Raw genomic sequence first — 54,708 nt, forward strand, 5'->3', positions numbered from 1 at the left:
GCCGATGGTACTGCAGGGGGGACCCTGTGGGAGAGTAGGACGCCGCCGAACTCCTTTTACGGAGAAGCCCCGTGCCCTTGTGGCACGGGGCTTTTTCGCGTTTACCTCTCTTCTTTTCAGTCAGGCGTGACCAGTTGTTCAGCCGGCGGTGACCAGGTGGGTGTCGTAGGCCAGGATGACTGCCTGGACACGGTCGCGGGATCCCGTTTTGGCGAGAATGCGCGTGACATGTGTCTTGACCGTCGATTCCGCGAGGCGGAGCCGATCGGCGGTCTCCGCGTTGGTCCATCCCCGGCCGATGACCGTGAGGATTTCCCTTTCCCGTTCGGTGAGGCTCGCGATGCGGGCGTCCAGCGTGGTGGGGCCGCCGGGCACGGCCGGCAGATGGTGTGCGTACGCGTCCAGAAGGCGGCGGGTGAGGCTGGGTGCGACCACCGCGTCGCCGCTGGCCACGGCCCGTATGCCGGAGAGGAGTTCCTCGGGCAGCGTGTCCTTGGTGAGGAAACCGCTGGCGCCGGCACGGAGGCCGTCGTACGCGCAGCTGAAGCGTTGCATCGGCTGGTCGTCCGCGATCAGCACGGTCGTCACGAGGGGATGTCGTCCAGGGGGAGTCGGAGCCGTACCCGCCAGCCGGCCGTGGCCGGAGTCGTGGCTGTGGCCTGCGTCAGCAGGGGGCCCGCCCCGGGCGATGCGGGTCCGTCCGGCGGCTGCGGCGAGCCGGGCCTGCTGGTCGCGTTCGAGTTCCAATCGCTGGGCGCGGTCGACCAGGGCCTCGGTGTACTCCTTGCGGGTACGGACCACGATGCCCAGCAGGGCCGCGAGTGCGAACGCCCAGAGGTGGGGGACGCACAGCAGGTCCCAGCTGTGCGGGAAGCGCACCGAGCCGACCACGAGCGGAACGGTCACCAGGGCGCCCGCCCGCGCCAGGGGCCGCACGGGCAGCCGTAGCGCGATACGGCCGTCGGACGGCTGCGACGCCACAGCAGTGGTGCGGAGAACGCCACGCTCATCAGCAGGACGACGGGTTCGGGCGCGTTCCGGTTGCCGGCCACGGTGCGCCAGCCCTCGGTGGTGAAGTCGAGTACGGCGAAGATCACCCAGAACGTGGTGAGCAGTCGGTTCCACTCGGTGAGCGGCGCGCTGTGGGCGGCGTACGCCCGTCCGCTGATCGTCGAGCGGCCTCGGGTGGGCGCGTCCAGGCCGAGCAGCATGCGCATGGTTGTCGATTTCCCGGCGCCGTGCGGTCCGAGGAATCCGGTGACGGTGCCGGGCCGGGCCGTGAAGTCGAGGCCGTGGACGACGGTGGTGTCTCCGTGCCTCTTGGTGAGTTCGTATGCCCTGATCATGCGGTCGACGCTACGGAGGGGGCGTGCGGCGGGCGTCGGACCTGGGCCGGGACGTGGTGGGGCGGATAGTACCGGGGCACGACGACGCTCTGCCCGGTGAATGTTGATTGCACAGGTCGGGTGCCCGCGGAGAGGATCGGCGGATGGAACATGTGATTCGAGCGGTGCGCGCCGATGAGTGGCCCCTGGTCAAGGAGTTGCGGCTGACCGCCCTGCAGGACCCGGCTGCGTCGGTGGCGTTCGTGGAGACGTACGCGCAGAGCGCCGCGCAGCCCGACGAGTTCTGGCGGGACCGGGCGCTCGGCGCCTCCGGGACCGGGCAGGGAGAGGTACGGCAGTTCGTCGCCGTCGGGCCCGGGGGGCGGTGGGACGGCAGCGTCACCGTGCTGATCGAGCGGTCGGGCACGGAGGTGCGGTTCGGGGAGGTGGTCGACGTTCACCAGGCCCTTGTGGTCGGTGTGTTCGTACGGCCCGAGGCGCGGGGCGGGGGCCTGGCGGAGGCGCTGTTCCGGGCCGGGACGGACTGGGCGTGGTCGTTGCGTGAGTCACGGATCGAGCGGGTGCGGCTGTATGTGCACGAGGACAACGCGCGGGCCGCGGCGCTCTATCGGCGTATCGGGTTCGCGGCCACCGGGCATACGGTGCCCGTGCCGGGCGACCCGTCCGCGCGGGAGCTCGAGTACGCGGTGGGGCGGCCGGCGGTGTAGGCGGCGCGCGGGGGCCGTCCGGTCGGTGTGAGTTCGTTCAGCGTGAGCCCACTCACCGTGAGCCCGTAAGGTCCTGCGTCCAGCGGGCGCGGGCCTGTTCGCGGGAGCGGAGAAGGGCCAGGGTCGGCAGGCCCATGGCCTGGCCGGTCGACAGCAGCTCCGGGAGCCGGGGGAGAGGTGCCACCGCGGCGACGTCGTCGAGCACGAGCGTCATTGGTGGGTCGAGCCGACCGTCGGTTGACCGTGCGGCCATGCGGCGGCCGTGCTCGACCACGTGCGAGGCGAGTGCCGTGAGCAGAGGCATTGCTCCGGGACCCGAGCGGGGATCCTCGATCGGTTCACCCACCACATAGAGGGTGCCCCCTTCGTCCGCGAAAGATTCCAGCACGAGCGAATCCGCCCGGTTGGGCGTGCAGGCATCGCGGATGTGGACCGAGGAGAGCGCGGTGAAGGCCCGTACCGTCAGCTCCTGTGCCATTTCACGGCGTTCGGGGTGAGCGGTGAGCGCGGACTCCAGCAGGCCCGCGAGTCCGGAGGCCGCTTTGGGGTGGGTGCGGAGCAGGCGTACCGGTTCGTGGGCGCTGCCGCCGAGGGCCCAGCGGTGGACCTGGCGGAAGGGGCGGCCGTCGATGGCGGCGGCGTGCAGCCAGCACTTCAGGAGTGTTTCCGCGGTGTCGGCCGTCGTCGCGTCGATACGGGCCTGCGGCCGGACCGGGGCGAGAAGCGCCGTGGAGCGCGCGGCAGCCGTGTCGGGCTGCTCGCAGCCCGCCGTGGGGGACCAGTGGAGGCGGGCCGGGGTGTCGCAGAGGTGGCCCGGGTCGTAGACGAGGACCGGGCCGAGCTTGGCGCGGGCGTCCTTCGTCTCGGCCCAGACGGTGGGGTCGGAGGTGACGACGAGCGCGGGCCCGTCGGCCTCCTGGATCGCCTGGACGACGGTGGGGCGGCGGGTGGCGGCCGGTCCGTACACGACGAGGGGGGTGCGGGGCGTGGGGAGCGCGGCGGCGTGGGCGGGGAGCGGATCGGTGTCGGACCGTACGTGCTCCACGGGGGTGGGCGCGGGTACGAGGAGCGGCTCCGGGGCAGGGGGCGCCGGTGGGGCGGGTGTGAGCGCCGAGTGCTGGAGCGTCTGCTGCGGCTGCGGCTGCGGCTGCGGCTGCGGCTGCGGCTGCGGCGCAGGAGTGGGAGTGGGAGTGGGAGCAGGGGTGGGTACCGGATGGGGTTGTGGTGGGGCCTCGGTATGGGGTTCGGTGCGGGGCTCGTGCTGTTGGGACCGCACGGCCTCGACTCCGTCCCCGGCCGTGCCCCCGCCGCCGTACCGTTCGTCGCGTTGCCGCGCGCGCACCGCCCGCCAGCGGGCCACCACGCCCAGCACGAACACCGTCAGCACCACCAGCACCATCAGTTCGCCTATGAACAGGCCCCAGAACAGGCCGTACCCGGAGAGCGCGCCCGCCGGGGTGTTCGGCCAGGCGGCCGGGAGGTCGTGCGGAGCGGTGACGAGTCGACGCATCGCCAGCGGGGTCTCGGCGAGGGTGACCCCCTCCGGCCAGGCGCCGTGCGCGAAGAGTCCGGCCAGGCCGGTGGCCGTCCAGGCCAGGAGCGTCAGCCCGAGCAGGAAGGCCAGCAGCCCTATCAGCAGCCCGTCCGGGATGCCGCCGCTTCCACTGCCCCCGGTACGTACCTCGCCGCGCCCCGCCATGTCAGGCCACCGTTGACTCGGACGACTCGTTCAGCCGTTGTTGGTGCTCGATCCGGGCCGCGCGCTCCTCCGCCTCCAGCTCGGCGGCGCGTACGTCCTCCGGGACGAGTTCGGCCGTCGAGGACTCGGTCATCGCGCGGTCGGTGAAGACCAGGGGGCGTTCCGCCTCGGTGATCAGGTGTTTGACCACCTGGACGTTGCCGTTGACGTCCCAGACCGCGATGCCGGGGGTGAGGGTCGGGATGATCTCGACCGCCCACCGGGGCAGGCCGAGCACGCGTCCGGTCGCTCTGGCCTCGTCGGCCTTCTGGGCGTAGATCGTGCGGGTCGACGCCATCTTGAGGATCGCCGCTGCTTCCCGCGCCGCCGCTCCGTCGACGACGTCGCTGAGGTGGTGGACGACGGCCACGAACGACAGACCCAGCCGCCGGCCGAACTTCAGCAGGCGCTGGAAGAGCTGCGCCACGAAGGGCGAGTTGATGATGTGCCAGGCCTCTTCGACCAGGAAGATGCGTTTCTTCCGGTCGGGCCTGATCCAGGTGTGCTCCAGCCAGACGCCGACGATCGCCATCAGGATCGGCATGGCGATCGAGTTCCGGTCGATGTGCGAGAGGTCGAAGACGATCAGCGGGGCGTCGAGGTCGATGCCGACGCTCGTCGGCCCGTCGAACATGCCGCGCAGGTCACCGTCGACCAGCCGGTCCAGGACGAGGGCGACATCCAGGCCCCAGGCCCGTACATCGTCTATGTCGACGTTCATCGCCTCGGCGGATTCGGGCTCCGGGTGGCGGAGTTGGTCGACGATGTCGGTCAGGACCGGCTGCCGGTCGGTGATCGTCTCGTTGACGTAGGCGTGGGCGACCTTCAGCGCGAAGCCGGACCTTTCGTCCAGGCCGTGTCCCATCGCGACTTCGATGATCGTGCGGAGCAGTGCGAGCTGGCCGGTCGTGGTGATCGAGGGGTCGAGCGGATTGAGCCGGATGCCGCCGTTGAGCGCGGCGGTCGGGTCGAGGCGGATCGGGGTGAGGCCGAGCTCCTGGGCGATGAGGTTCCATTCGCCGACGCCGTCCTCGCCCTGGGCGTCCAGGACGACGACCTGGCGGTCGCGGAAGCGGAGCTGGCGGAGCACGTACGTTTTCTCCAGCGCGGACTTGCCGTTGCCGGACTCGCCGAGCACCAGCCAGTGCGGGGCGGGGAGCTGCTGTCCGTACAGCTGGAAGGGGTCGTAGATGTAGCCCTTGCCCGAGTACACCTCGCGGCCGATGATCACGCCGGAGTCGCCGAGGCCGGGGGCCGCGGTGGGCAGATAGACGGCCTGGGCCTGTCCGGTGGACGTACGGGCGGGCAGCCTCGTCGTCTCCACCTTCCCGAAGAGGAAGGCGGTGAAGGCGTCCGAAAGCGCGGACAGCGGATCTCGCATGGCGTGACCGACCTCCCTCTCGTTTCTCTCGGTTCTCTCGGTCGTTCCGGGGTCAGCGACGGATGCCGGTGGCGAACGGCAGGGTGTTCACGAAGGCGCGGTGGTGCTCGCGGTCGCACCACTCCAGCTTGAGGTACGACTTGCCGGCCGAGGCCCGGATCGTGCGCTTGTCGCGGGCGAGGGACTCGGGCGAACGCGAGGACACGGTGATGTACCCCACCAGGTTCACTCCGGCCGCACCGCTCGCGAGGTCTTCACCCCGCTGGTCGAGTCGGCCGTGTGCGGCGATGTCGCGCGGGTCGACGGTGCGGTTCATCTTGGCCTGACGGCTGGCTTCCGCCTCGTCGTTGGTCTTCTCTGTGAGCATCCGCTCGATGGCGACCTCGGTGGGTTCGAGGTCCATGCAGACCGCGACCGTACGGATCACATCGGGGGTGTGGACGAGGAGCGGGGCCAGGAAGTTGACGCCGACGGGGGTCATCGGCCATTCCTTCACCCAGGCCGTGGAGTGGCACCAGGGCGCGCGGGTGGCCGACTCGCGGGTCTTGGCCTGGAGGAACGTCGGCTCGACCGCGTCGAGCTCGGCCGGCCAGGCGTTGCGCTTGGTCATGGCCTGGATGTGGTCGATGGGGTGGTCGGGGTCGTACATGGAGTGCACGAGGGAGGCGAGCCGGCTCTGGCCGAGCGGTTGGCGCACCCGGATGTCGGCCTCGGCCAGGCGGGCGCAGATGTCGGTGAGTTCGCGCGCCATGACGACGGCGAGGCCGGCGTCCCGGTCGAGCTTGCGGCCGGTCTCGGGGCGGGCGGCGCGGGCCATGGCGTTGGCCTCGGCGGCCAGCTCGCGGGTGTAGTGCATGCAGGCGACGAGGTAGGCGCGGTGCTGCTCGCTGGAGGTGGAGACCATGGACTGGAGCTGGTCGTACGACTCCCGCAGCCAGCCCGGGGACGTGTGGTCGCCGCGCTGGGCGACGTCCTTGGCGTGGGCGTCGGGGTCGGCGGGGAGGGTGCGGGCCAGCATCTGGATGCGGGTGACGAAGCCGTCGCCGTTGGCGACGTGCTTCAGCAGGGTGCCGAACCGGTCGACGAGGGCTTCCTGGTCCTCGCTGTCGCGCAGGCCGACGCCGGGGCCCTCGATCTCGATCGCGGCGGTGACGGTGCGGCGGTCGGCGTGCAGGAGTACGGCGATCTCGTCCGGTCCGAAGGGGGCGGCGAGCCAGTTGATCCGGCCGATGCCGGGGGGCGGGCCGATTTCGACCTCGCGCCCGTCGGCGCCGACGCCCGCCTCCATGGCTCCGGAGCGGTAGGTCGTACCGCGGCGCAGGGAGCGCTTGTAGCTGCGGTTGATTTCAAACCATTTGTAGAAGGTGCGGTGCTTGTACGGGAGGTACACGATCGCCAGGGCGAGGATGGGGAAGCCCACGAGCAGCACGATCCGCGGGCCCAGGTAGGGGACGGCCAGGCCGCTCATCATGCCGAGGAACGCACCGGCGATGATCAGCGCGATCTCGCCGGTCTCGCGGTTCTTGCCGACGATCGCGTTCGGCCGGGCGCGGCCGATGAGATACGTACGGCGGGGCGCGATCGTGTGGGACGGAGTCGTCAACGCCCTCCACCTCCCGTGCTGTTGTTACCTGAACTGCCTGATCCGCCACCTCGGGGGGAGCGGCTGCCGTGGGGGGTGCCGGAGGCCGGTCCCGATCCGCTGCGGGGCGGAGGTGTGGCCGCGGGTACGGATCCGCCGCCGGAGTTGCGGGAGCTGTGCGCGGCGACACCGCCGCTGACCGCGTTGGCCGGACGGGCCCCGCCGCCGCTGCCGCCGTCGCCGCTGTTCTGGGCGCTGCGGCTGCTGTGGGTCTTGATGCCCTGGGAGACGAGGGCGGCCGGTGAGCTGATCATGGCGGCGGCCTGGGAGCCGTCGGTGGCCTGCTTGCGGTTGGTGCGGGCGCCCTGGATCTCGTCGCCGAAGCCGGGGACGAACCGGTAGATCATCGCGGAGGCGGAGATCGCGAGCAGGATGATGGCGAGGCCGGACACGACGGCGGAGAACGCGTTCGGCCCGTCGTCCTGGGAGAGCGCGCCGGCCAGTCCGAGCACCACGACGATGACCGGCTTGACCATGATCACCGCGATCATGATGCCTGCCCAGCGGCGGACGTGGCCCCACATGTTCTTGTCGACGAGCCCCGCGTAGACGACGGTGCCGAGGAGGGCGCCGACGTAGAGCAGGGCGGCGCGGATGACGAGCTCCAGCCAGAGGATTCCGGCGGCGAGGATCGAGACCAGCGAGACGACGATCAGCATGATCGGTCCGCCGCCGATGCCGGAGCCCTTCTTGAGAGCTTTGGCGAACGATCCGAAGAAGACGTCCGTCTGCCCGCCGGAGGACGTGGCGATGATCTCGGTGACCCCGTCGGTCGCGGAGACGACCGTGTAGAGGATCAGCGGCGTGAACGCCGAGGCGAGGACCGTCAGCCAGAGGAACCCGATGGCCTCGGAGATCGCGGTGGTCAGCGGCACGCCGCGGATGGCGCGCTTGGCCACGGCGAGCAGCCACAGGACGAGGGTGAGGACGGTGGAGGCGGCGAAGACGATCGCGTACTGCTGGAGGAACTTGGTGTTCGTGAAGTCGACGTTGGCGGTGCTCTTCACCGCGTCGCTGAGCTTGTCGACGATCCACGCGGCGGCGTCGGCGCAGCCGCGGGCGAGGGAGGAGAGGGGGTCGAGGGAGTTGTCGGGGCTGCTGGGGACGTTGGAGGGGGCGCCTGCGTCGCCCTTTTCGCAGTAGTCCCTGGCGGGGCCGTGAATGAGGTCGCAAGCGTTGTTGCTCTGGCTCGGACTGGGGGTCGGCGAAGGAGCAGCGGCAACTTTGGTGGCCAGGAGGACGGCGTGTACCTGTACCGCTGCCAACAGAGCCACGACGGATGACGCGCGGCGAGGTGAACTAGGACTATCGGGCATAGGTGAACCCCCCGAACCCATTGACCGCACCAGCAATCTCGTCAGCACTGGAAGCCCGTGTGTCGCCCCCCACTGGTGCGGGACCGTCCTTCTGCGAGTGGGTTACAGCCTTCCAATCGCCATTGACCCACTGCAGTTCCATGGTGATGGTGAACCAGCCGTCGGTTACTGGCTTGGTCGAACCCTCACCTGCCAGGCCAATCAGCCCGGAGCACCAGACCTCCACCGTGGCCTGGTCAGCGGAGCTCTTCATGACCTTGGTGCCGATAGGAGTGGTGCGCGAGATGAAAGTGAAGCCAGCAGGAGTCGAGCCATCGTCGTTGAGACCCAGGTTCTTGAAGAGCCCTGCGGAGTAGGCCTCATCGAGCGTTGAGCGAAATCCGTTCACAGCGGAAGGGGCGATGACGGCGTCGAGGATGTTGTCCCGTTTTGCCTTGTCGAACATCTCGGCTGAACCCAGTGCCACGGAGTAGTTCGCGGCCGCGCTCTGCGCCCCCTGCTCGTCATGGGCGAACCCCGACGGAATCGAACCGTTCTTCCCCGTCACTGGCTTCGTCCCCGTGGCCGCCGTGGACGACGAGTCCGGCTTGGTGCCGGAGCTTCCCGACCGGCCGTTGTTGCCGTCTCCTCCGCCTCCGCCCATGTTCGCGAACGCGATAGCCGCGATCAGGAGGACGACCACGCCGACCAAGGTGACGAGGGAACGGGAGCTGCGGGCGGGACGGCGGGGGGTGCCGTAGCCGTCGCCGCCCTCGCCGTCGGGAAGGCGGGTACGGGTCTGGCGCGTACCGCCGATGGTGCTGTATCCATCGTCCGTACGGCCCGGACCGCTGCCGTAGCCTCTCTCGTCGCCGGGACTCATGCCGCGTACTCCCCCTCAACCGTTTCCTGAACCGGGTAGTACGACGGTAGCCGTGCGGGTTCCCGCGCGGGCGCGGTGTGGTGACTCGACATCAGGGAGACGCAACCTCTGCCGGTGGGCACGACGGACGGATGGTGTGGGGATGGGCTGGAGTGGCCCCTGGCGTGGAATGACAGCCGGTCAGACAGCCATTCCGTAAACGATGGTGAACAAGGTTCCCAGAGATCCGATGATGAACACACCGGTCAGACCGGCTACGATCAGCCCCTTGCCCTGCTCCGCGCTGAACGTGTCGCGCAGTGCCGTGGCACCGATGCGCTGCTTTGCCGCGCCCCAGACCGCGATGCCGAGGCAGAGCAGGATGGCAATGGCCATCACGACCTCGATCATTACGCGGGCCTCGTTGCCCAAGGTCCCGAACGGCCCCCAGTTCGGGGCGATTCCGCCGATGATGGTGGTGATGTCGCCCTTTTCAGCTGCCAGGATCATGTAAGTCACCGCCCCTGTTGGGTAGTTCATTGCCCCTGCCACACGACACGGGTCGCTCTCTATCTTCGCTGATGAAACTGCTCTCGTACGACGGCTTGGCGGCTCTCTTTACCCGGATCTCGTACGTTTGACCGGTCTGGCCGCCCTGACCTGCGGATCGAATCGGTGTATGACCGAATACGTATGGTTACTCTGTGTATCACGGGGGGTGACCTCGGGCAATGAATGCCATCCCGCCACCCTGGCCGAGACCTTTGCGCAGGGCCCCGACGGCGCTTGATCGGGTCAGAGCAGGGGGTGGCGCGGGACCGGTGGCCGGGGTGGTGTCGTCCAGTTCGGCGGCGGCCGGAAATCGCACCAGGTGCCGTCGAAGGGAAACGTTCCGGCTTCGGCGAGCCGTACGACCGAGTCGCCCTCGCTCCGGATGGCCGATGCCTCGTCGGCCGACCAGTAGGCCGGGTCACCGGTCTTCTCGGCGAAGGACTGCTCGTCCTTCCACCGCCAGCTCCGGTCCGGCGCCACGTTGATGTCGAGTTCGTGGTCGGTGATGTCGATGTCGTCACCGTGGTGGACCCGGCGCTCCAGATTTACGTACCAGCCACGGAACTTCTGTCTGCGGCCGAAGAGCCAGAGGACGGAGTGCGAGGCGCCTGTCGGCTGGTAGAAGAGCGCGTTGCCCATCGGCCATCGGCCGGCGACCACGGGATAGCCGTCGGCCGGGCGGTCGTGCGGGGCGATGTCCCGTAAGTGCGCTCCGTGCGGAAGCTTCGTACGCCACATCGGTGTGCCGGCCTCCATCCACACCAGCTGCCCCGCTTCGGTGCGCTCGACGAGGCGTACGGGCACCGAGGCGCTCAGGTGTCCGCCGATGAAGAAGTTCCAGCGGAGTATCCGGCCCGGGTCGTCGTTCATGTTGTCGATCATGCCCCTGGTGCGGTGGGCGGACACGTGATCAGAGAATCGGTTCGGCGTGCCGTCGTGCGCGCGGCTGGATACGCCGGGAGCGCCGCTCATGTGGATGAATCGGTCGAACTGGCGTCCGTCGTGAACCCGGTGCCTCCCATGGGGCCGAAGCGGACCAACCATGACGAGGCTGATCAGTGGCTCGGGCTGGGTGCCGATCTGATCAGCTTCGGTCGCGCTGCGTCGCGGTGGCCCACAGCAGTACCGCGCACACGAACGCAGCCCCGGCGAACACCAACGGGCGCGCCAGGGCGTCCTCCCGTGCGCCCGCGAGCAGCGCGCCGATTGCGGCAGGGGCCAGGGCCGCCGCCGGCAGTGTGCGGCGGCGCGGCACGGTCTCCCGTGCGGCGGGCGGGAGAAGGCGGGCGGCGACGGCGTGGCAGGCGCAGGCCAGCAGCGTGGCGCCGAGGGCGTCGCTGGGCCGGTGCCAGTAGAGCGCCTGTACGGCGGCTGCGATGTAGGGCCGGGTGCGCGGGGAGGCGACGAGAACGGCGCCGAGGGCCAGTCCGGCGGCGATGGCGACGTGACCGCTCGGGAAACTCACCTCGGTGAGATTGCTCGGCGCGCCCACGATGTCCGGACGCGGCAGGACGTATGAGTTCAGCCCCTCCGCCCCCACGATCGTGACCACCGCGACCCCGATGGCCGCGCAGCCCTCGCGCCAGCACCGGCGCACCAGGGTGACCAGCCCGATCAGCGCGATCCCCACGGCGACGGTCTCGTGCTCCGCGGTCAGCGGTGGTGGGCCCACCGACTGGCATGGCGCCCGCGTAGATCATCGCCGCCGAGGCCGGGAGCGCGATCCACGGCTTGCCCCGCAGCAACGCGACCACGGCGACCAGTGGGAGCAGGCCGTACGGCAGCACCCGTGTCACCGTGCCCGGCCCCTGTGCCCACGGGTACCAGCCGGTGGCGTGGAAGCCGATGGCGCGGCTGCCGGGGGCGATGCGCAGCGCCCAGTCCCACACGTCCTGCAGGTATGGCACCAACGCCAGTACGGACAGGGCAAGGGCGGCCAGATGAATACCGTCCAGCCACCATGGCCGGGCCGGATCGTCGGCGGCGGTCCGGGCGTGCGCCTGCACCCCTCCGCGCAACAGGGCGGCGGACTCGCGGGGCGGTGGCCAGTCGCGTCCGGGGTGTGCCTCGGCAAGGCAGGCCAGCAGCTCGTTCCCGTACTGGTCGCGGTAGGCCTTGGGGTACGCGGCAAGCAGCAGACGGTTCATGCCGTCCCGAGGGTCCTGAGACGTCCGGTCACGAGGGCCGCCGCCTGCTGCATGCGCAGCGCTTCCTGCTCAAGCGCGCCGGTGCCGTCCTGCGTGAGCCGGTAGTACCGGTGCGGTCGCCCGTCCACGACCTCCTCGTGGTCGGCGACCACCAGCCCGGACCGTTCCATCCGCTCCAGTGCCCCGTACAGGGTGCCGACGGCGAGCCTGAGCCGTCCGTCGGTGGCGCGCTCGGTGGCCTTGATGAAGAGACACCTTCTGCGCGGGAACGTGACCGCCGACTGGTGAGGTGTCACGTTGCCGTGCGGAGTGGGGGCCGGTGGTCAGTGCCGGGTCGGTGGGTTTTCCTCGTCGCCGCTCTCGGTGAAGTGGTCGAACTCGCCGGCCACGACGCCCTTGGCGAAGGCGTCCCATTTCGTCCGGGTGGTCGTGACGAGGTTGGTGGGGGCGCCGGTTTCGCGGAGGTGGACGAGTTCGTCCGGGCCGAAGGCGATCTCGATCCAGGGGCCGGGGCCCTCCTCGTCCTCGGGGGCGGCGCGGATCCAGGTGAGGTCGGCGGGGACGTCAGCCATGGGCGCGGTTCTCCTTGAGGGTGCGTACGAGGGCGGCCCACGCGGCGGGTGTGGTGCGGAGTATCGCCCCGGTGGGGTCGCCGCTCTCGGTGAGCTGGACGGTGCCGGGGGTGGGGGCGGCTATGTGTACGCAGGAGTTTCCCTGTGCGCAGTAGGACGACTTCTGCCAGGCGGGAGCGGACATCGTGGGTTCCTTCACAGGTCGCGGGCGATGGTGTGGATGAAGTCCCTGGACTCTTCGCGGGCCAGCGCGGTGGCTTCCATGCGGCCGAGCAGAACGCGGTACTTCTTCAACTGGGCCTCGGCGTCGAGGAAGACGGGGCCGTGGGACTGGTCCAGGTTGACGGTGTCGAGCTGTGGGACCGGGCCGAGGAAGTAGTAGATCGACTGGCCCGACCCGGCAAGGACTCCGGCGGAGAAAGGGATGACCCGGAGGGTGATGTGGTCGCGTTCGCCCATGTCGAGGAGGTGCTGAAGTTGCTTGCGGGTCACCTTCGGGCCACCGAACTGCATCCGCAGGGCGGCCTCGTGGACCACGGCCTCGTGCGGTGTCGGCGATTCCCGGAACAGCACGGCCTGCCGTTTGATACGGAACGAGATGCGGTGCTCGATGTCGGGAGGCGACAGCTCGGGAACATCCTGGCGGAAGATCTCGCGCGCGTATTCCGCGGTCTGGAAGAGGCCGGGGACATGAACGGTGACCGCAGTTCGCAGTCTGTGGGCGTGGTGCTCGATTTCAGCCAGGTCGAGGAGCGGCGCGGGTAGGGTCCCGCGGTACTCCTCCCACCACCCGCGCGAGCGGTCACCCGTCATGGCGGCCAGGGCGTTGACCAACTCGTGGTCCGAGCAGCCGTAGTGGCAGGACAGGGTGCGCACCCGTTCGGCGCTGACGCCGTAGCGGCCGGCTTCGATGTTGCTGATGCGCGCCTGATTGCCGCCGAGGAGCCTCGCGGCCTCGGTCGCGGTGATCCCGGCGCGCTCACGCAACTTGCGGAGTTCGGCGCCCAGCCGTTGGCGGCGGGCTGTTGGTGTGGCGCTGGATGACATCACTCGCTCCCCGGCTTGGTCACCCACACGAGGGTATCTGTCACGTAATTCATGAAGTTCATGGAATGCATTCCATGTTTCGCTCTACTGTCGGGCTCAGGCCACCCGCCCGGAAGTACCCCGCTCGACGGAGCGGCCTCGTCACCGGGCAACCGGAAACCCATGATTCAACTTCCCTCCGTGAACGGAGACTTCCATGGTCAGTGCCACGGTATCCCCGCCCTGGGCGTACACCCTCCAACTCCCGCAGGATCCCCGCGCCCCGGGCGTGGCCCGCTCCACCCTCCGCACCGTCCTGCGCGTGCACGGCATGGGTGAACTCATCGAGATCGCCGAACTGTTGGCGAGCGAACTCGTCACCAACGCGTATCTGCACTCCTCGGGGGCCTACTCCCTGCGCCTGCGCGATGCCGGGCGCAGCCGTGTCCGGCTGAGCGTATGGGACACCAACCCACACATCCCCGCCCCCTTCCGATGGAACGCCGAAGCACCGGAGGAACTCGCCGAACGCGGGCGGGGGCTGTACCTCGTCACCCTCTACGCGGAGAGCTGGGGCGCCCACCCCATGGGGACCGGACTGCCGGGGCAGGGCGGGAAACTGCTCTGGGCGGAATGCGCGGCCAAGGGGGAGGGGTAGGGCCTCTCGTTCGGATCAGGCCGGGCTCGTGTACCCCGGCTTGATCCGAACGAGAGGCCCCAGGCGGGGGTCCGGGCCGGGCGACAGACATGCGGGGCGGGCATAGCCTCGTCGCATGGTGCGGAGCGAGGCGAAGGACGTGGCCGGGTATCTGGCCGAGGTGCCCGAGGATCGCAGGGACGCCCTGGACAGGCTGCGGGGGCTGTGCCGGACGGAGCTCGCCGGTTTCGACGAGGTCATGGCGTACGGAATGCCCGCGTACGAGCGGGACGGCGTCGTCGAGATCGCGTTCGCCGCCCAGAAGCAGTACACCTCTTTCTACCTGATGCGCGGTGACGTGCGTGAGGCGTTCGCAAAGCGGTTGGCCGGACAGGACATGGGGAAGGGCTGCCTGCGCTTCCGCAAGGCGGAGGCCATCGACTACGACCTGGTGCGGGACCTGCTCCGGGCGACGGCCACGGCGTCGGGGCGGGGCGCGGTCTGCTGAGCGGAGCCGCCCAGCCCGTGACCGGCGGAAATTCGCTGGTGATGAGGCGGGAGAGCCACGTAGGAAGGGGGTATGAGTGCCTCCACGTCCATACCGCCGACCGCCGATCGACGGACCTTCGTCCGCGCCACGCTCGACCTGGGGGACCTACTGCTGCGCCCCTGGAGCCGGGAGGGCGCCGATCTGGAGGCGATGCTGGACGGGCTGGTCACCGCCGCCGCGGACCCTCTGATCGCCCGCTGGAACCCCCTCCCGGCAGCCGATCGCGCCGAGGCCATGGCGTGGCTGGAGTTGCGCGAGGGCGGCTGGGACCGTGGTGATGCTGCCAGCTTCGCCGTACTGGGCGCGGCCGACGGCGCGGTCCTGGGCGCCGTCGGCCTGCGCTGGGACGACCGTGCGGACGGCCTCGCGATGATCGGTTACCGGACGTTCCCGTCCGCCCGCGGACGGAGCGTGGCCACCAGAGCGACGTCGGCGGTGACCGACTGGGCCTTCAGCACCGCCGATGCCCGCCGGATCGAGATCGCCCACGCCATCGGCAACGAGGCCTCCTGCCGGGTGGCCCACCGCTGCGGCTTCCTTCTTGAGGGAACGCTGCGCCAGTCCTACCGCTACGGCGACGGGGCGTACCACGACGAGCATTTGCACGCCCGTCTGGCAACCGATCCGGTGCCGGCCGGCCGCGCGACGGCCTGACCGGCGGGTACGGACCGGGTCGTCGGCCTGCCGCTCCTGGATAGCCCGTTCGGGTGAACCGTGGGTCGTGCTGTGCCGGGCCCTGTGCGGACACGACGCCTTGAGGCGCGAGTGGGCGGCGTGTCGCCCGCACGGGATTTGGCACAGTGCCGCTCCACGATCAAGGACGGAGCGGGGTGACCGGAGTGACGGTGGTGGGACAGCCGGGGGGTCGTCAGCGGCTGAGCGATCTGGCGGGGCTGAAGAGCGGCGGCGACGGGGACGTACTGAAGCACAGCGACGGGCCCTGGCTCCGAGCGGCCGGGGGTGCGGAAGTGATGCACACGCACCTCGGCCCGGTGAAGACGGAACTGGAGACCGCGCACGAGGGACTGCTCGCGGGGACCGCCGGGCTGACCGCGCTGGCGGAACTGGGCGCCGTCCGGGAGTCGTGGGAACGACGGTTCGAAGCCGCGCGGGGTGAGTGCGGGGCCCTGGCCGGGAAGCTGCGGGCTGTCGCCAGGGCCCAGGGGGAGACGAACGAATCCGTGAAGGCGTCGTTCGCGCCGGTGGCGGGCGGACCGCGATGACGCTCACCTGGACACAGTTACGCGACCTGAGGTGTGGCGAACTGGAGGGCGCGGCCGACGGGTGGGGCAGGGCGAGCAACCGTGCCGACGCGGGCCGGGACCGGATCGAGACACAGATGCTCAACGGGTTGCGCGGTACGCAGCACGGCGAGGCGGCGAGCGCGGCGGTCGGCCGGTTGCGGCAGCTGAGCAGCAACCTGCAGTACGTCTACACGGAGTGCGGGCTGCTCCGTACGACGCTGAACAGCATGGCCCACGAACTGCGCGCCCAGCAGAGGGCGTTGCGCGATGCACTGGACGACGCCGAGTCCCTGAAGCTCACCGTCCACGTGGACGGTTCGGTGACGTACCCGGCGGCGGGCGAAGGCCTGATCGACGGCCGGCCGTTGCCGGGCGGTACGGCGTCGGCCGACGTGGCGCCGGGCCTCCTGCCGCCCTCGGGCCTGGTGGCGCCCAACCCGAACGCGGCAAAGGCGCAGGACATCGCGGACCGGGTGGCGAAGGCCGTGCGGACGGCGGCCGAGATCGACTGGCGGTACGCCCGCATTCTGCGTCGGCTGAAGGCCGAGGAGGGCCTGAAGGTCCCCGACACCACGTGGACCGACGCGGCGGGCGACGCGGCCGCGGTGCGGGGCGCGGCGCGCGGCTACCTGAAGGACGGCATCCCCCGCGACGCGTCACCGGCCGAGCGGAAGGCGTGGTGGGCCGCCCTGACGGACGAACAGCGCGAGGAATACCTGGCGGTGTACCCGGACCAGATCGGCAACTTGGACGGCATTCCGGCTATGGTGCGGGACGCGGCGAACCGGGACAACCTGCAGCTGCTGATGGGGAAGCTGGAGGGGCGGGACGACGCGAAATCGGAGACGCAGCTTGCGGGACTGCGGGAGATCGACCGGCAGTTGCGGGAGGGGCGGCAGCCGCCGATGTTTCTGCTCGGCATCGGGGATGAGGGGAACGGGCGGGCGATCGTCTCGTTCGGGAATCCGGATGCGTCCAGGAATGTGTCGGCGTATGTGCCGGGGTTGAGTACCGCGTTAGACGAAGACTTCGCGAAGAACGATCTGAAGCGGGCCCGGGACACGGCTATTGGGACTCAAATTCACGATCCTTCCAGCGCGGCGATTGTCTGGCTTGGCTATGACGCGCCGCAAACGCCAATCACTGATCCGCTGGGATCCTTTGCTGTAATGGGCGACGAGAGAGCCGAGAAGGGCGGGCTGGCATACAACAGTTTCATGCGAGGCCTTGAGGCAACGAATGAGAACGAGAACCGGCACTTGACTGCAATCGGTCACTCTTATGGTTCGCGCACTGTGGGCGCTGCTGCACAGCAAGGGGGTGGGATCCCAGGGGTTGACGACATCATCCTGGTTGGCAGTCCAGGGGTGGGTGTTGACCACGCCGAAGAGCTGGGGGTAGGGAAGGAGCACGTATTTGTCGGGGCTGCCGAAAACGACATGGTGACCAAGCTTCCGTCCAAGCAGCAGAGTGCAGTCGGCGCGGTGGGGTTGATTGCCGGTGGGCCAGTGGTGTCCTACATCGCAGGAGATATTGCTGACCAGGGGGACGACGATCTTTGGTTCGGTAAGGACCCGGCGAGTGAGGCATTCGGGGCGAGGCGTTTTCCCGTCGATGACGGACAGAGGCTGCTCAGCGGCAGGGGAATTTCCTTCGATGCGCATCGTCAATACTTCGATCCAGATCGGGATGCTTCATCGGCTAACAGTATCGCTCTGATTGCGGCGGGGAAGCCTGAGAGGGTCAAGGCGGAGGAGTATCGATGAGGATCCGATTTCAAACGATCACTGTGATGCTGCTGCTATGTATGCCGCTTGCTGGATGTGTGAGCAATGAAAAGAGGGCTGGCGTGGATATGCAGGAAGCGGCGGTACACGCAGACGGCATCATGGACGCGACGCTGCGAGGTATTGAACCGACGGTGCAATGGGCCCACGGTCCCACAACGACGGGTAGTTGTGGTGTAACTCGCAGGCGTGCAGTAATGACCGTTGTGTCCGAGAGGCGGCGGGGAAGTTTTTTGGGATTGGTGGAGCGCATCTGGCGGCATCGTGAGTACAGGATCAAGGGTGTCAATAACGACACAGACTCCCCGGCCATCTACGCCCAGACAAAAGATGGGTTCGGTGTCACTCTGATTATCGGTGGTGCAGGCCAAGCCTTCTTCGAGGTGGACAGCCCCTGCGTGAATGAGTCCGAGGTGAAAGATCCAACCACTCCACCCAACGGCCCCGCATACGAAGGCGTCTACCCTCTTCCCCGCCCCAACGTCCGCTCGGACTTCTGGTCCGCCGGGGCGCCCTGATGTCACGTCTCCGCCGCCAATGACCCATATCAAGCCGGTCGGTGGCGGAAAGGGATAGGCCGATCACCTGGGACTTTGAGTCCTGCATTGGGCCCTGGGGCCCATGCCGCGCCCAGTGTTGGTGTGGTCGCATACAGAGACCGGGGGAACTGTCGCTGCGCCCACTCACAAAGCTGGGAGATTCGCCGTGTCTGGCATACGAGAATTAGCGGTTCCAGGTGGTGCCGACACGGGTGCCGCCGAGGTCCGTCCAGGCAGGCAGTCGTTGTCGCGCCCTCTGCAGGCGGTGCTGATTCTCGTCCGACTGCTCTTCGTCGTCACCGCCGTTGGTGTGATCGACGCGTTGGTCGTGGCTTCGTCTGTCGACGCCGTGGACGGACGGCTGTTGGGCATGTTGCTGTACGCGGCGCTGCCCGGCGTCACCGGGTTCGTGCTGTCGCTGTACATGCGTACCGGTGGCGTCTGGATCTGGCGAGGGCTCCTCGCCGTACATGCCTGGCTCATCCTCGGCGCCCTGGCGACGCTGGGCGGGAGCACCGGCGGGCAGGGCGTGGCGCAACTGGTGATGCCGGTTGTCGTCGTCGTTCTGCTGCTGCGGCCCGGCTCTCGTGAATGGTTCGGGCTCAGCCCCGAACAGCGCGCCGAGCACCGCTCGTTCAGCGTCGCGCGGATGATCAAGTGGCGTCGGGACGCCGGTCAGACCGCGATGGAGTACCTGGGCATGATCCTCGTGGTCGTGGCCCTCATCGGCGGGCTGGTGGCGACCGGGATCGGTGGACAGCTGACCGGCGAGCTCCGGAACGCCATCTGCCAACTGACCGGAAGCGCCTGCCCGGCACCCCAGGTCGAGGTGGTGGCCGGCAAGGGCGAGGGCAAGGGCGGCGACGGCTCGACCGGCGGCGGATCCGATGCCGCCGGTGGTGCGGGCTCCGAGGGCTCGACCGTGACCGGGGGCACGGGGTCCGGCGGGTCGACGACGACGGGTGGGAACGCCGCGTCGGGTGGGAACGCCGCGTCAGGAGGGAACGCCGGGTCCGGTGGGTCCACTGCGTCCGGTGGGTCCGGATCCGGTGCAGGCGGCACGGAGGGTTCCGGCGGTGCAGGCGGCTCCACAGGTACCACCGGGTCCACCGGCTCCACCGGCTCGGCCAACGGCGATTCTTCTTCGCAGGTCGACGCGGGTAGACAAAGCCCGAAGCCGAACACCTCCCGCCCCTCCGACGGCAACTTCGTCACCGGTGTCATCGGCAAGGACGGCCTGTGGGGCGACGTCAGCGGCGCCGTCGACACGGTCATTCACCCGGGCGACACCATCAAGGGCATCGCCGACCAGTACGCCCAGTCCGCCCGGGGCGCGAGCGACAAGTGGAACAAGGGCCAGTACATCCCCGCCGCCTGGGACATGACCAAGGCATCCGGTGGGGGCGGCGGCGCGGTCGCCGGGCTGCCCGGCTCCGGGTCGCGCGTCGAGGCGGCGGTGCGGGACGCTGAGCGCGACTACCTCAACGCCCGTATCCCGACCGACGCCACCGCGGCCCAGCGCAAGTCGTGGTGGGACGGGCTGACGCAGCAACAGCGCGACCAGTACCTCGAACTCTCACCGGACAAGATCGGCTATCTGGACGGCATCCCGGTGGCGGACAGGGACGCGGCCAACCGGAAGAACCTTCCGGACCTGATCTCGAAGCTGGAGGGGAAGACCGACTCCAAGTCGAAGAAGCAGCTGGCGGGATTGCTGGAGATCGACCGGCAGCTTCAGGAGGGGAGCAAGCCGCCGATGTACCTCATCGGCATCAGTGACGAGGGCAACGGGAGGGCCATCGTCTCCTACGGCAACCCCGACACTTCGAAGAACGTGTCGGCCTATGTGCCGGGGCTGAACACTTCCCTCGACGAGGAGTTCGCGAAGAGCGGTCTCAAGCGGGCCCGTGACACGGCGATCGGCGCCCAGGGGTACGACCCGTCCACCGCGGCGATCGTCTGGCTCGGGTACGACGCCCCGCAGACGCCGGACGGGCTGCACAGCCTGGCGGTCGCCGGCACCGGACGGGCGGAGAAGGGCGGTGCAGCCTACAACGACTTCATGGGCGGCATCGTGGCCACCAACCAGAACAAGGATCCGCACATCACGGCCATCGGGCACTCCTACGGTTCCCGGACCGTGGGCGCCGCGACGCAGCGCGAAGGCGGCATACCGGGGGTCGACGACATCATCCTCGTCGGCAGTCCGGGGGTGGGCGTGGACCGCGCCGTGGACCTCGGCGTCGGCAGCGGGCACGTCTTCGTCGGAGCCGCGGCCAACGACCCGGTGACCAAGCTCCCGTCCAAGACACAGGTCGTCGTGGGTGCGGTGGGGATGATCCTGGGCGGCCCGGCCGGCGCGTACATCGCCGGAGACCTGGCCGATCCGGGCGACGACGACCTCTGGTTCGGCAAGGACCCGGCGAGCAAGGCCTTCGGCGCCCAGCGATTCCCGGTGGCCCCCGGCCAGCCCCTGATCAGTACCGGCGGGGTGAGTTTCGACGCGCACTCGAACTACTTCGATCCGGTACGAGACGCTATGTCGGCGGACAGCATCGCTCTGATCGTGTCGGGACACTCCGACAGGCTCAAGATGGAGGAACAGCGATGAAGCGAAGGTTCCAGACCGTCGCGGTGGCCCTGGCTTTCGGCTTCGCACTGTCAGGCTGCGGCAACGACAGCGGGCAATCGAGCGGCAGCGCGAGCGCCGGGACCACGAAGAGCACCAAGAGCACCAAGGGGAGCAACATGAACATGCAGGAGGCCGCCGAACGGTCCGACAGCATGCTCGACGACGTACTGAAGGCGATCGACCCCGAGGTGCAGTGGGCGCACGGACCGACGACGACCGGCAGCTGCGACGTGACGCGCAGGCGCACCGTGATGACCATCGTGTCGGCCGAGCGCCGGCAGAGCTTCCTGGACCAGGTCGAGAAGTTCTGGCGCGAGAGCGACTACCGGATCAAGGCCAAGAACAAGGACGAGGAGTTCCCGGCGATCTACGCGCAGACGAAGGCCGGTTTCGGGATCAGCGTGAGTTTCCGCGGCAGGGGGCAGGCGTTCTTCGAGGCCGACAGCCCCTGTGTGAAGGAGTCGAAGGTCGCCGACTCCACCTCCAAGCCCAACGGACCGGCGTACGAAGGGGTCTATCCCCTCCCGCGCCCCAACGTGCGCTCCGACTACTGGTCGGCCGGAGCGTCCTGATGCCCGCTCAGTGCGCCGGGGCGGCCGGACGATGACCCCGATGACCCGGTTGATTCGCACACACCCGCGAAAACACCCATGAACCCCGCCCCGATGGGGGATGGTTGAGGGGTGCGGAAATTCTGGGTGGTCGGTGGCATCGGTGTCGGCATGGCCATGTGCTTCGTGGCGCTGCTCGTCGTCGGTACGTACTCCGCTGCTGCCGGGCTCGTCAGCTCCGGCAGCAGCGGAGCCGTCGGGCTGGCGAAGGGGGCCGTACCGGCGAAGTACCAGGCGCTGGTGCAGAAGTGGGGCAACCTCTGCCCCGCCATCAACCCGGCTCTCCTGGCTGCCCAGTTGTACCAGGAGAGCGGGTGGAACCCCCGGGCCGAGAGTCCCGCCGCCGCTCAGGGCATGGCCCAGTTCATCCCGGGCACCTGGGCCAGTCACGGGATCGACGGCAACGGGGACGGCAAGCGGGACGTCTGGGATCCGGCCGACGCGATTCCGTCCGCCGCCTCGTACGACTGCGAACTGGCCGGGTACGTGAAGAAGGTGCCGGGCGATCAGACGGACAACATGCTGGCCGCGTACAACGCCGGCGCGTACCGGGTGATCCGCTCGGGCGGGGTTCCGAACATCTCCGAGACGCAGAACTACGTCACCATCATCCGGTCCCTGGAGAAGAGTTTCGCCCGGCCCGTCGGACGGGTGCAGCCCTCACAGCAGGCGGCCGGGGCCATCTACTTCGCGCAGAAGAAGCTCGGTACGAAGTACCTGTGGGGCGGCAACGGCACGCCGGAGCAGGGCGGGCGCTTCGACTGTTCGGGGCTGACCCAGGCCGCCTACCGCACCGTGGACATCGAGCTGCCCCGGGTGGCGAACGACCAGTACAACGCCGGTCCGCATCCTTCGCGTGACGAGCTGCTCCCCGGCGACCTGGTGTTCTTCTCGGACGATCTGACCAACTCGCGGGCCATTCATCACGTGGGGCTGTACGTCGGCGGCGGATACATGATCAACGCGCCGTACACCGGGGCCGTGATCCGGTTCGACAAGATCGACACGCCCGACTACTTCGGCGCGACGCGCGTGACCAAGGACGGGGCCGCGGCCCTGCCGACCGCCCTTCCGGCCGACCGTCCGGCGGCATGACGCGAGGACGGCGGTGGCCGGAACTCTCCGTGAAGCCTGGGCCCTGAGCTGCGACGATGAGTCACTCTTCGATAACGTCATGGTGATCATTCGGTGGAGAGTGGAACGCACGCACGGGGCACGTCGTTCCCTGGGGGGACCGGACGGACCGGGACGGCGGTGCACTGACCATGCGGCGCCGACCGGGGAAGCGCTCGCGAGCGGAGCGGCCACGCCGTACCGATCCACAGGCAGTGATCCACGCAGTGATCGAACCGACACGGGGGTTCGTCAAAGCGGTGCACAGGAGTGTGCCCCGCGGCAGCAGACAAGGCAAGGGGCCGCAGCAGATGGCTGGACTCGCAGTGGATGGGTCGAACCCCGACGTCAGCCTGCTCTACGACATCAACGGGCTCGCGAAGTCCGCTCCCACCTGGTTCGACCGGGTCATGGAGTTCGTCGGCGAGTACGGGATCATGCTCGGCATGGTCCTGGTGGTCCTGTGGTGCTGGTGGAGCGTGCGCCGGCGCGGCACGGCCGATGATTCGGTGACGGCGGTCGCCGGGATCGTCTGGGCGCCGCTCGCCGCCGGGATCGCGCTGCTCATCAACATTCCGATCCGCGGTTTCGTGGGGCGGCAGCGCCCGTTCCGGGACCACCCGGGACTGGATGTGCTGGTGGACGGGAAGAACGACTTCTCCTTCGTGAGCGACCACGCCACGATGGCGATGGCTCTGGCCGTCGGGCTCTTCGTGGTCAACCGGAAGTTCGGCATCGCCGCGATCGGCCTCGCCCTGCTGGAAGGCTTCTGCCGGGTCTACATGGGCGTCCACTACCCGACCGACGTCATCGGCGGATTCGCACTCGGTACGGCGGTCGCCCTGCTGCTCGCCCCGCTGGCGATGATGCTGCTGACCCCGTTGGCGGCGGCGGTCTCCCGTTCGGAGCGGCTCGGACGACTCGTCAGGTCGCGGCGTTCGCAGGTGTCGGCCGCGGCCGACGGGCGGGCCGGGGCGTTCGGGATCCCCGAGCCGCGGCCGGGTACGGGCGGCGGCGGCGAGAAGGACCTGGCCGCGTAGCGCTCCGGCGGGGCGGCAGGTCCGTCAGCGGGGCGCGCAGCCCGTGATCACAGGTCCGTCACCGGGGCACCCAGCCCGTGACCGCAGGTCAGAGAGCTTGCGGGAAGGCGAAGAGGCGCTCGGGGTCGTACTGCTTCTTCAGCTCGGTGAGCCGGTCGGCCGCCGAACCGTAGTAGGCCCGGCGCCAGTCGGTCAGCGTCGGGTCGCTGTAGTTCTGGTACGCCGCTCCGGACGCGTACCGGCGCATGGCCGCGTGGGTGTTTTTCAGCCAGTCCTGCTGGGCGCCGCCCGCGGTGCCGGGGCGCCAGGCACCGATGTACTGGGCGAGTACGCGGGAGCCGCGGTGGACGAAGGCCGTCGCCTGCGGGGAGATCCGGTTGATCGCCCCGCCGAGCGCGGTGAGCGCGATGGAGCCGCCGCCCCCGCCCTGGCTCATGGGAATCCGGGTGAACGCCTCGGCCCGGTCGAGCAGGGCGCTCACGCCCGCCGCGGAGAGGGAGCGGTCGTAGAAGTCGGACGCGGCGGCGTATGTCTCGCGCTGGAGCGTGCCCTGCGTGGTGCGGCCGGGCGTCGTGCCGGGCAGATGGCACTGGGCGTCGGTGATGCCCGAGCAGCCCGCGTACACCAGCATGGCTTCCTGGTAACTGCGGCGGCGCAGCGAGACGGAGGAGGCCGGGGCGCCGATCCGGTCGGCGAGGCGGTCGACGGCGTTCTGCAGGTCGCCGTACGTGCCGAGGCTGAACGCGGCCACCGAGACGGTCGGATTGCCACCGCCCGGCCCCGCGGCGAGATGGGCGGAGGACCAGATCTCGTCGGGCTGGGACGGTCCCCACTCCTGCCAGGCGGTGATGACGGAGCGGGCGCGCGACCAGGGCCAGGACATGTACGCGGTGACGGTCTGCCGGACCGGGCGGGTACGGAACCTCAGCTCGGTGACCACGCCGAAGTTGCCGTTGCCCGCGCCGCGCAGCGCCCAGAAGAGGTCCGGGTGGTGCTCGGCGTCCACGGTGAGGGTCTTGCCGTCGGCCGTGACGACGGTCGCCGAGGTGAGGCTGTCGCAGGTCAGGCCGTACGCGCGGGATGCCACGCCGTGGCCGCCGCCGAGGGTGAGGCCGGAGATGCCGACGGTGGGGCAGGAGCCGCCGGGGATCGTCAGGCCGTGCCGGGCGAGGCCCTGGTAGACGTCGACGAGTTTGGCGCCCGCGCCGATCGTGCCGTTCCGCTCGACGCGGGACAGTGACGAGACGTCAAGGACGAGGCGGCCGTTCCCGCTCGACCAGCCGGCGTAGGAATGGCCGCCGCTGCGGATGGACACGGGGGTGGCGGTGCGGCGGGCGAAGGCAAGGCACTCGCGGATGTCCGCGTCGTGCCTGACATAGGCGACGGCGGCCGGCTTCAAGCCGTCGAAGCGGGTGTTGTAGAGCTGACGCGCCGTCGGGTAGGCCGCGTCCTGGGGGCGTATGAGAGCGCCGTCGAGGCTCTTGGCCAGGGCGGTCCAGTTCGCCGGGCCGGAGGGGGACGGCTTCGACGGGACCGATGAGGCCGGTGAGCCGGGTGTGGTGCCGCCCGTGGTCTGCGTACCGCCTGTGGGGTCGCCGCCGGTGCCGGACGTGTTGTCGCACGCGGTGGCGGTGAAGCCGGTGAGTGCTGCGGCGGCGCCCGCGGCGAGCAGGGTGCGGCGGTCGGTCGAGGGCGGCAGGTTCATCGGACCTCCGGGTCATGGCGTTCACGGCCGGTCGGTGGGGGGAGAGGCCGGGGAGGAAGGGCGAGGGGCCAAGGAGAAGAAGGGCGAGGGGCCAAGGAGAGGACAGGGAGAGGACAGGGAGAGAGGGCAGGGAGAGGGAGCCGGGGAGGGCTTCAGGGTGCCGCTCGGTGTTCCGCGGCGTCCGTGCGGGCCCGGTCCCGGGAGCGGCGGGCCGGTCCGGACCAGCCGCAGCTGCAGCGGGCGGTGCAGAACGAGCCGCGTTCCACGGTCATGGGCTCGTGCCCGTCGGACGCGGGGGTGGGGGGAGCCTTCGGGACCTCGTCGGTGCGTTGGTCATACACCCGTCCACGGTACTGGGCACGGCCACCCGGCGGTGTGTCGTCGGGGAGCGGCGTGACGGTGGACACGGGTCGTCGTTATGGGGAACGGATGGGGGGCTCGGGCAAACGGTACGTCGTTGGGGGTTGGCAGGCGATGGTGGTGCAGCAGCACAGGTCCGGAGGCGGGGCGCGCGCTGTCTGCGCCCTTGCCGTGATGGGCGTGATGGCGGCGACCGCCGGATGCGGTGGCGGTGGTGGCGGCGGTGACCGTGCCATGGCCGATGAACGGGGTGGTGCCGACTCCCTCGACGCGGTCCGCGGTGCGGCCGCGGTGCTCGCCGGGGCGTCGGCGGTGACGTCGGCCGGGACGGGAACGGGGGCGGTGACCGGACGGGCCGCTCCCCGGGCCGGGGCCCCGTCCGTCGCGGGAAGCGCCGAGGTGCGAACGTCCATGGAGACCGCGGCGGGCGGGACACGGGTGACGATCAGGGGCCGGGGAACGTACGACTTCCGCAACCGGACGGGCCGGCTCACGGTCGTGCTGCCCAAGGACGCGGCCGGTGAGAACGAGCACCGTCCCATTGTCGAACTGCTGGCTCCCGGCGCGCTCTACATGATGAACCGCGGCGCCGGAGTGCCCGCGGACAAGTGGGTCAGGGTCGACACGACGACCCTGGCGGACGGCAATCTTGTCACCGGCGGCGTGACCGATCCGATGGCCGCCGCCGAACTGCTGCGTGGGGCGCGGGAGGTGGAGTACGTGGGAAGGACCGTGCTCGCCGGGGTGGCCGTGCGGCACTACCGGGGGACCTCGGACATCGGCCGGGCGGCACGTGAGGCCTCGCCGGAATCGCGCGGGACACTGACCGCGGCGGCGAAGGGGTTCCGCACGCACACGGTGCCGTTCGATGTGTATCTGGACGAACAGGGACGGCTGCGCAAGGTGCGCCACCGGTTCAGTTTCGCCAACGAGGGGCCGGCGGTGGAGGTGGTGTCGACGACGCTGCTGTCCGGATTCGGGGTGCCGGTCTCCGTACGGCTGCCGGACGATCGCGACATCTACACCGGGAAGATCGAACAGCGACAGTCGGGCGACGGACGGACGGGGTCGGGGGCGTAGGCATGCCGACGGGCGCGAAATGGTCCGTCCGTGCCATGCGCGGTGTGTGGTCCGCTCCCTACGCTAGGAAGTCGGCGAGGCAGTGAGAGGTGAGTGACGTGGTGACGCTCGGCACGCGGACCGTATCCGACCATGTGGCCCTCGCCGAGATCGATCTCTGCGGGGAACTGATGATCGCCGCGTCGGCCGCGATCGGGGAACGGCTCAGCGCGGACCGCATCGACGAGGTGCTGAACGTCCGGGTGATCACCGAGCGGAACACCGTCCCCCGGCAGGCCGACCACCGGGGGTGAGCGCGGGGCCCCGCATCAGGTGCGGAGCAGGCGTGCGATGGCCTTCGTGGCCTCCTCGACCTTGGCGTCGATCTCCTCGCCTCCCTTGACCGCCGCGTCGGCGACGCAGTGCCGAAGATGCTCCTCCAGCAGCTGGAGCGCGAAGGACTGGAGCGCCTTCGTGGACGCCGAGACCTGGGTGAGTATGTCGATGCAGTAGACGTCCTCGTCGACCATGCGCTGCAGGCCGCGGATCTGGCCCTCGATCCGGCGCAGCCGCTTGAGGTGCTCGGCCTTCTGGTGGTGATAGCCGTGTATACCCCGGTCGTGGTCGGTGACGACCGGCTTTGCGATCGGTTCCGTCGCCGTGGCGTCGGAGGTCCCGGCGGCCTCGGTGGTGGTCATTGCTGCCTCCCGTTTTCCCTTTACTCTGCCGTCCACATACCCCTGGTGGGTATATTCTAACGAATTCTGCCGAACCGTGACCGGGGGCCCGTGCTGATCACCGGGCCCCATGCGCGACACTGAAGAATGCCGGTTAGCCGTGGCCGGATGATGCGCCTAGCATCAGCCTGACCGAATCCAAAGCATCCGAGGACCCCACGTGCGCTTTCGTCTGACCCCCAGGGAGACGAGCTTCTATGACATGTTCTCCGCATCCGCGGACAACATCGTCACGGGCTCGAAACTCCTGATGGAACTGCTCGGGGCGGACTCTGCCTCCCGAGTCGAGATCGCGGAGCGCATGCGGGCAGCGGAGCACGCGGGGGACGATGCCACCCACGCGATCTTCCACCAGCTGAACTCCTCTTTCATTACGCCGTTCGACCGTGAGGACATTTACAACCTCGCTTCGTCGCTCGACGACATCATGGACTTCATGGAAGAGGCCGTCGACCTGGTCGTGCTGTACCAGGTCGAGGAACTCCCCAAGGGCGTCGCGCAGCAGATCGAGGTGCTGGCACGGGCGGCCGAGCTGACCGCCGAGGCGATGCCGGGTCTGCGCACCATGGACAATCTCACCGAGTACTGGATCGAGGTCAACCGCCTGGAGAACCAGGCCGACCAGATCCACCGCAAACTGCTCGCCCATCTCTTCAATGGCAAGTACGACGCCATGGAGGTGCTGAAGCTGAAGCAGATCGTGGACGTACTGGAAGAGGCGGCCGACGCGTTCGAGCACGTCGCCAACACGGTGGAGACCATCGCGGTCAAGGAGTCCTGAACCACGTGGACACCTTTGCGCTGATCGTGACCATCGGTGTCGCGCTCGGCTTTACGTATACGAACGGCTTCCACGACTCGGCGAATGCCATCGCCACCTCCGTCTCCACCCGTGCGCTCACACCACGCGCGGCGCTCGCGATGGCCGCCGTGATGAATCTCGCCGGCGCATTCCTCGGCAGCGGTGTCGCCAAGACCGTCAGTGAGGGGCTGATCGCGACCCCCGAGGGCGACAAGGGGATGGGTATCCTCTTCGCCGCGCTCGTCGGCGCGATCATCTGGAACCTCATCACCTGGTATTTCGGGCTGCCCTCCTCGTCCTCGCACGCGTTGTTCGGCGGCATGGTCGGTGCGGCGCTCGCCGGCGGGACGATGGTGCACTGGGACGGGGTGCTCGACAAGGTCATCATCCCGATGTTCGTCTCGCCGGTCATCGGCCTGATCGTCGGCTATCTGGTGATGGTCGCGATCATGTGGATGTTCCGGAAGACCAACCCGCACAAGGCCAAGCGCGGCTTCCGGATCGCACAGACGGTCTCGGCCGCGGGCATGGCACTCGGCCATGGTCTGCAGGACGCGCAGAAGACGATGGGCATCGTGGTGATGGCCCTGGTCATCGCCGATGTCGAGAGCCCGAGCGACCCGATTCCGGTCTGGGTGAAGCTCGTCTGCGCGCTGATGCTCTCGCTGGGAACCTACGCGGGTGGCTGGCGCATCATGCGGACGCTCGGCCGGAAGATCATCGAGCTCGATCCGCCGCAGGGGTTCGCCGCGGAGACGACGGGTGCGTCGATCATGTTCGGCTCGGCGTTCCTGTTCCACGCGCCGATCTCCACGACGCATGTGATCACCTCGGCGATCATGGGTGTCGGCGCCACGAAGCGGGTGAACGCGGTGCGCTGGGGGGTTGCCAAGAACATCATCCTGGGGTGGTTCATCACGATGCCGGCCGCCGCGCTGGTCGCCGCCGCCAGTTACGGCGTCGTGCTGCTGCTCTTCGGCTGACGGGGCTGCGGGGCGACCGGGGCATCCGGTGGCCGCGCTGTCCGTCGGTTCCGGACGGGCCTGATCCGGTGATACGGAAAGGGGGCCGCCCCCGCTCCCTGCAGGGAGCGGGGGCGGCCCCTTCGCCTTGCGGTGGCACCGCCATGCAGCACCTCAAGGCAGTTCTGGGGACGAGGCCGGTTATCCGAATCGGCCCGAGATGTAGTCCTCGGTCGCCTGGACGGAGGGGTTGGAGAAGATGCGTTCCGTCTCGTCGATCTCGATGAGCTTGCCGGGCTTGCCGACCGCCGCGAGGTTGAAGAACGCCGTGCGGTCCGAGACACGGGCCGCCTGCTGCATGTTGTGCGTCACGATGACGATCGTGAAGCGCTCCTTCAGCTCGCCGATCAGGTCCTCGATGGCGAGGGTGGAGATCGGGTCCAGGGCGGAGCACGGCTCGTCCATCAGCAGCACGTCCGGCTCGACCGCGATCGCGCGGGCGATGCACAGACGCTGCTGCTGACCGCCGGAGAGACCGGAGCCGGGCTTGTTCAGCCGGTCCTTGACCTCGTTCCAGAGGTTGGCGCCGCGCAGGGACTTCTCGACGATGTCCGACAGCTGGTTCTTCTTGTACGAGCCGTTCAGCTTGAGGCCCGCGGCGACGTTGTCGAAGATCGACATGGTCGGGAACGGGTTCGGACGCTGGAAGACCATGCCGACCGTGCGGCGCACGGTGACCGGGTCGACGTTCGTCCCGTACAGGTTCTCGTCGTCCAGCAGCACCTTGCCCTCGACGCGGCCACCGGGGGTGACCTCGTGCATGCGGTTCAGGGTGCGCAGGAAGGTGGACTTGCCGCAGCCGGACGGGCCGATGAAGGCGGTCACGGAGCGGGGCTCCACGGTCATCGAGATGTCCTCGATGGCGAGGTGGGAGCCGTAGTAGGCGGACAGGCCGCTGACGTCGATGCGCTTGGCCATCTGAATCACTGCTTCTTTCGTGCCGCGGTCAGCGGCCGGTCTTCGGGGCCTTCCAGCGGGCGATGCCGCGGGCCACCAGATTGAGGATCATGACGAAGGCGATCAGGACCAGAGCGGCGGCCCAGGCGCGGTCGTACGACTGGTCGGTGCCGACCTTGTACTGCTCCCAGATGTAGAAGGGGAGCGAGGACTGTGCGCCTTGGAAAGGATTGGCGTTGATCATCTGGCTGCCGAAGACCAGCAGCATGATCGGCGCGGTCTCACCGGCGATCCGGGCGATCGCGAGCATCACACCGGTGGTGATGCCGCCGATCGCGGTCGGTATGACCACCTTCAGGATGGTGCGCCACTTCGGGATGCCGAGGGCGAGCGATGCCTCGCGGAGCTCGTTCGGGACGAGCTTGAGCATCTCCTCGGTGGAGCGGACCACGACCGGGATCATCAGGATCGTGAGTGCCAGCGCACCCATCAGACCGGACGGCTCGGTCTTCGTCATCAGCATGATCGAGAGGATGAAGAGACCGGCGACGATGGAGGGGATGCCTGTCATGACGTCGACGAAGAACGTGACGGACTTCGCCAGCGCGCCCTTGCCGTACTCCACCAGGTAGACGGCGGTCAGCATGCCGATGGGGGCGGCGATCAGGGTGGCGATGCCGACCTGCTCCAGTGTTCCGATCAGTGCGTGGTAGACACCGCCGGTCGGCTCGGAGCCGAGCACGCCGGCCATCGAATGGGTCAGGAAGTACCCGTCCAGGCGCTCCGCGCCGCGGCTGACCGTGGTCCACAGGAGCGAGGCGAGCGGTACGACGGCCAGCAGGAAGCACACCCAGACGATGCTGGTGGCCAGCCGGTCCTTGGCCTGGCGCTGGTTCTCGACGACCGTCGTCGTGACGTACGAGATGACGACGAAGAGCAGGGCGGAGAACAGTCCCCACTGCGTGTGGCTGCGCCAGCCCGCCGCCGCTCCGATCCCCACGCCGAGCGCGAGCGCGACGGCCGCGAAGGCGAGCGGGGCCCAGCGGGGGAGGGCACGGCTGCTGAGGCTGGTCCTGGGTGCGGGCGCCATCGGGGTGGGGCGTTCCTGCATGCCGGTGTTGGCTGCCTGGCTCATGCGTTGGCCCCCGAGTATTCCTTGCGGCGGGCGATGATCAGCCGGGCCGCGCCGTTGACCAGCAGAGTGAGGACGAAGAGGACGAGGCCGGAGGCGATCAGGGCGTCCCGCCCGAACTGGTCGGCCTCGTCGAACTTCGCGGCGATGTTCTGGGCGAACGTTCCGCCACCCGGATTGAGCAGATGCCCGGAGATGATGAAGCTCGGCGACAGGACCGTGGCGACGGCCATCGTCTCACCGAGCGCGCGGCCCAGACCCAGCATCGAGGCGGAGATCACGCCGGAGCGGCCGAAGGGCAGCACCGAGAGGCGGATGACCTCCCAGCGGGTGGCGCCGAGGGCGAGGGCGGCTTCCTCGTTCATCTTCGGGACCTGGAGGAAGACTTCGCGGCTGACGCTGGTCACGATCGGCAGGATCATGATCGCGAGCAGGATGCCGACGGTGAAGAGCGAGCGGGCGACGCCGACCTCGGTCTTCTCGAAGAGGTACGTCCAGCCGAAGAACTGGTCGAGCCAGAGGTTCAGGCCTTCCAGGTACGGGACCAGGAAGAGGGCGCCCCAGATGCCGTACACGATGCTCGGCACTGCGGCGAGCAGATCGACGACGTACGCGAGGGGCGCGGCCAGCTTGCGCGGCGCGTAGTGCGAGATGAACAGGGCGATGCCGACAGCGACCGGGACGGCGATGGCCATCGCGACGACCGAGCTGACGATCGTGCCGAAGAGCAGGACCGCGATGCCGAAGACCGGCGGGTCGCCGGCCGGGTTCCAGTCCAGGGTGGTGAAGAAGTTGCCCTCGTCCTTGGAGATGGCGAGCGCGGCGCGGTAGGTGAGGAACACGGCGATCGACGCCATGATCACGAGCAGCAGAATGCCCGAGCCCCTGGAGAGGCCCAGGAAGACCTTGTCGCCCGCGCGCCCGGTCTTCGGCCTGACGCGCTTGCGCGCCGCGGGCGGCGCCGGCGGCGTGTCTATCGGTGTGGTGGAAGCCATGGTCTTTCCGGTCTGTGTGGGGGAGCGGTGGGGCTCCCCTGGCGGCGGTGCACCGGATGGGTGGTGGCGGGCCGGTCCGGAGGGGTGCACCGGACCGGCCCGCTCTGTGTTGCTGACGTCGCTACTGCTGTTGCCGGCGGTGCCGACGTGGGTGAGGCTCTGTGCCTCGGCCGGGCGCCTCGGTTACGAGAGGGAGCCGATGGTCTCGCGGACCTTGGCGTTGATCTCGGCCGGGATCGGCGCGTAGCCCGCGTCGCCGAGGAGCTTCTGGCCCTCGTCGCCGGCCGTGTAGTTCAGGAAGGACTTGACCGTGGGCAGGGTCTCGGCCTTGTTGCCCTTGTCACAGACGACCTCGTAGGTCACCAGGACGATCGGGTAGGCGCCGTCGGCCTTGGTGGTGTAGTCGAGGTCGAGCGCCAGGTCCTTGCCGGTGCCCTTGATCTTGGCGGCGGCGATGGCCTTGGAGGCGCTCTCCGAGGAGGCCTTGACCGGGGCGGCGGCACCGGTGGCGATGTCGACGGTGGGGATCGACTGCGAGGTGGCGTAGCTGAGCTCGAAGTAGCCGATCGAGCCGTCGACCTGCTTCACCTGGGCGGCGACACCGGAGGAGTTGACCGCGGACTGGCCACCGGGGGCCGGCCACTTCTTCTCGGCCTCGTACTTCCAGTCGCTCGGGGCGGCTGCACCCAGGTACTTGCCGAGGTTCTGCGTGGTGCCGGAGTCCTCGGAGCGGTGGAAGGGCTGGATCGCCTTGTCCGGCAGCTTCGCGCCCTTGTTGAGCTTGGCGATCGCCGGGTCGTTCCACTTCTTGATCTTGGTGTCGAAGATCTTGGCGAGGGTGGGGGCGTCCAGCGTGAGGTTGTCGACGCCTTCCAGGTGGTAGCCGATGGCGATCGGACCGCCGACCATCGGGAGATTGATGCCCTGGCCGGTCTTGCAGACCTTCTTCGAGTCGGCGACCTCTTCGGGCTTCAGCGCCGAGTCGGAACCGGCGAAGCCGACCGTGCCCTGGTTGAAGGCGACGATGCCCTCACCGGAGGAGGACGACTTGTAGTTGATCTCGACGCCCGAGCAGCCGGCCATGTAGTTCTTCGCCCACAGGTCCATGGCGTTCTTCTGCGCACTGGAGCCGGAGGCGAGCAGCTGGCCCTTGGCGCCGTCGCACTTGACGTTCGACGCGGCGCTCGTCTTGCCGCCGTTGCCGCCGGTGGACCCCTCGTTGTTGTTGTCCGAACCGCACGCCGTGAGGACCAGGGCGCCGGAGACGGCGAGGGCACCGAGCGCGGTGGCACGAAGCCGGTTCTTGCGCTGAAGCTTCACTTTCGGGTGTTCCTTCCAGGAGCCGCCGAGGTCATGTTCGTTCTACGACGGCGTGCGACGTTGTGGGTGGTGCGGCGTTGTGCCGCGCACCGTGCACAGCCGAAGTTAGGCAGAACAGGTGAAGCGGTTTGCGGGGAAGAGTGAACGGGAGGTGAACCGTGTCGGACGGTGCGGTTCTGGAGCCCCGTCAGACGCTCGGCAGGTCGGCGAGCAAGGCGTCCAGCACATCCTGGTCATGTGGCCGGGTGAGCCGGGCGCGGGCCGCCGCCGGGGAGAGCCAGCTCACCCGGTCGACCTCGGCGTTCGGTACGAAGGCGCCGCCGGTCGCCTCGGCCGCCCAGTAGGCGACCTCTTTGGGCCGCCCGTTCACGGTGTACCGGACGGTGGGCAACGGGGCGCCAGGCGCGCAGTGGTGGCCCGTCTCCTCCAGGACCTCGCGCAGCGCGCCGTCCAGCGCGGACTCACCGCGCTTCAGCTTGCCCTTGGGGTGCGACCAGTCGTCGTAACGGGGCCGGTGGACCAGGCAGACCTCCAGATCGCCGGAGTGTTCCGACCGGCGCCACAGCACACACCCCGCGGCGAGCACGGGTCCGGTCGCGGTGCGCCTGCCGCCGCGGTCGTCTGCCGCTCCGGTCACGACGCGACCACCGCTGCCGCCGTGTACGGCCAGCTCTCCCGGAACACACTGCGCGCCGCTTCCACCTCGTGCCGCTGATCGGCGTGGAGCACCCCCAGGGCGTACGCGGTGGCGGGCGCGATCCGGGGGGTGCGGGCCGCCGACGCCGCTGCGGCCGCCGCCTCCGCGGCGTCCCGGTGCAGGTCGAGCGCGTGCCCCGACGCGGCCAGGGCCGGATCGGGGGCACCCCGCATCACCTCGCGGGCGTACCGGTGCAGCCGCAGCAGCAGCCGGGTCCGGTGCCAGGGCGCGTCCTGTGCCTCGTTGTACGGCTCGACCGCCTCGTTGGAAGGGAGGGCGGCCACCGCGCCGAGCAGTTGTTGTTCGGCCCGGTCGGCGGGCCCGTGCAGCATCTCCTCGGCCGGCGCGGTGGCCGTCGTGGCGAGCGGGACCTCGGAGGCGAGCAGCGCGACGGCGTCGGCCACCGCGTGGAAGCGGGAGGAGCCGAGCGCCTGGAGAGCCGCGGAGTGGGCGCGGGTCCGGGCAAGGGTCAGCTGTCGTTCCAGCAGCGCACCGGCGCGGGCCGCGCCGACACCGAGGGCCGCGCGCTCCTTGCTGTCGGCGCCGGATCCGGAGCCGGTTCCCGTCCGGGCTGCGGGCAGCGAGGTGCCGGACAGGGTGTGCAGCGCTTCGAGGAGCCGGTTCAGCCGGGTCGCGTAGGCGTGTTCCCGGGCCAAAGTGCCCGAGAGCCAGGCCAGTTCGGTGCGCAGCTGCTCGGCCCAGGCCGTGTCCAGCGCTGCCCGGAAGGTGTGCAGTGTGCCGCCGATCCGCCGGGACGAGCGGCGCAGCGCACCGGCGGCCTCCTCGGCGGCGTGGCTTCCGGCGTCCGTGGGGGCGCTGTTCTCGCGGTGCAGGCGCAGGCTGCGCAGGAATTCGGCGGCCTGTTCCTGCAGGTAGGGCGCGAGCACCGCCCCTGCCGTAAGGTCCGCCTGCGTCGTCTGGTGGTCATGGCGTCGCACGCCGGCGCCTCCGGGCGTCAATGAGCATTTCCTGTACGTGCCGCAGCGGCTGGCCGTCCGCGTCCGTGGCGTGCCGGGTCCAGTTGCCGTCGGAACCGAGGTGCCAGGAGGAGGTGGTGTCGGCCATGCCGGTCTCCAGGAGACGGCTGAGGGCGGCGCGATGGGCGGGGTCGGTGACCCGGACCAGTGCTTCGATCCGGCGGTCGAGGTTGCGGTGCATCATGTCGGCGCTGCCGAGCCACACTTCGGGTTCGCCGCCGTTGCCGAAGGAGAAGATCCGGGAGTGTTCGAGGAAGCGGCCCAGTATCGAGCGGACCCGGATGTTCTCGGAGAGACCGGCGACGCCGGGGCGGATCGCGCAGATGCCGCGCACCCAGATGTCCACCGGCACGCCCGCCATCGCGGCCCGGTAGCAGGCGTCGATGATTGCTTCGTCGACCATCGAGTTGACCTTGATGCGGACGTAGGCGCTCCGCCCGGCCCGCTGGTGCGTGATCTCCTTGTTGATCCGGCTTATCAGCCCTTCGCGCAGGGACCTCGGGGCGACCAGGAGACGGCGGTAGGTCTCGCGGCGGGAATAGCCGGAGAGCCGGTTGAAGAGGTCCGAGAGGTCCGCGCCGACCTGCGGGTCGGCGGTCAGCAGCCCGAGGTCCTCGTACAACCTGGCGGTCTTGGGGTGGTAGTTGCCGGTGCCCACGTGCGAGTAGCGGCGCAGTGTGTCGCCCTCCTGGCGGACGACGAGCGAGAGCTTGCAGTGGGTCTTGAGACCGACGAGCCCGTAGACGACGTGGCAGCCGGACTCCTCCAGCTTGCGCGCCCACTTGATGTTGGCCTGCTCGTCGAAGCGGGCCTTGATCTCGACGAGCACGAGGACCTGCTTGCCGGACTCGGCGGCGTCGATGAGGGCGTCCACTATCGGTGAGTCGCCCGAAGTCCGGTACAGGGTCTGCTTGATGGCCAGGACGTCGGGGTCGCTCGCGGCCTGTTCCAGGAACGCCTGTACGGAGGTGGAGAACGAGTCGTACGGATGGTGCAGGAGCACGTCGCGTTCGCGCAGGCCGGCGAAGATGTCGGGCGCGGAGGCGGATTCGACCTCGGCGAGATCGCGGTGGGTGCCGGCGATGAATTTGGGGAACTTCAGCTCGGGCCGGTCCAGGGAGGCGATGCCGAAGAGCCCGGTGAGGTCGAGCGGACCGGGCAGCGGGTAGACCTCGGAGTCGGACACCTTCAGCTCGCGCACCAGCAGGTCCAGCACGTACGGGTCGATGGACTCCTCGACCTCCAGGCGGACCGGCGGGCCGAAGCGGCGCCGCATGAGTTCTTTCTCCAGGGCCTTGAGGAGGTTCTCGGCGTCGTCCTCCTCGACCTCCAGGTCCTCGTTCCTGGTGACCCGGAACATGTGGTGGGCGAGGACCTCCATGCCCGGGAAGAGCTCTTCGAGGTGGGCGGCGATGACGTCCTCTATGGGCACGTACCGCTGCGGCGACGCCTCCAGGAAGCGGGTCAGCAGCGGCGGCACCTTGACCCGGGCGAAGTGGCGGTGGCCGCTGACCGGGTTGCGTACGACGACGGCCAGGTTGAGCGAGAGGCCCGAGATGTACGGGAAGGGGTGCGCCGGGTCGACGGCCAGCGGGGTCAGCACGGGGAAGACGCGCTGCCGGAAGAAGGTGAACAGGCGGGCCTGTTCCTTCTCGGTCAGCTCGGGCCAGCGGATCAGCTGTATGCCCTCGTCGGACAGGGCGGGGGCGATGTCCTGCTGGTAGCAGGCGGCGTGCCGGGCCATGAGTTCGCGCGAGCGGGTCCAGATCAGGTCGAGGACCTCGCGGGGCTGGAGGCCGGAGGCGGAGCGGGTGGCCACACCGGTGGCGATGCGGCGCTTCAGCCCGGCCACCCGGACCATGAAGAACTCATCCAGGTTCGAGGCGAAGATGGCGAGGAAATTGGCCCGTTCGAGGAGGGGGGTCGCCGGGTCCTCGGCCAGTTCGAGTACGCGTTCGTTGAACGCGAGCCAACTGCGCTCCCGGTCCAGGAAACGGCCGTGGGGCAGTTCGTCGCCGTCGACATCGGGTTCGTACGCGTCGACGTCGGCGTCGATGTCGGGATCGAGGTCGGCCCGGGTGGACAGCGCGGCGCCGTTGGACGCCGACGAGGCGACGGCGTGCGGCCGGTACGCGGCGAGCGTGCCCACCGACGGCTGCACGGTGGGCTGGACCGGGACCTCGGAGCTGGGCTGCTGGCTCATGCCCCCATTCTTCCGCGTCAGGGGCTCCGAGGGCGCGCCGGAGGGTGCCGAGATCGCGTTAAACGCACGGTTCGTGTGGTTCGCGCGGTCTCCGCCGGGATTTCTCCCATGGTGGGGGGTCGGCACAGCTGGCTGCATCCTGAGAGGGTCGCAAGCCCTTCTGAATGGCCGGTAACGGCGACATGACGTGCAGGAAGCGGTGTGCGGGTGTGCGGGTGTGCCGTAGGGGCAGTTCCGGGCCCGTGCACACGGGCCCGGAACGACGTTCGACTCAACCGTGACGGCGGCGCAGGACCCGGAAGGAGAGCGCGATCGCGAGGGCGGCGAGGGCGAGCAGGATGCCGGTCTCGACGAGCTGGAGCGGCCAGAAGTGCGAGGCGGGGTGGTAGTCGAGGTAGCTCCGGGTGATGTCCTTGTCGGCCAGGCAGCTTTCGAGGTCGGCGGCGGTCCGGCAGACGTCGGCGGACAGCCGTTCCCCGCCGCTGGTGAGCCAGCCCTGTCCGGCGTCGGCGACACCTTCCGGGAACCGGTGGCCGTCCGCCACGCGGGACGTCGCCGTGAGTGTCGGCCACAGGCTGTTGCGCACGGAGTTCATGGCCATCACCAGCGCGCCGTATCCGATCACCGTCACGACCGTCGCGGAGACGGTGCGCCGCAGCAGCAGCCCGGCGAGCGCACCGAGGGCGAGCATGAGGAGGGCGTAGCCGACGGGGACGGTGCCCATCGCGCCGTAGACATCCCGTTCGTACCAGTTCTTCGGGTAGTGGGTCGTCTCCGCCCGCGACCAGACCCAGGCGGAGACGGCGGACAGTACGGAGACCCCGGCCAGGATCAGCACGACGGGCACGGCGAGCTTCGCGGCGAGCCAGCGCGCGGGCGAGAGCGACTGGGACCAGGACAGCCTGTACGTGCCGTTCTCCAGCTCCCGTGCGATCAGCGGGCCTGCGACGAACATGCCGATGAACGCGGGCAGGAGCATCATCACCAGGCCCGCGTAATCGACGGCGTGGCTGAGGCGGAGCTCGGCGCCGAGGAAGTGGCGGACGGTGACGCCGCATCCCCGGACGGTGTTCTCCACCGAGCAGTCGGTGCCCGCGAAGGTGCCGGAGACGGAGGCCGTCCACAGGGCGGTGGCGACCGCGGCGGCGATCCCCACGACTGCGAGGCCGCCGATGATCCACAGGGTGAGGCGGTGCTGACGTACGACGACCCGGGCCGGGCCGAGCAGACCGACGGTGCTCATACGGCCGCCACCTCCCGGCCGGCCTCGGCGCTCGGCGTGAGCAGGGCGGGAGCCCCCGGCGACCGCAGATGCGCGAGCAGCAACTCCTCCAGCGAGGGTTCCGCGCTTTCCCAGACGCCGGTGTCCACCGGGCCCTCCATCCGTACGAGGGTGGTCTGCACGCGCCCCGCGGTGCGGGACTCGACGACGGTGTGCGGTGCGGTGTCCCGCACCGGGCCGGTGAGCAGGGTGTGCGCGGCGACCAGATCGTCCGTCTCGCCGCCGAGGCGGACCCGGCCGTTGTCGACGAGCAGGAGGTAGTCGCAGGCGCCCTCCAGCTCGGTGAGGATGTGCGAGGACATCACGATGGTGGTGGAGCGCTCGGCGGCCTCGGCCATCAGGGCGCCCATCAGCTGGTGGCGGGCGAGCGGGTCGAGGTCGGCCATCGGCTCGTCCAGCAGGAGCAGTTCGGGCCGCTTGCCGAGCGCGAGGGCCAGGGCGAGCCGGGTGCGCTGGCCGCCGGAGAGATGGCGGACCCGGGCGCCGCGCGGAAGCTCCCCGGTGATGCGTTCGGCGGTGTCCTGGTCCCATGTCCCGGGGTTCAGTTCGGCTCCCGCCCAGAGGGTCTCGGCCACCGTCAACTGCGGGTAGAGCGGCTTGTCCTGGGCCACGAAGGCCATCCGGGCCCGCGCCTCGCCCGGCGCCCCGTCCAGCACCCGTACCGTCCCCTCGGCGGGGCGCAGAAAACCGGCCGCCAGGGCGAGCAGGGTGGACTTGCCCGCGCCGTTGGGGCCGATGAGGGCGCACACGCGCCCGGTGGGCAGCCGGAACGAGCAGTCGCGAAGCACCCAGCCCCCGCCCCTGCCCCGGTACTTCATGCCGAGGCCGACGGCCTCGATCGCAGCGCCTGTCATCAGGCCTGATCTCCCTCGTAGGTCTTGTCCAGTACGGCGGTGAAGAGCGCGCTCACGTCGTCCTTCTCCAGTCCGGCCGTGCGGGCCCGGCGGGCCCAGGCGGCGAGCTCGGCGCGCAGCGGCGCGTCGTCGGCGGCCGCCACGCCGCCGAGGGTCCGGGTGACGAAGGTGCCGAGCCCCCGCCGGCCCTCGACGAGGCCCTCGCGCTCCAGTTCCCGGTACGCCTTGAGCACGGTGTTCGGGTTGATGGCGGTGGCCTCGACTACCTCCCGCGCGGTGGGCAGTCGATCGCCGGGCTCCAGCAGACCGAGGCGCAGGGCCTGCTTGGTCTGCTGGACGATCTGGAGGTACGTGGCGATACCGCTGCGCCGGTCGATGCGGTATTCGACCGCTGCGGACTCTGCCATGTTCACCCCTTTCACTAATGAAGTAGTGAAAGGGTGGCGTAAGGAAGGGGCGGCGTCAAGCGGCGCCGCCCCTTCTTCCGTGCCGCGGCTCAGGACTCCGTGCGGTACATCAGGTCCACCTCGTGCGTCGCGAAGCCCATCCGTTCGTAGACGGCCAGGGCCGCCTTGTTGTCCGCGTCGACGTAGAGCATCGCGGTCGGCAGCCCCTCGGCGGCCAGATGGCGCAGCCCGATCGCGGTGAGCGCCTTGCCGAGCCCGCCGCCCTGCGCATCGGGCCGGATGCCGACGACGTACACCTCGCCGAGGTGCTCCTCGGCGTGCACCTTCGTCCAGTGGAAGCCGATCAGCTCGCCGTCGCGCTCGGCCAGGAAGAACCCCTTCGGGTCGAACCACGGCTCCGCCTTGCGGTCGTCCAGGTCGCGCTGCGTCAGTGAGCCCTGTTCGGGGTGGTGGGCGAAGGCGGCCCGGTTCACCGCGAGCCAGGCGGCGTCGTCCTCGCCGGGCACGAAGGTGCGGATGGTGACACCGGGCGGCAGCACCGGCTCGGAGATGTCCAGCGGGCTCAACGGTCGGCGCAGCTGCCGCAGTTCCCGGAAGAGGGAGAGGCCGAGGACCTGTGCGAGATGCCGGGCCGCGGACTTCCCGCCGTGCGCCCACACCCGCAGCCGCTTCCCGGTCACGGCGAGCAGCGCCGCGCCCAGCGCCCGCCCGTGTCCCTGCCCGCGGTACGCCGGATGCACGACCAGTTCGGCGGCGGGCGCCTCGACGGGGTCGGTGTCCTCCAGCTGCGCATACCCGACCAGGACCGTCCCGCTGGTCAGCAGCAGATGCCGCACGCCCTCACGCCGTCCGCCCCGCAGCTGCAGCCGCCCCTGCTCGGACACGGCCTGCCTGCCGTCGGACCGGGCCGCCTCGGCGAGCAGACCGGACACGGCGTCGGCCTGTTCGGGGGAGAGCGCGTCGAGCGTCTGGATCTCACGTCCGGGGGCGGGGAGAGGTACGTCAGTCGTCATGTGTACGAGCGTACGGGGATGGGGCGGGCGTCGGGCGGCTTGCGGGGGCGCCGGCTGCCGGACGGGCCCTGGACGGCGGGGTGCGGCGCGGCGCAGCGGGATTCGGTGGCACACGGTGGGGCGATTCTGCCCGTATATATGCGCCATGCGGGCGATAAGCGGAAGTTGACCCCGATTCCGACCGCATGGCAACCAGTTCGTAACCCCCCACACCTGTCGCGCTACGCGCGTTGACCCTAGGCTGCGGCACGAAGTCTCCAGACTCGCCATCACCCTCACACCTCACGCTGAACTCACAAGGGGACCGATGTCAGCGACACCGCAGAAGAACCGCGCGTCCCGGCGGGTGCTCGCCGCCGCGGCCGGGCTCGCCACCGTCGGCGCGCTCGTCGCCGCGATGCCGGCCGACGCCCAGGACCGCGGCCATGGCGATGACCATGGCCAACACAAGCCGGCCAGTACCGTCGACGTACAACTGCTGTCCTTCAACGACCTGCACGGAAACCTGGAGCCGCCGGCCGGCTCGGCGGGCACGGTCACCGAGACGCAGGCCGACGGCACGACGACGGCGACTCCGGCCGGTGGCGTCGAGTACCTCGCGTCCTCACTCCGTACCGCGCGCAAGGGACACCCGTACTCGATCACCGCGGCCGGTGGCGACATGGTGGGCGCGAGCCCGCTGCTGTCCGGTCTCTTCCACGACGAGCCGACCATCGAGGCGCTCAACAAGATCGAGCTCGATGTGACGACCGTCGGCAACCACGAGTTCGACGAGGGCGCCACCGAACTGGCCCGCCTCCAGAAGGGTGGCTGCCACCCGGTCGAGGGCTGCTACGAGAAGGGCAAGAAGTTCAAGGGTGCGGACTTCCCGTACCTCGCCGCCAACGTGACGAACGAGAAGACCGGCAAGCCGATCCTCAAGCCGTACACGGTGTGGAAGAAGAACGGCGTCAAGATCGGCTTCATCGGGGTGACCCTGGAGGGCACGCCGAACATCGTCACGGCCAACGGCGTCAAGGGCCTGAAGTTCCACGGCGAGATCGAGACGATCAACAAGTACGCCAAGGAGCTGGACCGTCAGGGCGTCAAGTCCATCGTCGCGCTGATCCACGAGGGCGGGCAGCCGGCCTCCACCTCGTACAACTACGACTGCGACAGCTCCGGCGCCGGTGACGGCATCTCCGGGCCGATCGTCGACATCGCCAAGGGCATCACGCCCAAGGTCGACGCGCTGGTCACCGGCCACACCCACCAGGCGTACGTCTGCACGATCCCGGACCCGGCGGGCAACCCGCGCATGGTCACCTCGGCGTCGTCGTTCGGCAAGCTCTACACCGACACGACCCTCACCTACGACCGCCGCACCAACGACATCGTGCGTACGTCGGTGAAGTCGGCCGGTGCCTCGAACCCGAAGTCGGTCAACCACATCGTCAGCCGGGACCAGCCCAAGGCCAACGACATGACGGCCCTGATCGCCCGCTGGAACACCCTCGCGGCGCCCATCGCGAACAAGCCGCAGGGCTACATCACCGCCGACATCAACGGCCGCGGCTCCACGGCCCCCGAGAAGCCGCTCGGCAACCTGATCGCGGACGCCCAGCTGGAGGGCCTGGCCCCGGCGGACAAGGGCGGGGCGGTCGTCGCCTTCATGAACCCGGGCGGTATCCGCGCGGACCTGGTCCACAAGGCGACCGGCAATGAGGGCGACGGGGTGGTGACGTACGGCGAGTCCTTCACCGTGCAGCCGTTCACCAACATGATGAACGTCGTCGACCTGACCGGCGCCCAGCTGGTCACCGCACTCCAGCAGCAGGTCAGCGGCTCCAACGAGGCCAGCCCGAAGATCCTTCAGGTGTCCAAGGGCTTCACCTACACCCTGGACATGACGAAGACGGGTGCGGCCCGCGTGGTCACCGACACCATCAAGCTGAACGGTGAGGCGATCGACCCCGCGAAGACCTACCGCGTCGCCATGAACGAGTTCCTGGCGGGCGGCGGCGACGGCTTCGCGGCACTCGGCCAGGGCACCAACAAGCTCGTCGGCCCCTCCGACCTGGACGTCTTCAACGCCTACCTGGCGGCCCACTCGACGGCCGCCGCGCCGCTGGCCCCGCCGGCGACGGACCGGATCACGGTCATCCAGTAACTCCCGTACGCGGGTGAGTGGGGCGGTGGGCCGGCGGGCCCACCGCCCCGCTGCGTTTTCCGGTGGGTCGGCGGGCGACATCGCGGCGAGCCCTGCGGATTCTGCTCAGGCCGCGCGGACGGCGCGATCCCGATGCGCGTCACGAACCTCCGCGGCCGCTCGGGCACGGTGCGTATTTCTACTCCAGCAGCTTTCACCCGGTGCAGTAGCTTGCCGACTCCGCCTGGAATCTACAGGGTCTCTCGTCCGGATCCCGCCGGGCCCGCGGGGACCGCCCGCCGGTCCGGCCTGATCGGAACGGAAGACCCCAGCTGCCGCGCAGCAGAGCAACCGGAGGGTCGCACATGCCCCGAGAAGCGCAGTACCTCGCAGTCGCCGACTCGCTGCGCGCACGGATTTCCGCGGGAGAGTGGGGAATCGGGGAGCGCCTGCCGTCCCGGGCGAGGCTCGCTGAGGAGTACGAGGTCGGGCGCAACGTCACGCAGAGGGCCGTCGACGGTTTGATCGTCATGGGCCTCCTCGAAGGACGCGCGGGCTCGGGCACCTACGTCCGCATGCCGCGCGAACGCCTGCGGATGGTCCGCTCGCGGCACCGCGAACGCCGGGGCGGCTCCCCCTCCCGCGCCGGCACGGAGGAGCGGGGCAGGGCGGGCGCCTGGGACTCGCACAGCCGGGCGCGGGTCCCCGCCCCCGACGCGATCGCCGAGCGGCTCGCCATCGGTCCCGGGGACCTCTGCGTCCACACACACTACGAATTCCTCGCCGACGGGCAGCCCGTCCAGCTCTCCGAATCCTGGGAGCCGATGGCCATCACGGACGGAACACCGATCGTGCTGCCCGAGACGGGCCCCCTCGCGGGAAAGGGCGTGGTCGAGCGCATGCGCTCCATCGGTGTGGACATCGAGACCGTGGTCGAACTCCCGCGCCCGGCGCGTGCCACCCGAGTACAGGCGAACCTGCTGGGGATCAGCGTCGGAGACCTGGTGCTCCAGATCGAGCGGACCATCTACGACACCGGGGGACGTCCGGTGGAAACCGCCGACATCGTCATTCCGGACGTGCGCCGGGAAGTGGCCTACGAGTTCGGAGTCGACCGTCCGTAGCCCGTGTCGTCGAACCGCACGGTCCGGCCTTTGGCCGGACGGCGGAGGTCCGACGGCACGACCCGGCCCATCGAAGCCGGCCCATCGAAGCCGGCAGAGCGACATCCCGAAGCCGAAAGACAGGTGACCCGCATGTCGATGTCCCCCCGGTCCGGACTCCTACGCGATCCGGACTTCGGGCGACTGTCCGCCGCCACCGCGCTCGGCCAACTGGGCGATCGCATCATCTTTCTGGCACTGCCCCTGGTAGCCATCGTGGCCTTGGACGCCGACGAGTTCCAGGTCGGAGTGCTGACCGCGACGACCACGGCAGGCTCGCTCCTGGTCGGGCTGCCGGCGGGCGCGTGGGTGGACCGCATGCGCAAGCGATCGGTGATGATCAGCACGGATCTCGCGAGGGCGGTGGCCCTCTCGACGATACCGGTGGCGTGGTGGTCGGACCTTCTGACGATCTGGTGGCTCTACGCCGTCGCGTTGGCTCACGGCGTGCTGACGGTCTTCTTCGACGTCGCGTACGTCAGCTATTTGCCGCACCTGGTGGGGCGCGGCAATCTCGTCGAAGGGAACTCGAAACTCTCGGCGATACGCTCGGTGACCAGTATCGGCGGACCAGGGATGGCGGGGCCGCTGATCGGCTGGCTCGGAGCCCCTGCGACGCTTCTGGTGAGTTCGGCCGGGATGGCGATGTCGGGTCTGCTCGCGACCGGAATCCGCAAGCGCGAACAGAAACCGGAGCGGAGCGAGCGCCCTCGGCTGCTTCGGGACATCAAAGAGGGATTGGCATTCGTTCTCCAGCATCCCGCCCTGCGCGCGATCATTCTGGGGGATGCGATGTTCAACCTCTTCCTGGTCATGTACCAAACCATGTTGCTGGTCTTCCTGAAGAGGGAGATGGACCTCGATTCCTTCGGTATCGGCGTCATTCTGTCGGGAATGGGCTGTGGTGCCCTGCTGGGCGCGCTGTCGGCGACCAGGGTCTCGAAGCGCGTCGGGCAGGGTCCGGTCATCTGGCTCGCACCCCTTGTCACCTGTCCGCCGACCGTCCTGATGCCGATGGCGCATCCGGGGTGGAGCGTGTACGTGGCCGCGCTCGGACTCGCGTCCCTCTCCCTGGGCGGGGTCATCCGCTTTGTGGCCCAATCCAGCTTCCAGCAGACCCTCACACCGGATCGCCTCCTGGGCCGCACGAGCGCGACGGCCCGGTTCATGTCCTGGGGCGGCATTCCGCTCGGCGGGTTTCTGGGGGGAGTCTCGGGCTCCGTGTTCGGAGCCCGGACCACGTTGTGGATCGGGGCCGTCGGCATGACGTCGAGCATCCTCCCGTACGTCCTGTCACCGCTTCGAAGCATGCGCGAACTGCCCGGGGAAGAGGATCCCGGGCCCGTTCGCCGGGGCTTGCAGGGCTGACGCCATGAGGGGGACCGGCCTACGGGGCCCGGTCGTATCTGCGCAGCAGGCCGGGAAGCCGTTCGGCCTCGGAGTCCCGGTGGGCGTGCACTTCGGGCGGGCGCCGTGACGCGGCGCTGTTCCAGAGATGACGTGTGCCGGTCATAATTTGACGGCTGACCCCCCACGGCAGACGGAGGCACCCCCCGCATGAGCCCGTACACCGGTACACGCAGGAACTTCCTGGCCGGCGCCCTCGCCGCCACCACCACGGTCCTCGCCGGCGCGGGACCCGCCGTCGCCGGGCCCCGCCGGGCCCTCGCCACCCAGGACTGGATGAGCGGAATCCCCGACGCCACCGCGCTGCAACGCCTCACGATCCCCGGGTCGCACGACTCCGGCGCCCGCTACGGCGGACCCTGGACGGAGTGTCAGAACACCACGATCGCCCAGCAGTTGGACAGCGGACTGCGCTTCCTCGACGTACGGTGCCGGATCACCGGTGACTCCTTCGCGATCCATCACGGCGCCTCGTACCAGAACCTGATGTTCGGCGATGTGCTCGGCGCCTGCTGGGACTTCCTGGCCGAGCGGCCCACCGAGACCCTGCTGATGCGGGTCAAGCAGGAGTATTCGGAGGAGAGCGACGCCGAGTTCCGTCGGATCTTCGACCTCTACCTCGACGGCAAGGGATGGCGGCCGCTGTTCCACATCGACGCGGCGCTGCCCGCGCTGGGCGGGGCACGCGGCAAGGTCGTCCTGCTCGCCGACAACGGCGGGCTGCCCGGCGTCCGTTACGGCGATTCCGCGCTCTTCGACATCCAGGACGACTACATGGCGGAGCCGTTCGCCAAGTACCCCAAGATCGAGGCCCAGTTCCGCAAGGCCGCGCAGCAGCCGGGGAAGCTGTACATGAACTACGTCAGCACCGCCGCCCTGATGCCGCCGCGCTGGAACGCGGACCGGCTCAATCCCCAGGTGCAGTCGTTCCTGGACGGATCGGAGGCGGCGGGCCGGACCGGGCTCGGAATCGTCCCGCTGGACTTCCCCGCCACCCGGTCGGGGCTGGTCGAATCGCTGATCAGGCACAACCCGCTGGATCGCTGATCGGATCGCCGGTGGTCCGGGCGACGCGGCGGACGGGACGTATGAGGGCGGGATGTGCACGGACGGGCCGGGGTCGCGTGCGCACGGGCCGCGTGTGGACGGGGCCCATGCGCACGGGGCGGGTGGGAACGGGATGCGTGTGGACGCCCTGACGGCGCGGCGCGGCGCGGTGCCGCGCCGTGGGCGGGTGCGGTTCAGGCGGACGCCGTGCGGGCCGACGCGAAGTAGGACGAGGACTCCCGCGTCCACAGCAGGGCGACGGCTGCCAGGCCCGCCGCGCACGGCAGGACGCCGGCCACCGTCATCACCAGCGGGTGCGGCTGGCCGAAGTTGTACACGGCCAGGGCGGTGCCCAGCACGACGGCCGCGGACCCGGCCCCGCGCGCCCAGCGGCGGCCGCGACGGCTCGCCCATGCCATCGCCGCGAACAGGGCGGCGCCCAGCACGGCGAGCGTGAACAGGTACGTGAGGATGCTCGACTCGGCCATCCCGATCTGGTCGGCGCCGCGTTGCGGGTAGGTCTGCCGGAGCCGCTGGGCCAGACCGCTCCCCGCGGCCTGGTCGACGACGATCGCGCCCGCGCCGGCCGCGGCCAGTGCGATGGCCCCGTACAGGACGCGCGCGGCCGTGCGGACGGACGCGGGGAGATGCTGCGTGGACATGGATCCTCCCAGAACGTAGAGCAGTGGTGAAACTTGAGATATCATGTCTCAAGTGCTGCTGGAAGGATAGAAGGCCAGATGACGAACGAGCAACCCCAGGCCGGGCCGACCCGGCGCCGTCGCCGCCTCACCGACGCCGAGACCGCGCAGCGCATGCTCGACGCGGCCATGACGATGGTCGAGCGCACCGGCCTGACCGTGAGCCTGGATCATCTCGGCTTCGAGGACGTCATCCGTGAGGCCGGTGTGGCGCGCGCCGCCGTCTACCGCCGCTGGCCCTACAAGGACCTGTTCTTCAGCGACCTGCTCAAGGAGCTCGCCCGAACCGCGCCCGCCGTGGCCGGTGCCGACGGCCGGATCGGTGAGGAGGCCGTCCGGCGACTGGTCCGCGACCGGATCGACCGGTTCGCCACCACCCAGGGGCGCAGAGACCTGTGCGTCGAACTGCTGCGGCAGGGTGCCCTGCGGGACTTCGAGGCCATGCACGCCTCGACACGGTGGCGTACCTACATCGCTCTGCATGCCACCTTCCTCAGCCTGGCCGACGGCGACCTCCGGCAGGAGGTCCAGGCCGCGCTCGCTGCCGCCGAACGGGACCTGAACGGCCGGATCGCCCGCTCCTATCAGCGCCTGGCCGTTCTGTTCGGCCTACGCCTGCGCCCCGATCTCCCCCTCACCTTCGAGGAGTTGGCCACCCAGCTGAGCGCCACCATGCGCGGCTTCGTCCTCACCGCGCCCGCCCGGCCGGACCTCGCCGAACGGCAGCTCGGACCGGGCGCCTTCGGTGCCGCGGGCGAGGCCGAGTGGTCCCGGCCGGCCTTGGGCATCACCGCGACCGCCCTGTCCTTCCTCGAACCCGATCCCGCGGTGGAATGGGACGAGGAGCGCCTCGCGCGGGTGCGGCGGATGCTGGAGGAGTGACACTTCTCGGCCGGGCCGTGGGCCGGTACGCGATGTCCGTGTCCGTGCCGTGCAGGAAAACCTGCCTCGGACCAGCGCTTGCGTTTCTTTCGAATTCTGCGCGGTGACCGCCTCACAGCTCCGGCGGCGGCTGCGGAGCCCCCGGCAGGCGGATCACCGCTTCCGTGCCGTCGCCCTCCGCCGGGCGCAGGGCGACCGTGCCGCCCGCCTGCTCGACCGTGCGGGCGACGATCGACAGGCCGAGGCCCGAACCGGGGAGCTGGCGGGCGGACGGGGAGCGCCAGAAGCGTTCGAAGACGTGCGAGAGTTCGTCGGCGGGAATGCCGGGGCCGTGATCCCGGACCGTCAGTTCGCCGTCGCGCAGGGCGACGTCGATCGTGCCGCAGGGCGGGCTGAACTTGACCGCGTTGTCCAGGACGTTGACCACCGCCCGCTCCAGCGCGGCCGGTTCGGCCCGCACGTACCAGGGCGTCAGGTCCGCCCGGATCGTGAGCTCGGGACCGCGCAGACGGGCGCGTTCCAGGGCCGTGTCCGCGATGTCGTGCAGCGCGACGACCTGGAGCGGGCCCGGATCCGCCGCGTCGGGGCGGGCCAGCTCCTGGAGGTCGCCGATGAGCGAGGCCAGTTCGGTCATCTGGGCCTTGACCGACGTCATCAGGGCCTTGCGGTCGTCCGGCGGGATGGCCCGGCCGGTGTCGTCGCTGCGGGCGAGGAGTTCGATGTTGGTACGGAGGGACGTGAGCGGCGTCCGCAGCTCGTGGCCGGCGTCGGCGATCAGCTGGGCCTGGCGGTCGCGGGAGCTGGCGAGGGCGGTGGTCATCGAGTTGAACGAGCGCGACAGTCGGGCGATCTCGTCCTCGCCGTCGGCCGGGATGCGGACGGTGAGGTCCTCGGTACGGGCGACGTGCTCGACGGCCTCGGTGAGCTCGTCGACGGGGCGCAGCCCGGTGCGGGCGACCCAGAGACCGGCCGCGCCGGCGCCGACGGCGCCGATGCCGGAGGCGGTCAGGAGCACCCAGGCGAGGGTGGAGAGCGGGTCGTTGATCTCGCTCATCGGACGGGCGACGGAGACCGCGAAGCCTCCCGGGGCCAGGCCGGGCACCGGGTTGCGGGGCTCGTACGTGTACGTGTACACGCGCATCTTCCGGCCGCTCTTCGTGGCGGCCGTGTGCAGGGCGTTGTCCCGCACGCCCGCGGCCACGGCGATGTCGGCGGCCGTCACGCCGATCGGCGAGGCCCCGGCCGAGGTGCAGGTGCTCCCGGAGACGGTGACGAGTTGCACGGTGTACGTCCCTCCGACCGGTGGGGGGACCGCCCGGTCGGGGTGGGTGCAGGCGGTGAACAGCTGCTGCACGTAGACGTCGCTGACCGAGACATTGCGCAGCGAGGAGTCCAGCTGGTTCTCCAGCTGCGCCCGCGTCACGAACCAGCAGGCCGCCGCGACCGCCGCCACCGCGACCGCCACCGCTGTCGCCACCAGCAGCGCGAGCCGGGTCCGCAGGGGCAGGGCGCGCAGCCGGTGCAGGGTCCCGGTCATCCGTCACCGCCGCCGGAGCGGAGCGCGTAACCGACGCCCCGCACCGTGTGCACGAGCCGCGGTTCGCCGCCCGCCTCCGTCTTGCGGCGCAGGTACATCACGTACACGTCCAGGGAGTTGGAGCTCGGTTCGAAGTCGAAGCCCCACACCGCCTTGAGGATCTGCTCGCGGGTCAGCACCTGTCGCGGGTGCGCCAGGAACATCTCCAGCAGGGTGAACTCGGTACGGGTCAGCTCGACCCGGCGGGTGCCCCGGGTGACCTCGCGGGTGGCGAGGTTCATCCGCAGATCGGCGAAGGCCAGCACATTGTCGTCGGGGACGTCGCCGCCCGCCGCGGCCGCGTACGAGCTGCGGCGCAGCAGGGCCCGGATGCGGGCGAAGAGCTCGTCCAGTTCGAAGGGCTTGACCAGGTAGTCGTCCGCGCCCGCGTCGAGACCGGTGACCCGGTCGCCGACGGTGTCGCGGGCGGTGAGCATCAGGATGGGTGTGGTGGTGCCGGTGGAGCGGAGCCGTCGGGCCGCCGTCAGGCCGTCCATCCGCGGCATCTGGATGTCGAGGACGATGAGGTCGGGGGCGTACGACTCGGCCCTGGCGAGGGCGTCGAGACCGTCGACGGCGACCTCGGTGCCGTACCCCTCGAACGCGAGACTGCGCTGCAGCGCCTCACGTACGGCGGGCTCGTCGTCGACGATCAGGATGCGCTGCGGATCGTCTTCGGCGGGGCTCATCGCTCGTTGTCCTCTTCTCGTTCCGTGCCGGTCGGGCTGCTCTCAGCCTCGCACGGCCGTCGCACGTCGTCGCGCGGCCCTGCGCTTGCGGCCCGTGGTGGTGCGGATCTCCGGGACCCGGGGCGGTTCGGACGTCCGGCGGACGGCCATTTCCGTGACGAGAGCGAGGGGCAGGGCCAGGTCGGCCGGTCCGCCGGGGGTGTGCGTGGGGTGGTGCATGACTGTCTCCTCAGGAGCTGTTGCCGGCCCGCAGGGTGCCGAGGTCGGCCTTGAGTGTGTTCACCGGGATGGCGAACCCGAGACCCACGCTGCCCGCGCCGGCGCTGCTGGATCCGCCGGACGAACTCGCCGAGTACATCGCGGAGTTGATGCCGATGATCTCGCCGTTCATATTGATGAGCGCGCCACCGGAGTTACCGGGGTTGAGCGAGGCGTCGGTCTGGATGGCCTTGTACGTGGTGGTGGAGTTGCCGGTGTCGCCGTTGAACTGCTGACCGCCGAACTCGAACGGCCACTGCCGGCCGCCGCCCTGCCCGTACTGGCCCTGGCTCTGGTCCTGGCCGCTGCCGTCCTCCTTGGCGACCGTGACATCGCGGTTCAGGGCGGAGACGATGCCGCTGGTGACGGTGCCGGTGAGGCCCTCCGGCGAGCCGATCGCCACGACCTGGTCGCCGACCGCGACGGCCGAGGAGTCGCCGAGTGTGGCCGTCTTCAGGCCGCTCGCGCCCTGGAGCTTGATGAGTGCCAGGTCCTTGGCGGAGTCGGTCCCGACGACCTTCGCGCGGTACGTCTTGCCTGTGCTGAGCGTCACCTTGATGGACGAGGCGCCGGAGATGACGTGGTTGTTGGTGACGACCTCGCCGTCGGACGTGATGACGACCCCGGAGCCGGTGGACTCGCCCGCGGCCGAGGTCGCGTTGACCTCGACGATCATCGGCGAGACGGCCTGGGCGACACCGGCGACGGTGCCCTTGCTGCTCTGCGAGACGGTGGTGCCGGGGACGACACCGCTGCCCGCGCTGTTCGCGTCGTTGCCGGTGAGCTGGTTGATGACGGTGGCGGTGCCGCCGCCGACGACCGCCGCCGCGATCGCCACGGCCGCCAGGAGCGCGACCGGCCGCTTGGCCCGCTGCCGGGGCCCGGCCGGTTCGGGCGTGGGCTGCGGGAGGGCGGACCCGTATCCGCCGTCCCCGCCGCCGTGCCCGTCGCCGCCGCCCCCGCCGGGCCACACCGTGGTGCCGGGGCCCGTCGCGATCGGCTCCGCGGGCTGGTAGGACGGCGGCGGCGGGTAGGACGCGTCACCGTTGCCGTACGAGGGGTACATCGGGTACTCGCCGCTCGGGCGCTGGCTCTCTGTCATGACCAAAAGCGTGTCCGGCGAAGATGAGAGAAGCCTGAGCCCGCCCTGAGAAGCCCGGCAGAACCTCGTATGCCCGATATAAGTGACGGCCGCTGCCCGTGCCGGCCGGTCTCCCGCGGGTGCGGTGGGCCGGAGCGGCCGGTCCGGACTCCCCGGGGCTCGGGCCCGGGGGTGGGTGCCGAGCAGTGCGGTCGGCGTCCGCTGTCTCCCCGCGGCGGGTTGCAGTCGCGGCGCCGAAGGATTGCGGTGATCCTGTCAGGGGAGCGTGGCCGGCTTCGCACGGGCCTGGTGCGTCGGTGACCGCGCTGTACAGGAAGGCGACGGCCATGACAGCGAAAGGCACGGCCGGGGCACAGGGGGACCGGCGGTGAAACGGTCAGCGGCGCGTCCATGTTCGCCGGGGCCGCGCTGATGCTCAGCGGGCCGCTCAGCATTCTCATGGGCGCCTCCGGCATCGCACAGGACACCCTGTTCTCGTCCTCGTCCCATTACGCCTACGGGTTCGGCCTGACCGCTTGGGGCGTGATTCACCTCGTGGTCGGGGTGGCGCTCGTCATCGCCGGCCTGGGCGTCCTGACAAACAAGAGCTGGGGCCGCGGGGCCGGCGCGGCAATGGCGGGGATCAGCCTGATCACCCAGTTCATGTTCGTTCCGTACTACCCGGCGTGGGCCATTCCCATGATGACGCTCGACCTCATCATCGTGTTCGCGCTGACGAGGTTCCATGTGGGAACCAGCGACAGTCGGTGAACCCGGACGTGGCCATCGCCGGGAGCCAGGGCCACTTGGGCACGGACCCGTCCGGGCCCCGCACCACCGGCATCGTCACTGACCGGTCGCCGGCTCCCCGCAGCCGCACGACCGCCGCACCACCAGCGCCGACGGGAACTGCTTCAGCCGCTCCCGGCGCGACCCCTGCACCCGCAACGAGTCGTCGAGCACCAGGTCCACGGCCGCCCGTGCCATCGCCGGGCGGTCCGAGAAGACCGTCGTCAGCGGCGGATCGGTCAGCCCGGCTTCCTTCACGTCGTCGAAGCCCGCCACCGCGAGATCCCCGGGCACATCGATCCGCAGTTCGCGCGCGGCCCGCAGCACCCCGATGGCCTGGTCGTCCGTCGAGCAGAAGATCGCCGGCGGCCTGTCCGGCCCGGCGAGCAGCTTCAGCGCCACCTGATAGGCGTCGTAACGGTTGTACGGGGCCTGGAAGAGCCGGCCCTCCGTCGAGCGCCCCGACTCGTGCATCGCGCGGCGCCAGCCCTCGACGTGGTCGGCGACCGGGTCGCCGACCGCCGGGGTCGACTCCACGCCGCCGAGGCACGCCACGTACGCGTTGCCGTGCTCCAGCAGATGACGGGTGGCGAGCTGGGCACCGCCGATGTCGTCCGTGACGACCGCGACGTCGTCGATCGCCTCGGGCCGCTCGTGCAGCAGCACGACCCGCGCGTCCCATGCCTCGATCTCGGCCGCCGCCCGCTCGCTGGGGCCCTGGCTGACCAGGATCAGCCCGGAGACCCGCATGCCGAGGAACGCCCGCAGATAGTGGACCTCGCGCTCGTCGCGGTAGTCGGAGTTGCCGACGAGCACCATCTTTCCGCGCTCGGCGGCGGCCTGCTCGACCGCGTGCGCCATCTCCGCGAAGAACGGCTGCCGGGCGTCCGGCACGATCATCCCTATGAGGTCGGTCCGCCGCGAGGCCATCGCCTGGGCAACCCGGTCCGGCCGGTAGCCCAGCTCCTTGATCGCGGCGAGTACCCGCTCGCGCGTGGCCGGGGCGACCGGCCTGGGTCCGTTGTTGATGACGTAGCTGACGACCGCGGTCGACGTACCCGCCAGTCTCGCCACATCGTCCCGCGTCACCTTGGCCACGCGCGGCAGTCTACGCGGATGGACCAAGCGGGTGACAGGTGGACCGGGCCGGGTTCGCGAGGTCTGTTACGCGTGCGGGCGGCGGTGTCGTCCTCGCCGACACGCCGCGTTCCGCCGTGCGGCCGCACGCACCGGAGTCCGCTCCGTGACCCGGCCCGGTCCACCTGTCACCCGCTACCTGTGCGCAGGCCGGACCGGGACCTCTTCCGTGGCCCCGGCCGTCCCCGGCCGCTCCGGGCGGGTCACGGGTCCGGCGGCCGCCTCCGCCGCGGCCTGGGCTTTGGCCTTGGCCTCCTCGGCGGCCCGCTCCACCTTCTCCGGTGCGACGAAGCGGTAGCCGACGTTGCGGACCGTGCCGATCAGCGACTCGTGCTCGGGACCGAGCTTGGCGCGCAGCCGCCGCACATGGACGTCGACCGTCCGCGTACCGCCGAAGTAGTCGTAGCCCCAGACCTCCTGGAGCAACTGGGCGCGGGTGAAGACCCGGCCCGGGTGCTGTGCCAGATATTTGAGCAGTTCGAATTCCTTGAAGGTCAGGTCGAGGACCCGGCCCTTCAGCTTCGCGCTGTACGTCGCCTCGTCGACCGACAGATCGCCGTTGCGGATCTCCGTCGGCGAGTCGTCGGAGCCGAGCTGCTGCCGGCCGGTGGCCAGCCGCAGCCGGGCCTCGACCTCGGCCGGTCCCGCCGTGTCCAGCAGTACGTCGTCGATGCCCCAGTCGGCGGTGACGGCCGCGAGACCGCCCTCCGTCACGACGAGGATCAGCGGGCAGCCAGGTCCGGTGGACCGCAGCAGCTGGCACAGCGACCGCACCTGCGGCAGATCGCGGCGGCCGTCGATCAGGATGACGTCGGCACCGGGGGTGTCGACGAGAGCGGGGCCCTCGGCCGGTGCCACCCGCACACTGTGCAGCAGGAGACCGAGGGCGGGAAGCACCTCCGTCGACGGTTGAAGGGCATTTGTCAGGAGCAGCAGTGAACTCATCGCCGCCCACCTGCCTGGGTCG

56 protein-coding genes and 3 pseudogenes are annotated in these 54,708 nt (G+C 69.8%); 22 read left to right on the plus strand and 37 right to left on the minus strand.

What is annotated here, in order from left to right:
• Positions 1-138 precede the first annotated feature (138 nt).
• Entirely contained in the window at positions 139-981 is an 843-nt protein-coding gene (locus ACF1B9_RS29850; RefSeq protein WP_391745809.1) for a response regulator transcription factor, read from the minus strand.
• Positions 982-1,109: 128 nt separating this feature from the next.
• Positions 1,110-1,346: pseudogene (locus tag ACF1B9_RS29855) on the minus strand (ATP-binding cassette domain-containing protein); the annotation flags it as partial.
• Between the two features lie 143 nt (positions 1,347-1,489).
• Between ACF1B9_RS29855 and ACF1B9_RS29860 the strand changes: the two are divergent.
• Positions 1,490-2,053, plus strand: coding sequence for a GNAT family N-acetyltransferase (locus ACF1B9_RS29860; protein ID WP_391745807.1), 564 nt, complete (start codon positions 1,490-1,492; stop codon positions 2,051-2,053).
• Between the two features lie 52 nt (positions 2,054-2,105).
• Here ACF1B9_RS29860 and ACF1B9_RS29865 read toward each other — a convergent pair whose 3' ends face one another.
• The 7 genes from ACF1B9_RS29865 to ACF1B9_RS29895 form a co-directional block, all read right to left on the minus strand.
• Entirely contained in the window at positions 2,106-3,752 is a 1,647-nt protein-coding gene (locus tag ACF1B9_RS29865) for a type IV secretory system conjugative DNA transfer family protein (RefSeq protein WP_391745805.1), read from the minus strand.
• 1 nt (position 3,753) lies between these two features.
• Positions 3,754-5,172, minus strand: a complete 1,419-nt coding sequence (locus ACF1B9_RS29870) for an ATP-binding protein (protein ID WP_391745803.1) — start codon at positions 5,170-5,172, stop codon at positions 3,754-3,756.
• Between the two features lie 52 nt (positions 5,173-5,224).
• The gene (locus tag ACF1B9_RS29875) at positions 5,225-6,775 is read right to left on the minus strand and encodes an SCO6880 family protein (RefSeq protein WP_391745801.1); all 1,551 of its coding nucleotides are present in this window, start codon (positions 6,773-6,775) and stop codon (positions 5,225-5,227) included.
• Complete coding sequence (locus ACF1B9_RS29880; protein WP_391745799.1) at positions 6,772-8,130, minus strand: hypothetical protein; 1,359 nt, start codon at positions 8,128-8,130, stop codon at positions 6,772-6,774. Before ACF1B9_RS29880 ends, ACF1B9_RS29875 begins: the two co-directional genes overlap by 4 nt.
• Positions 8,120-8,992, minus strand: a complete 873-nt coding sequence (locus ACF1B9_RS29885; protein WP_391745797.1) for a hypothetical protein — start codon at positions 8,990-8,992, stop codon at positions 8,120-8,122. The genes ACF1B9_RS29880 and ACF1B9_RS29885 overlap by 11 nt, the downstream gene beginning before the upstream one ends.
• A gap of 180 nt (positions 8,993-9,172) precedes the next feature.
• Positions 9,173-9,481: a hypothetical protein gene (locus ACF1B9_RS29890; protein ID WP_018101695.1), complete on the minus strand. Its 309-nt coding sequence runs from the start codon at positions 9,479-9,481 to the stop codon at positions 9,173-9,175.
• Positions 9,482-9,766: 285 nt separating this feature from the next.
• Positions 9,767-10,393: a DUF402 domain-containing protein gene (locus tag ACF1B9_RS29895; RefSeq protein ID WP_391745795.1), complete on the minus strand. Its 627-nt coding sequence runs from the start codon at positions 10,391-10,393 to the stop codon at positions 9,767-9,769.
• 129 nt (positions 10,394-10,522) lie between these two features.
• On the opposite strand from ACF1B9_RS29895, the pseudogene ACF1B9_RS29900 reads away from it, so the two are divergent.
• Positions 10,523-10,663 (plus strand): annotated as a pseudogene (locus ACF1B9_RS29900) (alkene reductase); the annotation flags it as partial.
• Here the strand turns inward: ACF1B9_RS29900 and ACF1B9_RS29905 are convergent.
• From ACF1B9_RS29905 to ACF1B9_RS29930, 6 genes and pseudogenes are all read right to left on the minus strand, one after another.
• Positions 10,608-11,195 (minus strand): prepilin peptidase, encoded by a 588-nt coding sequence (locus ACF1B9_RS29905; RefSeq protein WP_391745816.1) that lies wholly within the window; start codon positions 11,193-11,195, stop codon positions 10,608-10,610. The pseudogene ACF1B9_RS29900 and the gene ACF1B9_RS29905 overlap by 56 nt on opposite strands.
• Positions 11,170-11,670: pseudogene (locus ACF1B9_RS29910) on the minus strand (hypothetical protein); the annotation flags it as partial. The gene ACF1B9_RS29905 and the pseudogene ACF1B9_RS29910, both read right to left, overlap by 26 nt.
• Complete coding sequence (locus ACF1B9_RS29915) at positions 11,667-11,966, minus strand: PadR family transcriptional regulator (RefSeq protein WP_391745794.1); 300 nt, start codon at positions 11,964-11,966, stop codon at positions 11,667-11,669. The pseudogene ACF1B9_RS29910 and the gene ACF1B9_RS29915, both read right to left, overlap by 4 nt.
• 27 nt (positions 11,967-11,993) lie before the next feature.
• Positions 11,994-12,242 carry a DUF397 domain-containing protein gene (locus tag ACF1B9_RS29920; protein WP_391745793.1) on the minus strand — a complete coding sequence of 83 codons (249 nt, stop codon included), beginning with the start codon at positions 12,240-12,242 and terminating at the stop codon, positions 11,994-11,996.
• Entirely contained in the window at positions 12,235-12,426 is a 192-nt protein-coding gene (locus ACF1B9_RS29925; protein WP_391745791.1) for a DUF397 domain-containing protein, read from the minus strand. Before ACF1B9_RS29925 ends, ACF1B9_RS29920 begins: the two co-directional genes overlap by 8 nt.
• 11 nt (positions 12,427-12,437) lie before the next feature.
• Positions 12,438-13,289 carry a helix-turn-helix transcriptional regulator gene (locus ACF1B9_RS29930; protein WP_391745790.1) on the minus strand — a complete coding sequence of 284 codons (852 nt, stop codon included), beginning with the start codon at positions 13,287-13,289 and terminating at the stop codon, positions 12,438-12,440.
• Between the two features lie 196 nt (positions 13,290-13,485).
• Between ACF1B9_RS29930 and ACF1B9_RS29935 the strand changes: the two genes are divergently transcribed.
• From ACF1B9_RS29935 to ACF1B9_RS29980, 10 genes are all read left to right on the plus strand, one after another.
• Complete coding sequence (locus ACF1B9_RS29935; protein ID WP_391745789.1) at positions 13,486-13,926, plus strand: ATP-binding protein; 441 nt, start codon at positions 13,486-13,488, stop codon at positions 13,924-13,926.
• A 115-nt stretch (positions 13,927-14,041) separates the two neighbouring features.
• Positions 14,042-14,413, plus strand: coding sequence for an iron chaperone (locus tag ACF1B9_RS29940; protein WP_391745788.1), 372 nt, complete (start codon positions 14,042-14,044; stop codon positions 14,411-14,413).
• A 72-nt stretch (positions 14,414-14,485) separates the two neighbouring features.
• Complete coding sequence (locus tag ACF1B9_RS29945) at positions 14,486-15,109, plus strand: GNAT family N-acetyltransferase (RefSeq protein WP_391745786.1); 624 nt, start codon at positions 14,486-14,488, stop codon at positions 15,107-15,109.
• Between the two features lie 176 nt (positions 15,110-15,285).
• Complete coding sequence (locus tag ACF1B9_RS29950; protein WP_391745784.1) at positions 15,286-15,678, plus strand: hypothetical protein; 393 nt, start codon at positions 15,286-15,288, stop codon at positions 15,676-15,678.
• Positions 15,675-17,465 (plus strand): alpha/beta hydrolase, encoded by a 1,791-nt coding sequence (locus ACF1B9_RS29955; protein ID WP_391745782.1) that lies wholly within the window; start codon positions 15,675-15,677, stop codon positions 17,463-17,465. Before ACF1B9_RS29950 ends, ACF1B9_RS29955 begins: the two co-directional genes overlap by 4 nt.
• Positions 17,462-18,004, plus strand: coding sequence for a hypothetical protein (locus ACF1B9_RS29960; RefSeq protein ID WP_391745780.1), 543 nt, complete (start codon positions 17,462-17,464; stop codon positions 18,002-18,004). Before ACF1B9_RS29955 ends, ACF1B9_RS29960 begins: the two co-directional genes overlap by 4 nt.
• 286 nt (positions 18,005-18,290) lie before the next feature.
• Entirely contained in the window at positions 18,291-20,636 is a 2,346-nt protein-coding gene (locus ACF1B9_RS29965) for an alpha/beta hydrolase (protein ID WP_391745779.1), read from the plus strand.
• A complete protein-coding gene (locus ACF1B9_RS29970) occupies positions 20,633-21,229 on the plus strand; it encodes a hypothetical protein (RefSeq protein WP_391745777.1) in 597 nt (198 codons plus the stop codon). Before ACF1B9_RS29965 ends, ACF1B9_RS29970 begins: the two co-directional genes overlap by 4 nt.
• A 111-nt stretch (positions 21,230-21,340) precedes the next feature.
• Positions 21,341-22,363, plus strand: a complete 1,023-nt coding sequence (locus ACF1B9_RS29975; protein ID WP_391745776.1) for an NlpC/P60 family protein — start codon at positions 21,341-21,343, stop codon at positions 22,361-22,363.
• Between the two features lie 329 nt (positions 22,364-22,692).
• Positions 22,693-23,421, plus strand: coding sequence for a phosphatase PAP2 family protein (locus ACF1B9_RS29980; RefSeq protein ID WP_391745774.1), 729 nt, complete (start codon positions 22,693-22,695; stop codon positions 23,419-23,421).
• Positions 23,422-23,509: 88 nt separating this feature from the next.
• On the opposite strand, the gene ACF1B9_RS29985 is transcribed toward ACF1B9_RS29980, so the two are convergent.
• Both ACF1B9_RS29985 and ACF1B9_RS29990 read right to left on the minus strand, forming a co-directional pair.
• Positions 23,510-25,126, minus strand: coding sequence for an FAD-binding oxidoreductase (locus ACF1B9_RS29985; RefSeq protein WP_391745773.1), 1,617 nt, complete (start codon positions 25,124-25,126; stop codon positions 23,510-23,512).
• A 152-nt stretch (positions 25,127-25,278) separates the two neighbouring features.
• Positions 25,279-25,467, minus strand: a complete 189-nt coding sequence (locus ACF1B9_RS29990) for a hypothetical protein (RefSeq protein ID WP_351081956.1) — start codon at positions 25,465-25,467, stop codon at positions 25,279-25,281.
• A 133-nt stretch (positions 25,468-25,600) separates the two neighbouring features.
• Here ACF1B9_RS29990 and ACF1B9_RS29995 point away from each other — a divergent pair, with 133 nt between their 5' ends.
• Positions 25,601-26,566: a hypothetical protein gene (locus ACF1B9_RS29995; RefSeq protein WP_391745772.1), complete on the plus strand. Its 966-nt coding sequence runs from the start codon at positions 25,601-25,603 to the stop codon at positions 26,564-26,566.
• A 98-nt stretch (positions 26,567-26,664) separates the two neighbouring features.
• Positions 26,665-26,859 carry a hypothetical protein gene (locus ACF1B9_RS30000; protein WP_391745814.1) on the plus strand — a complete coding sequence of 65 codons (195 nt, stop codon included), beginning with the start codon at positions 26,665-26,667 and terminating at the stop codon, positions 26,857-26,859.
• Between the two features lie 15 nt (positions 26,860-26,874).
• On the opposite strand, the gene ACF1B9_RS30005 is transcribed toward ACF1B9_RS30000, so the two are convergent.
• Entirely contained in the window at positions 26,875-27,243 is a 369-nt protein-coding gene (locus tag ACF1B9_RS30005) for a metal-sensitive transcriptional regulator (RefSeq protein WP_391745771.1), read from the minus strand.
• A 199-nt stretch (positions 27,244-27,442) separates the two neighbouring features.
• Between ACF1B9_RS30005 and ACF1B9_RS30010 the strand changes: the two genes are divergently transcribed.
• Both ACF1B9_RS30010 and ACF1B9_RS30015 read left to right on the plus strand, forming a co-directional pair.
• On the plus strand, positions 27,443-28,063 hold the full coding sequence (locus ACF1B9_RS30010) for a DUF47 domain-containing protein (RefSeq protein ID WP_114245730.1): 621 nt from the start codon (positions 27,443-27,445) through the stop codon (positions 28,061-28,063).
• A gap of 5 nt (positions 28,064-28,068) precedes the next feature.
• Complete coding sequence (locus ACF1B9_RS30015; protein WP_376217165.1) at positions 28,069-29,067, plus strand: anion permease; 999 nt, start codon at positions 28,069-28,071, stop codon at positions 29,065-29,067.
• A 180-nt stretch (positions 29,068-29,247) separates the two neighbouring features.
• Here ACF1B9_RS30015 and pstB read toward each other — a convergent pair whose 3' ends face one another.
• The 11 genes from pstB to mshD form a co-directional block, all read right to left on the minus strand.
• The gene (pstB, locus tag ACF1B9_RS30020) at positions 29,248-30,024 is read right to left on the minus strand and encodes a phosphate ABC transporter ATP-binding protein PstB (RefSeq protein ID WP_391745770.1); all 777 of its coding nucleotides are present in this window, start codon (positions 30,022-30,024) and stop codon (positions 29,248-29,250) included.
• 28 nt (positions 30,025-30,052) lie between these two features.
• On the minus strand, positions 30,053-31,138 hold the full coding sequence (pstA, locus tag ACF1B9_RS30025; RefSeq protein WP_391745768.1) for a phosphate ABC transporter permease PstA: 1,086 nt from the start codon (positions 31,136-31,138) through the stop codon (positions 30,053-30,055).
• Positions 31,135-32,130, minus strand: a complete 996-nt coding sequence (pstC, locus tag ACF1B9_RS30030) for a phosphate ABC transporter permease subunit PstC (RefSeq protein WP_391745767.1) — start codon at positions 32,128-32,130, stop codon at positions 31,135-31,137. Before pstC ends, pstA begins: the two co-directional genes overlap by 4 nt.
• A gap of 183 nt (positions 32,131-32,313) precedes the next feature.
• Entirely contained in the window at positions 32,314-33,450 is a 1,137-nt protein-coding gene (gene pstS / locus ACF1B9_RS30035; protein ID WP_391745765.1) for a phosphate ABC transporter substrate-binding protein PstS, read from the minus strand.
• A 187-nt stretch (positions 33,451-33,637) separates the two neighbouring features.
• Complete coding sequence (locus tag ACF1B9_RS30040) at positions 33,638-34,087, minus strand: NUDIX hydrolase (RefSeq protein ID WP_391745763.1); 450 nt, start codon at positions 34,085-34,087, stop codon at positions 33,638-33,640.
• Positions 34,084-35,085 (minus strand): CHAD domain-containing protein, encoded by a 1,002-nt coding sequence (locus ACF1B9_RS30045; protein WP_391745762.1) that lies wholly within the window; start codon positions 35,083-35,085, stop codon positions 34,084-34,086. Before ACF1B9_RS30045 ends, ACF1B9_RS30040 begins: the two co-directional genes overlap by 4 nt.
• Positions 35,072-37,327, minus strand: coding sequence for an RNA degradosome polyphosphate kinase (locus tag ACF1B9_RS30050; protein ID WP_391745760.1), 2,256 nt, complete (start codon positions 37,325-37,327; stop codon positions 35,072-35,074). The genes ACF1B9_RS30045 and ACF1B9_RS30050 overlap by 14 nt, the downstream gene beginning before the upstream one ends.
• A gap of 271 nt (positions 37,328-37,598) precedes the next feature.
• Positions 37,599-38,570: a hypothetical protein gene (locus ACF1B9_RS30055; protein WP_391745759.1), complete on the minus strand. Its 972-nt coding sequence runs from the start codon at positions 38,568-38,570 to the stop codon at positions 37,599-37,601.
• Positions 38,567-39,463, minus strand: a complete 897-nt coding sequence (locus ACF1B9_RS30060) for an ABC transporter ATP-binding protein (protein WP_391745757.1) — start codon at positions 39,461-39,463, stop codon at positions 38,567-38,569. The genes ACF1B9_RS30055 and ACF1B9_RS30060 overlap by 4 nt, the downstream gene beginning before the upstream one ends.
• The gene (locus ACF1B9_RS30065) at positions 39,463-39,870 is read right to left on the minus strand and encodes a GntR family transcriptional regulator (protein WP_391745756.1); all 408 of its coding nucleotides are present in this window, start codon (positions 39,868-39,870) and stop codon (positions 39,463-39,465) included. Before ACF1B9_RS30065 ends, ACF1B9_RS30060 begins: the two co-directional genes overlap by 1 nt.
• 89 nt (positions 39,871-39,959) lie before the next feature.
• Positions 39,960-40,883, minus strand: coding sequence for a mycothiol synthase (gene mshD, locus ACF1B9_RS30070; RefSeq protein WP_391745755.1), 924 nt, complete (start codon positions 40,881-40,883; stop codon positions 39,960-39,962).
• A 307-nt stretch (positions 40,884-41,190) separates the two neighbouring features.
• On the opposite strand from mshD, the gene ACF1B9_RS30075 reads away from it, so the two are divergent.
• The 3 genes from ACF1B9_RS30075 to ACF1B9_RS30085 all read left to right on the plus strand — a co-directional run bounded on the left by ACF1B9_RS30075 (position 41,191) and on the right by ACF1B9_RS30085 (position 45,542).
• Complete coding sequence (locus ACF1B9_RS30075; RefSeq protein WP_391745754.1) at positions 41,191-43,032, plus strand: bifunctional metallophosphatase/5'-nucleotidase; 1,842 nt, start codon at positions 41,191-41,193, stop codon at positions 43,030-43,032.
• A 344-nt stretch (positions 43,033-43,376) separates the two neighbouring features.
• A complete protein-coding gene (locus tag ACF1B9_RS30080) occupies positions 43,377-44,135 on the plus strand; it encodes a GntR family transcriptional regulator (protein WP_391745753.1) in 759 nt (252 codons plus the stop codon).
• 132 nt (positions 44,136-44,267) lie between these two features.
• Positions 44,268-45,542 (plus strand): MFS transporter, encoded by a 1,275-nt coding sequence (locus ACF1B9_RS30085; RefSeq protein WP_391745752.1) that lies wholly within the window; start codon positions 44,268-44,270, stop codon positions 45,540-45,542.
• Between the two features lie 19 nt (positions 45,543-45,561).
• Here the strand turns inward: ACF1B9_RS30085 and ACF1B9_RS30090 are convergent, their stop codons facing one another.
• Complete coding sequence (locus ACF1B9_RS30090) at positions 45,562-45,687, minus strand: hypothetical protein (protein WP_391745750.1); 126 nt, start codon at positions 45,685-45,687, stop codon at positions 45,562-45,564.
• 44 nt (positions 45,688-45,731) lie between these two features.
• Between ACF1B9_RS30090 and ACF1B9_RS30095 the strand changes: the two genes are divergently transcribed.
• A complete protein-coding gene (locus tag ACF1B9_RS30095; protein WP_391745748.1) occupies positions 45,732-46,628 on the plus strand; it encodes a phosphatidylinositol-specific phospholipase C in 897 nt (298 codons plus the stop codon).
• Positions 46,629-46,822: 194 nt separating this feature from the next.
• Here the strand turns inward: ACF1B9_RS30095 and ACF1B9_RS30100 are convergent, their stop codons facing one another.
• Positions 46,823-47,290 (minus strand): hypothetical protein, encoded by a 468-nt coding sequence (locus ACF1B9_RS30100; protein WP_391745746.1) that lies wholly within the window; start codon positions 47,288-47,290, stop codon positions 46,823-46,825.
• Between the two features lie 78 nt (positions 47,291-47,368).
• Here ACF1B9_RS30100 and ACF1B9_RS30105 point away from each other — a divergent pair, with 78 nt between their 5' ends.
• A complete protein-coding gene (locus ACF1B9_RS30105) occupies positions 47,369-48,211 on the plus strand; it encodes a TetR/AcrR family transcriptional regulator (protein WP_391745745.1) in 843 nt (280 codons plus the stop codon).
• Positions 48,212-48,323: 112 nt separating this feature from the next.
• Here ACF1B9_RS30105 and ACF1B9_RS30110 read toward each other — a convergent pair whose 3' ends face one another.
• The 4 genes from ACF1B9_RS30110 to ACF1B9_RS30125 are packed head-to-tail and all read right to left on the minus strand — an operon-like array spanning position 48,324 to position 51,836.
• Entirely contained in the window at positions 48,324-49,748 is a 1,425-nt protein-coding gene (locus ACF1B9_RS30110) for a sensor histidine kinase (RefSeq protein WP_391745744.1), read from the minus strand.
• Positions 49,745-50,476 (minus strand): response regulator transcription factor, encoded by a 732-nt coding sequence (locus tag ACF1B9_RS30115; protein WP_391745743.1) that lies wholly within the window; start codon positions 50,474-50,476, stop codon positions 49,745-49,747. Before ACF1B9_RS30115 ends, ACF1B9_RS30110 begins: the two co-directional genes overlap by 4 nt.
• A 42-nt stretch (positions 50,477-50,518) precedes the next feature.
• Positions 50,519-50,695, minus strand: coding sequence for a hypothetical protein (locus ACF1B9_RS30120; RefSeq protein WP_391745741.1), 177 nt, complete (start codon positions 50,693-50,695; stop codon positions 50,519-50,521).
• Between the two features lie 10 nt (positions 50,696-50,705).
• Positions 50,706-51,836 (minus strand): S1C family serine protease, encoded by a 1,131-nt coding sequence (locus tag ACF1B9_RS30125; RefSeq protein WP_391745739.1) that lies wholly within the window; start codon positions 51,834-51,836, stop codon positions 50,706-50,708.
• A gap of 390 nt (positions 51,837-52,226) precedes the next feature.
• On the opposite strand from ACF1B9_RS30125, the gene ACF1B9_RS30130 reads away from it, so the two are divergent.
• Positions 52,227-52,586, plus strand: coding sequence for a hypothetical protein (locus tag ACF1B9_RS30130; protein ID WP_391745738.1), 360 nt, complete (start codon positions 52,227-52,229; stop codon positions 52,584-52,586).
• Positions 52,587-52,661: 75 nt separating this feature from the next.
• Here the strand turns inward: ACF1B9_RS30130 and ACF1B9_RS30135 are convergent, their stop codons facing one another.
• Entirely contained in the window at positions 52,662-53,702 is a 1,041-nt protein-coding gene (locus ACF1B9_RS30135; protein ID WP_376285561.1) for a LacI family DNA-binding transcriptional regulator, read from the minus strand.
• 174 nt (positions 53,703-53,876) lie between these two features.
• Complete coding sequence (locus tag ACF1B9_RS30140; RefSeq protein ID WP_391745737.1) at positions 53,877-54,686, minus strand: response regulator transcription factor; 810 nt, start codon at positions 54,684-54,686, stop codon at positions 53,877-53,879.
• Positions 54,687-54,708 lie beyond the last annotated feature (22 nt).

The sequence above is a fragment of the Streptomyces sp. NPDC014727 genome (assembly GCF_043083485.1).
Classification (GTDB): Bacteria; Actinomycetota; Actinomycetes; order Streptomycetales; family Streptomycetaceae; genus Streptomyces.

Excerpts from the sequence above, each read along its gene's own strand:
- ACF1B9_RS30105 (WP_391745745.1), top strand. The coding sequence starts at position 47,369 with ATGACGAACGAGCAACCCCAGGCCGGGCCGACCCGGCGCCGTCGCCGC.
- ACF1B9_RS29870 (WP_391745803.1), bottom strand. The coding sequence starts at position 5,172 with ATGCGAGATCCGCTGTCCGCGCTTTCGGACGCCTTCACCGCCTTCCTC.
- ACF1B9_RS29930 (WP_391745790.1), bottom strand. The coding sequence starts at position 13,289 with ATGTCATCCAGCGCCACACCAACAGCCCGCCGCCAACGGCTGGGCGCC.
- ACF1B9_RS30080 (WP_391745753.1), top strand. The coding sequence starts at position 43,377 with ATGCCCCGAGAAGCGCAGTACCTCGCAGTCGCCGACTCGCTGCGCGCA.
- ACF1B9_RS29895 (WP_391745795.1), bottom strand. The coding sequence starts at position 10,393 with ATGAACGACGACCCGGGCCGGATACTCCGCTGGAACTTCTTCATCGGC.
- ACF1B9_RS30065 (WP_391745756.1), bottom strand. The coding sequence starts at position 39,870 with ATGGCAGAGTCCGCAGCGGTCGAATACCGCATCGACCGGCGCAGCGGT.
- ACF1B9_RS30060 (WP_391745757.1), bottom strand. The coding sequence starts at position 39,463 with ATGACAGGCGCTGCGATCGAGGCCGTCGGCCTCGGCATGAAGTACCGG.
- ACF1B9_RS30120 (WP_391745741.1), bottom strand. The coding sequence starts at position 50,695 with ATGCACCACCCCACGCACACCCCCGGCGGACCGGCCGACCTGGCCCTG.
- pstA (WP_391745768.1), bottom strand. The coding sequence starts at position 31,138 with ATGAGCCAGGCAGCCAACACCGGCATGCAGGAACGCCCCACCCCGATG.
- ACF1B9_RS30110 (WP_391745744.1), bottom strand. The coding sequence starts at position 49,748 with ATGACCGGGACCCTGCACCGGCTGCGCGCCCTGCCCCTGCGGACCCGG.
- ACF1B9_RS30075 (WP_391745754.1), top strand. The coding sequence starts at position 41,191 with ATGTCAGCGACACCGCAGAAGAACCGCGCGTCCCGGCGGGTGCTCGCC.
- pstC (WP_391745767.1), bottom strand. The coding sequence starts at position 32,130 with ATGGCTTCCACCACACCGATAGACACGCCGCCGGCGCCGCCCGCGGCG.
- ACF1B9_RS29935 (WP_391745789.1), top strand. The coding sequence starts at position 13,486 with ATGGTCAGTGCCACGGTATCCCCGCCCTGGGCGTACACCCTCCAACTC.
- ACF1B9_RS29985 (WP_391745773.1), bottom strand. The coding sequence starts at position 25,126 with ATGAACCTGCCGCCCTCGACCGACCGCCGCACCCTGCTCGCCGCGGGC.
- ACF1B9_RS29960 (WP_391745780.1), top strand. The coding sequence starts at position 17,462 with ATGAGGATCCGATTTCAAACGATCACTGTGATGCTGCTGCTATGTATG.
- ACF1B9_RS29980 (WP_391745774.1), top strand. The coding sequence starts at position 22,693 with ATGGCTGGACTCGCAGTGGATGGGTCGAACCCCGACGTCAGCCTGCTC.
- ACF1B9_RS29925 (WP_391745791.1), bottom strand. The coding sequence starts at position 12,426 with ATGTCCGCTCCCGCCTGGCAGAAGTCGTCCTACTGCGCACAGGGAAAC.
- ACF1B9_RS29860 (WP_391745807.1), top strand. The coding sequence starts at position 1,490 with ATGGAACATGTGATTCGAGCGGTGCGCGCCGATGAGTGGCCCCTGGTC.
- ACF1B9_RS29880 (WP_391745799.1), bottom strand. The coding sequence starts at position 8,130 with ATGCCCGATAGTCCTAGTTCACCTCGCCGCGCGTCATCCGTCGTGGCT.
- ACF1B9_RS29970 (WP_391745777.1), top strand. The coding sequence starts at position 20,633 with ATGAAGCGAAGGTTCCAGACCGTCGCGGTGGCCCTGGCTTTCGGCTTC.
- ACF1B9_RS30085 (WP_391745752.1), top strand. The coding sequence starts at position 44,268 with ATGTCGATGTCCCCCCGGTCCGGACTCCTACGCGATCCGGACTTCGGG.
- ACF1B9_RS29885 (WP_391745797.1), bottom strand. The coding sequence starts at position 8,992 with ATGAGTCCCGGCGACGAGAGAGGCTACGGCAGCGGTCCGGGCCGTACG.
- ACF1B9_RS30095 (WP_391745748.1), top strand. The coding sequence starts at position 45,732 with ATGAGCCCGTACACCGGTACACGCAGGAACTTCCTGGCCGGCGCCCTC.
- ACF1B9_RS30090 (WP_391745750.1), bottom strand. The coding sequence starts at position 45,687 with ATGACCGGCACACGTCATCTCTGGAACAGCGCCGCGTCACGGCGCCCG.
- ACF1B9_RS29995 (WP_391745772.1), top strand. The coding sequence starts at position 25,601 with ATGGTGGTGCAGCAGCACAGGTCCGGAGGCGGGGCGCGCGCTGTCTGC.
- ACF1B9_RS30130 (WP_391745738.1), top strand. The coding sequence starts at position 52,227 with ATGTTCGCCGGGGCCGCGCTGATGCTCAGCGGGCCGCTCAGCATTCTC.
- ACF1B9_RS29890 (WP_018101695.1), bottom strand. The coding sequence starts at position 9,481 with ATGATCCTGGCAGCTGAAAAGGGCGACATCACCACCATCATCGGCGGA.
- ACF1B9_RS29955 (WP_391745782.1), top strand. The coding sequence starts at position 15,675 with ATGACGCTCACCTGGACACAGTTACGCGACCTGAGGTGTGGCGAACTG.
- ACF1B9_RS29940 (WP_391745788.1), top strand. The coding sequence starts at position 14,042 with ATGGTGCGGAGCGAGGCGAAGGACGTGGCCGGGTATCTGGCCGAGGTG.
- ACF1B9_RS30055 (WP_391745759.1), bottom strand. The coding sequence starts at position 38,570 with ATGAGCACCGTCGGTCTGCTCGGCCCGGCCCGGGTCGTCGTACGTCAG.
- ACF1B9_RS30005 (WP_391745771.1), bottom strand. The coding sequence starts at position 27,243 with ATGACCACCACCGAGGCCGCCGGGACCTCCGACGCCACGGCGACGGAA.
- ACF1B9_RS30140 (WP_391745737.1), bottom strand. The coding sequence starts at position 54,686 with ATGAGTTCACTGCTGCTCCTGACAAATGCCCTTCAACCGTCGACGGAG.
- ACF1B9_RS29945 (WP_391745786.1), top strand. The coding sequence starts at position 14,486 with ATGAGTGCCTCCACGTCCATACCGCCGACCGCCGATCGACGGACCTTC.
- ACF1B9_RS30050 (WP_391745760.1), bottom strand. The coding sequence starts at position 37,327 with ATGAGCCAGCAGCCCAGCTCCGAGGTCCCGGTCCAGCCCACCGTGCAG.
- ACF1B9_RS30100 (WP_391745746.1), bottom strand. The coding sequence starts at position 47,290 with ATGTCCACGCAGCATCTCCCCGCGTCCGTCCGCACGGCCGCGCGCGTC.
- pstB (WP_391745770.1), bottom strand. The coding sequence starts at position 30,024 with ATGGCCAAGCGCATCGACGTCAGCGGCCTGTCCGCCTACTACGGCTCC.
- mshD (WP_391745755.1), bottom strand. The coding sequence starts at position 40,883 with ATGACGACTGACGTACCTCTCCCCGCCCCCGGACGTGAGATCCAGACG.
- ACF1B9_RS30125 (WP_391745739.1), bottom strand. The coding sequence starts at position 51,836 with ATGACAGAGAGCCAGCGCCCGAGCGGCGAGTACCCGATGTACCCCTCG.
- ACF1B9_RS29920 (WP_391745793.1), bottom strand. The coding sequence starts at position 12,242 with ATGGCTGACGTCCCCGCCGACCTCACCTGGATCCGCGCCGCCCCCGAG.
- ACF1B9_RS29865 (WP_391745805.1), bottom strand. The coding sequence starts at position 3,752 with ATGGCGGGGCGCGGCGAGGTACGTACCGGGGGCAGTGGAAGCGGCGGC.
- ACF1B9_RS30115 (WP_391745743.1), bottom strand. The coding sequence starts at position 50,476 with ATGAGCCCCGCCGAAGACGATCCGCAGCGCATCCTGATCGTCGACGAC.